Origin of the sequence: Streptomyces sp. NPDC048352 (genome assembly GCF_040651895.1) — a bacterium.
In the GTDB taxonomy this organism is placed as follows: domain Bacteria; phylum Actinomycetota; class Actinomycetes; order Streptomycetales; family Streptomycetaceae; genus Streptomyces.
Genome location: NZ_JBEZKZ010000052.1, coordinates 1 through 51,805 on the forward strand (window position 1 = coordinate 1; position 51,805 = coordinate 51,805).

Sequence of the window (51,805 nt, forward strand, 5' to 3'; positions counted from 1 at the left end):
AGCGCACCTGGGGCGGGGTCGTCGGGACCTCCGCTTCGCTCCGGGGCAGTGAACCGCCTCGCTGCGCTCGGCTGGCCCGGCGAAGCCGGGCCAGAGCCGGCCCTTCGGGCCGGGGTCCTCCGCTTCGATGCGGACGCGTTCGGGGCCTCGCTTCGCGAGGCATGTGTGACCCCGTTTCACGAGGTTCGGGCCTTCGGCCCGTTGGGCGCGTCCGCTTCGCTCCCCCGCCCGGTCCTTCCGGCTCCGCCTTCAGGACCAGCCCGCTACGCGGGCCGCTGGCAGCACTAACCAAGGCGCCGCCCGGGAATCGGCGGGTGTCAGAGGTGGTTGGTCTCGTGATAGAGGCGCCAGTGCCACCAGCCTCCTCTGCGGTACGGCTGGCGGTAAGCGAGCGGATCGGGGAGGGTCCTGCGCCGCAGCTCGTCATCCATTTCTGCCAGCAGCGCTTCCAGCTCACGGCGGGCACTCGTGGGCAGCCTGTACACGACCACTTCGAGGAGGTCCCGGGCCACCGCAACGTTCTCCCCGAGCTCCTGGTCCCGACTACCGCTAATCGACCGGAGAAGGTACAGGTACTTGCCCGGGCGCGCGAGGAAGGCCCGATAGGCATCGATGGCCTCCAAAGCCGCCCCCGGCCACCATCCCTCGCCGAACGGGCGCCGGTACTCCTCCCGGCGGATCGCGGAGACGACCCGCCGGGACGGACGCCAACGCTCAGGCAATCCAACGCCCCATGAACCGGTATCCGCGTACACCTGTCGCGGCACCCTCTGCGCGCGCAGCACGTTCGGCCGATTACGCGGCATGAGCCTTTCGGAATGCAGTCATAAAACTTGATCATGACACCGACGTCGCGAGACGTCCAGCGATTCCGGAACTGATCCCGCCACTCAAGAGTAGGCATGCTTCAAAGTAGAATCCGGATACGGACTGGAACGAACCTCTTGCCGGACAGACGGAAGGCGCCCTAGGGGTGTCCGCAAAGTCATGGGAGCCAGAGTTGGAGGCAGGCGAGGGTAACCATGGCTTGGTAGCTCGGCGGGCGCGGCCGCGGTGGACACAGTGCGCTGAAGATTTTTAGTGCTGATCCTCTTGACTAGCTTCACTTACTTGTCCTTCACCTAGGAGTTGTCCGCCCGATCATGTGACTACTCCGTGCCCGGGGCGTTGGTGTGGGCATGGGGCGGGGTGATCTGAGTGATGCCGAGTGGGAACGGCTTCGGCCGTTCCTGCCGGTCAGCAACAGGCGTTGTGGCCGGTGGCGGGACCACCGGCAGGTGATCGACGGGATTCTGCACCGGGTCCGAACCGGTGTGCAGTGGCGTGACCTGCCCGAACGGTTCGGTCCGTGGAAGACGGTTTACGAACGGCACCGGCTATGGTCAGCGGACGGGACATGGGAGCGTCTGCTCCAGCAGTTTCAGGCCGCGGCCGACGCCGCAGGTGAGATCGACTGGGACATCTCGGTGGACTCAACTATCGTCCGCGCGCATCAGCATGCGGCCGGCGCCCGCACCGCCCCGCCGCCGGCCCCCGCCTCAAAGGGGGACGAAGTCCCAGAACACCAGGGCGAACCCGCGTGGCAGAGCCTCGTCGCCCACCTGGTGGAGGTGGTGCGGGAGGCGAGGGACTGGGCCGCTCGCGCGGCGGGCTCACCACCAAACTCCACCTGAGCGCGGACGGCCGCTGCCGCCCGCTGTCCCTGGTCGTGACACCAGGACAGCGGGCGGACTGCACCCAGTTCCAGCCGGTGCTGGAGAAGATCCGCGTTCCCAGGCCCGGCCCGGGCAGGCCGCAGAAAGCCCGACAGCCTGGCGGCCGACAAGGCATACAGCAACCGTCCCTGCCGCGAGTACCTGCGACGGCGGGGCATCCGGCACACCATCCCGGAGAAGACCGACAGCCAGGCCGCCCGCCTACGTAAGGGCTCACAGGGCGGACCGCCACCCGGGTTCGACGAGGACCGCTACAAGAAACGCAACACCGTTGAACGGGCGATCAACCGCTTGAAGCAGTCCCGGGCGGTCGCCACCCGATACGACAAGCGTGGGTACGTGTTCCTCGGAACAGTCACCGCTGCCGCTCTGGCTATCTGGCTTCGTTCATGACCGCCCTCGCCGAAGGGCGTCCAGCAAGACGGTGCGCGATCAGAATATGGCCCAGGCTTTACTGGGGAGGTGGTGATAGACATCGTCCATGGCGTCGGTGGGCAGGAAAACGGGTCGCGTGACCAGTCGATCACCGGCCCGCTGCACACACAGCACTACTCCAAGAGTGCGCGAACCAGCCTCACCGCCCGGTTGGTAGAAGAGCTCCGTGAACGGTTCTCGGCTTTCAGCACGCTCGAACAGCCACTGCTCCAGCTCGGAAGGCACCTGACCGACCATCGCCGAGCCACCCGCGTGGACCTGTGGCCCCCTCAGCGCGTCAACCGAAACGGCGCACAAACGGTCATTGGTTGCGAAATAGAGCTTCAGGCCCACCCCTCGGTAGGTGTCACACGCGATATCCCAAGCCGAGTTGTGCTCCTGCCAGCACGGGTGGATTCCACCGAGCGCATCCGATGCTTCGCCCGAACTCATTCCGAACCGCAGTGGACCAACGCGCACCAGCGGATCGAAAGTCCACTGCGGTCGTTCGCTGTCCGGCAAGACATCCCGCAAGCTCATGGGACGCAGCCTACGACGAGCCATCCGACCAACATCTGGGGCCTCATGGCTCTACTCGGTGCACCATCGTGTGATCGTCCGGACAGCTCCTAGTGGGCTGGGCAGCCAACGCCGAAAGGAATGCTCAGCAATCAAGTCGTCAGACACGATGCCGGGCCAGCGGATCACTCTCACCTTCGCCCCACTGAATCGGCGAAGGCTCCCACGTTCAGCGGTGGCGGCTGCCCCGGATGGATGAAGCGCCCCGCAACCGGCTCCAGTCGGTGAAGGCAAGCATCCGCAGCCACCGCAACGGAGTGAAGCCCGTCGCCACTGCATCGCCCTGACACGCGGCAGCCCAGTCCCATGGTCGGCGCCACAAATGCAACCAGCAGCCGCGCCCAGGCCCTCCTCGAACCGGACACGTACTTCGCTGCCACGTCCAGGCGCAGGCCGCCGGAACCCGACGGATGCCGGAAGCCACCCCGAGCCCCGGCGGGCGGCCTTCTCGGCCTCGCCGGTGACCGGGCGGCGTCGCGCGGTCCGGTCGAGCGGCGACATCGGGGTCAGGCCCCAGCGCGCTTCGAAACCCCGGGCGGCGGTGGAGTGCAGGCCTGAGCGTCACGTCTCCGCACCATCCGCCGGCCTCCGCCTCCAACCCTGGGGCGCGCCGAGCCGCACGGCCCGGCGGCGAACGGTGGTGTCTGGCAGAGTTCTGGCCATGTTGCAGGTGTGTCTGAACGGAGCACGGAGTCAGAGCGGGGGCCGTTCCCCTGAGCCCTGGGGAGTTGGCGGCCGAGCCTGCGCGTGCGGTGGGGGCTGGAGCGGAGGACGTTCACCTGCACCCCAAGGGGTCTGATGGTCTCGATTCGCTGGAGCCCCAGCTGGTGGGTGCGGCGGTGAGCGCGGTACGTGCCGTCGTGCCGGAAGGGGTGCACGTCGGGGTCACGACCGGGGCATGGGCGTTGCCGGACCCGGGGCGGCGGGTCGAGCTGATCCGGTCTTGGACGGTGCTGCCCGACCATGCCTCAGTGAACTGGCACGAGGACGGCGCTGAAGCAGTGGCCGGTGTTCTGCTGGAGCGTGGCATCGGTATCGAGGCTGGTATCTGGTCGGGTACCGATGGGGCCCGCCGATTCCGTGCCTCGCCGCTAACCCATCGGGTGCTGCGCGTGCTCGCAGAGGTAACCGATACCGACCCGGGCACAGCAGCTGTCACGGCAGCGGCCCTGGTGCGGGAGCTCGGAAAAGGACTCACGGTGCCTCTCCTGCTGCACGGCGAAGACGGCGGGGCCTGGCCCGTGCTGCGAGCGGCAGCCGGCCTGGGACTGGACATTAGGATCGGTTTGGAGGACGCGCTGATGCTGCCGGATGGCTCGGTCGCGGAAGGCAACGCGACGCTCGTGCAGGCCGCGCGGAAGATCCTTGACCAGCACCACACCCCGCGGTTTTGACCTCACACAGAAGTTACGGAACACCGGCACGCGCGTGGACGGCAAGGCTGGCCCCGTTCTCGGGGAAGATCCTGGACTGGTCGTCCAGATCCTGGCCGACTCCGTCGAAGTGATCAGAACGTCCAGCAGGGCGCGGGCGATGCCGCGGCCGCGGGCGTCGGGTGCACGTACACGGAGGAGCCGTGGCGAAAGGAGAACGGGATCACCGGCCTCTACGCCCTTCCCTATGACGTCGAGGTCCAGGCCGGCGTCACCAAGGACTTCCCGCTCAGCAGGTGGGTGCACCAGCAGCGCAAGGCCCTGCACGCCGGGGTACTCGAGGACAGCCGCAAGACACTGCTCGACGCGCCGAGGCCGGGATCGTCTGGGAACCCGGCGAAGAGGCCGGGGAGAACAGACTCGCCGCCCTCCGCCCCTACCACCGCGCCACCGGGCACCTCGCGCCCCGGCAGGACGCGATGTGGGGTGAAGGCGAGAGCGATGACCGGAAACTCGCAATCGGACAGCTCACCGCCAACCTCCGACGCGACGGCACCAAAAACGGGCTCGGAAAGAACGAGGACACCGCGACGACCCGGGCCGCGCCGCTCGCCGCGATCGACGAAGACCGGGACTGCCCGTGGCCCCTGGACTGGCAACGGCACTACCGCGTCCTGGCGGACTTCGTCGACGCCGACGGCGAGCTGCCCGACATCGCCCCCGGCGTGCTCATGGACGGCGACGACATCGGACGGTGGCTCCAGCAGCAGAAGCAGCCGGCCGCCTGGGCGCGGCTGCTTCCCGAGCAGCAGGCAGGACTGACCGCACTGGGCATGGAGCCCGCCCAGGCGCCGCCTCCGGCCCCGGCGGCGGTCGTACGGCAAAGGGGCCGAGGAAGGCACAGCAGGCATTCCAGGGAGGCCTGACCGCACTCACCCGGTGGGTGGAGCGGGAAGGCGTCCACCGGCCGGTACCCCGCGCCCACAGCGAAGAGATCGCAGTCGAGGATGAGGCGGAGCCGGTCATCGAGAAACGGTGAAGACCGCGGGCGGGTCGGCCGTCCACGCGGCCGGGTCGGCGGTGACGAGGTCGTGCAGTAGGACCGCGTACCGGGTGTCCGCGACATCGGGGGCGGCCGCGAGGACCGCTGCGGCGGCGGCCGGCCCGTGCTCGGCGGCCACCAGGGCGGGTTCAGCGGCGCTGTGGCGGTCTTCGGCGGCGTCCGGGTCTGCGGCGGCAAGGCTGGCCAGTACCGGCTGCGAGCCGGATAGCAGCTGCTGGGCGGGGGCGCCGCCCGGCTCCTGGGGACCCGGCCGTGACCGGGCCCGGGGGCCGCTGCCCGGGCGGACCGCCTCAGGCCTGCCCGCCGATGACGGCCCGGGCGGCGCGCTGTAGTGCCTCGTCGTCCTCGATGCTCGTGAAGGGGCCGTCGCTGCGGCGGGCCAGGGCGAGTTCCGCGTGGATCCGGGGAAGGGCGGGGCCAGCGGCGGGTCCCATCCGTTGCAGGCACTCCAGTACGTGGCCGGCGGTCGAGTCGTTCTGCTCCCACGCCTCCAGCAGCACTGGCAGGACGAGCTCCGTCTCAGCCGGGCCGCCGATGGCGTGGATCGCGGCGGCGGCGTGCACCCGGGTCCACTCGTACCCGGCTTCGAGCATCTGCCGCAGGAGGGGCAGGGCCGCGGCCGCCGGTGCTCCGATCCGGGCGAGGACGTCGGCCGCGTCGTGCTGTTTGCGGGTGCCGAGGAGGTCGGTCAGCCGCGGTACGGCGTACACGGGGTCGCGTTCGAGGGACCACAGAGCTTTTGCCGCGGCGAAGCGCACCACCGGGTCCTCGGCGTCGGCGAGCGGCCGGACCGTCTCCAGGGCGGAGGCGGCACCGGTGCCGAAACGGGCCAGCGCGCTCACCGCCTCGGCTGCGCCGTGCCACTGCTCGTGCCGGACGGAGGCGGTGACGGCTGCGGTGAGTGCGGGTACGGCCGCCGGGTCGCCGAGCCAGCCGAGGGCGGCGACCAGCGCACGGGGTTCCGACCAGGTCCACTCCCGGGAGAAGTCCGCGTCGGCCAGGGTGCGCCCAGGCGGGGCTGCAGCGCGGGTGGGGTGGCGCGCCCACGCGCTGCACACTGAAGGCTGCCGCCGAGCTCGCATAGATCACTCGGCGCGAGCCCCATCTGGGCTCGGCCGCTAACCGCGACATCGCGGCATCACGGAACCTGCGGACTGGCTCAGCTGTCGGCAAAGCTCCTTGAGTCAGGCAGGGGAGGCCCAGGAAATGGCCCTTTCAGGGCCGGTCTGCCCATGGGTGGACCCGACCCACCACGTGGAGTCCCCCGTCCCTGAGAGGACCGCAGGGCGGCCAGCACTCCCTCACTGATCTCCTCGTGGTCGAGCCACCGGGTGTCCGATCCCAGCCCGGTGAATCCGAGGATGACGCTGCGGTGGCGCGTGCGTCTGAGGGCTTTGGGCGGTCGGGGCGGGGGGCTGTGGGCGCCGCGGCCCTGCTCCCGAGTACCTCGACCACCAGCGCGTTGTCCGTGAGCGTGTCGGAGACAGCGGCGTATGCGTGCGGCCGTCCCTCGACATGCGCCATAGGACGGCCTGCCGGAACGGTCCTGTGCGTGCGGCCGCATCGCGCAGTGCCGCGGCAAACCGGCTGGGCTCGGATAGTTCGCGCTCACCGGCACCAGCAGCCCATCGGCGAGGCCGTGCCCCCCGAAAGCGGCCGGGCCGGGGGCCGACGAGAGACCACCACCGTCGTGACGCCCTCCCGCAGTAGCGCGCCCACGACTCCGGCCAGCATCCCCGTACCGCTGACCACCAACACCGGGCTCCGCACCCTCGATTCGGGGGGACTCATGCGGGCATGCTCGCATGGCCGGACGACGACGCTGCTCCGGGGCGCACAGCGCTGCGCTGTGCAGGCCCGGATCCGGGCCGGATGGCACGAGCGGCGGGAGCCCGGGCTGCACCACTCCACATGGGTGCTCGTGCTCGCTCCCGTGCTGCGGCCGAACTCGAGCCCTGCGGACTGCTACGAGTGTGGGAGTCCGCCCCTGCCGAAGCCCCGAAGGCCGGGCAGACGCCAGGCAGGGGGCCCGCACGCGGGTCCGTCCCTGTCCTCCAACTGAGGCACACGGCGCTCCGGACTGGAGGTTCCATGCCCTGGAACAGCAAGCCGCCGCGGTCCGACGAACCGGAGGACGGTGGTGGAGCGCTCGATCGGGGTGAGAACCGCAGCACCACACGCGGGACGCTGCTCGTTGCAGCGGGCCAGGCATTCCTGGTCCAGCTGGCCGGCGAGGCCGCGCACTGGGCTACCCAGGGCGCGGAGTGGCTGATCAGCCACCTGTAAACGCGTCGCGCCTCCCCGGGGTCGGATCCCGGAAGGCGCGCGGTGCGGGGGTTCACCCGCGGCGGTCTCTGTCCACGCTTCGCAGACCGGGCCGAGGCCCCCGTCTCGTTGTTGGTGCACCACCACTGTGGCAACGACCACTGACAACGACACGACTAATTTACCCCTATGCGCTAGCGCAGAGCCTGGCCTGGTCGTGGACGCCGACGCCGAGCTGCGGTCCTGGAGCCTGTCGAGGCGTCCCGTACGTACTCCACAGCGTCATCACGTTCAACTCCGACGAGAACGCCAACTCCGTGGTGATGCCCTCTGTAGCACCCGGTTTACGGCACGCGCGTGGCCGGGACGGCCCTCAGCGCAGACCCGCCGATGGTCTCCTCCCGGAGGAGGAGGCCGGACCGGGGCGGTAGGTCCCGGACCAGGGGTGGACGGGACCTGGGTCCTCGTGCCCTTGGGTGATGTGCCGTACCAGGGCGGGTTCCTAGCCTCGGGGCATGCGATCACACGAAGCGGACGATGCTCAGGGAGACCCCGTGACCACTGTCAGCCCCGCCGGACGCCGCGCCTTGGCCGTGGGCCTCACCCTCGCCGCCTGCCTCACGTCCTCCCCCGTCCTGGCCACGGCCGCCGAGACCCCGGCCCAGGACAGCTCGGGGGCCGGACTGGACCGGTACTACCGCCAGCACGTCGGCTGGGGCAGCTGCATCAAGGGCCCCGGCGACACCACGGGACGCGATCTGGACCAGGCAGGCGTGCAGTGCGCGGACGTGACCGTGCCCCTGGACTACGCCGACCCCCGGGGGCGCACGATCACTGTGGCGATCTCGCGGCTCGAGGCCACCGACACCCGCCACCGCATCGGCGTGATCCTCCTCAATAATGGCGGTCCGGGCGGTCCCGCGCTCCAGTCCCCGCCGCAGGCCCGTGCGTCGATGAAGGAGGTCGGCGCGCGCTACGACATCGTCGGCTTCGACCCGCGCTTCATCGGGCGCAGCACCGCGCTGGACTGCGGCTTGCCCGTCGGGATGACCTGGCTGTCCGCCGGCACCGACCGGGCGGGCTTCGACCGCCAGGTCGCCCTGCAGAAGAGCCTGGCCGACAAGTGCCGGGCCACCGACGCCGCGGTGCTCCCGCACATCACCACCCGCAACACGGCCCGCGACATGGACGTCATCCGCGGCACGCTCGGCGAGCGGAAGATCTCCTTCCTGGGCTACTCGTACGGCACCTACCTGGGCACGGTCTACACGCAGATGTTCCCCGGCCGCCACGACCGGATGGTGCTGGACGGGGCGATCAACCCGAGCGACTACCGCCCCCGACTGCTGAAGGGCACCGAGCGCGAGAACGAGAAGGCACTGTCCGACTGGGCCGCCTGGGCCGCGGAGCACCACGACACATACGGCCTCGGCCGCAACCGCGCCGAGGTACTCGCCGCCGTCGACCGCATCGTCGCGGCGGCCGCGCGCGGTCCGCTGACCATCGGCGCCGGCGCCGATGCCTTCCGGATCGACGACAGCCAGGTGCCGCTCCTCCTCTTCTCGGGCATCGCGGACGACACCACCCCGGCGCGGGCGTCGTTCGCCGAGCTGCTTTCCGTACTGGCCAAAGCCGCGGAGGGCCGACCGACGACAGTGCCGCCAATGCTCGTCCCGGAGCTCCGGTACGTGCTGCGCGGTGAGGGCGAGCCCACCGGCGCGCAGTCCGCCGTCATCTGCGGGGACGTGGCCGCCGCGCGCGATCCCGAGCTCTACTGGCGGGACATCGAGCGCAACCGCATCGCGCACCCGCTGTTCGGCGCTCTGACCAACAACATCAACCCGTGCGCCTTCTGGGACTCGCCGCGCGAAGAGCCCACCCGGGTGCGGCGCGATGCCCCTGCACTGATCGTCGCCGCCACCGGTGACCCGCGTACGACGTACAAGGGAAGCGTCGAGCTGCACAAGCAGCTGCCGAGCTCCAGGCTGGTCACCCTCGAGGGCGCCAACCGGCACGCCCTCTTCGGGCGCTACGGCAACGCGTGCGTGGACGACCAGGTCAACCGGTACCTGGCCACCGGCAAGCTGCCGTCGAGGGACCGGACCTGCGTCAAGCAGACGGGGTAGCGGCCCGCGGTTCACGTTCCGAGTGCGCGGGCCGGCAGCATTCTGCGGTTGTTCGTCGCGGTCTTGGCGAACACCGACTTGAGGTGGTCCTGCACAGTGTGCTCGGAGACGAACTCTAGCGGGCCACCGTGTGGCTGCGATCTCTCGCTTTCCCGTCGGTACGCGACCTGGGCGCGTCTCTCACTCAACGACAGTGGATAGACCCCGATCTCTCACATCCATGGCAGTGACCACGCACCTCGAACCGAAACAGCCCCCGACCAGCATCAACACACCAGAACCCCCTGTCTCTCACCCCGCTGGTCCGGATGGACGTCGGGGAACTCCGGGTCCCCGCCGAGGTAGACCAGGAGACCGGCCTTGACGAAACGGCCGATCGCCGAGGCGGTCACCCTCGGCCGAAGGATCGGGAGCGGCACGCCCACGGCTTCCGTCAGCTGGTCCGCCGCCACCCCGGCACCCGCAGTCGGCCCGCAGCCGCGTACTCGTCGTACTCCTCACGCACCGAACACACGATGAAGCGCACTCCAATCGCACGTCAACCGGCCTGACCTCCGAGCCGCGCCGAAAACATCCTGGAATATTTAGTTTGCTGTCAATAGCCATGATGTGGAACGAGTTGAGGGCACGCCGCACAAGCCGCCCACGCGTACGCGAGGGCCCGATTCACCCCTGCGGAGGACACGAAACGGGGCCGCCACCAGTCCCGGTGACGGCCCCGAAAAAGCCGGACTGGCGGCGGGCCCATTTGCGCGGGCGTGAATCCGGTCTGACGACTGCCAGCGCCCGTCGTGGACGTGCGCGACCTGCGGAACCGTCAACCCGCAGGCGTGTGGGGCCTGCAACGAATGCGGGTGTGCCATCCCCGACGAGCTCCTCGGCGACGCCGAGGAGGGCTTCATGATGACCTACGAGGAGTTCGTGAACCTCCAGGTCGGCCCCCGCGTGGTCGGCGGGCTCTGCCAGGTCGGTGTTGGCGGCGAGAGTACGAGGTCGTCGAGATCGACCGGGGGCCGCGCGCGACCTGGCCGTCGTGGCAGATCACCGTCCGGTGGCTGAGCGACGGTCGCGTGCTCACCCACCGCACCGGGTGGGACGACCGGCGCGACACGGTGGTCAGCCAACCGTCGACCCCCGGATAAGGAGCGGCCGCGTCGGCTGGTGTGGCCCGCAGGCGCCCGCCGGCGCTGACTGCGAGGGCAGACAGCCTTCGACGCGCGAGGTGTAATTCGACCTCGCCTCGGGCTGCTTGGACGAGAATGATCCACAGAGAGAAGGGGGAATCCCATGACCGGACCCGACAACGGCATCTCCGTCACGCACCAGCTGGAGCCGCACGATTGGTCGAACGAGGGCACGGCTGCATATGAGGCTGCGATCGAGGCGGTGAACGGGGCGGTCGGCGCCTACAGCGCGCTGATCGCGGCTGAAAAGACCAAGCCGGAGCCCGATCAGGCAGTCATCGAAACCGCGCGGGCGGCTCGGGCTCGTCTGGCTCGGGAACGCGAGGGGTTGCGTTCAACTGATCGTGAGCAGATTGCCGCCGCCCGGCGGCACTACGCGCAGCTCGCCCAGCAGGTTCGGGAAGGCATCGCGTGATCGACCCGAACGAGGTGGAGCGGTACCGGTTATCGCCGGAGGAGAACCGCGCGATCTTCCGCGACGAGATTGTCCCCGAACTGCTGGAGCGACGGGAGCCGCAGGAAACGCCCACCGTGGTCTTCCTGGTAGGCCAGCCGGGCGCCGGCAAGAGCCGGGTCACCGAGATGGTGGCCACCACGCTCGACCGGAACGGTGGCTTCGTGGATGTCGACAGCGACCTCTACAAGCCCTACCACCCCGCGTACGACGCGCTGATGGCGCAGGACGACACCCTCATGGCCGCCTACACCCGGGCCGACGGGCGCGCGTGGATGGCGCAGGCCGAGGAGTACGTCCGCACCCATCGCCTGCACGCGATCATCCAGGAGACCTCCCAGAACGCGGCGGCCGTGGAGGGCAAGATGCTCGCCTACCGGACGGCGGGGGCCCGCGTGGAGGCTCTGTTCATGGGCGTCCCGCAGGCGATGAGCAACCAGGGCATCGTCAGCCGGTACTTCGAGCAGCTCGCCGACCGGGGCCAGGGACGCCTCACCGTGCAGTCCAACGCCGACGAGTCCTACAGGGGCATCCTCGACCTGGCCGACCGTCTCGACGACAGCGCCGTGGTCCACCTGGCCAGCATCTACCGCCGAGGCGAGAGCAAGCCCCGCTACAGCAACACCACGGTGGGCGGCGGAGACTGGGCGGGCCCGCCGGCCCTGCGGGACGCCCTCGAAGCCGAACGCACCCGCCCCTGGACGACGGCAGAGAGCGAGGCCTTCGTCGCTACCCAGCTGCGGCTGCGCGAGCTGAGCCACGGCCTCGGTCCGGAATGGCCCGGGCGTCTGGCCATGATCGAGCAGCAGGCCGCACCGCTGCTCACACCTGCCGCTGCGCAGCAGCTCAACCCTTCGCGCCCCTCCGCGGCGGCTGCGCGCTCCCGCAGCACCACCGTCCGCCGCCGTCCGCCTGAAGGTCCGGGCGCTGCCCCCGGCAACCCGCCGGGATCGGCTCCCCACCGTGGACCTGAAGAAGGCCCTCACCGCCCCCACGGGCGCGGCAGGTAGGTCCCTTGCAGGTGCAGGCCGCCTGAACCGAAACCGTCCCGCACCTGTCACCGGCACAACTACGGGCCCTGGCATCCCTCCTGGAAAGGGACGCCAGGGCCCGCATGTTCTGGCCAGATAGACCATCAGCCCTCCCCCCGCGCCGCCTGGGCAGCGCGGACCCGCTCGGTCCCCTACTCGGGGTGCCGGTAAGAACTCTGTCACCAGCCGCAATCGGCGGTATCCCTAGGACGTGCCCGGCGGCACGTGTCTGCTCAGCTCAATCGACCCGGGCGCCCGCCATGGAGGTGTCGGTGTGCCGTCCGGGTCCAGGCCATACGGCCACAGCCTGGTGAGGATTCCATTCTCTTCGGCCAGGCGGTACAGGTCGCGGGAGTTGCCGCAGTCGGCGAACTGCCGGGCCAGGCTTCGACGCCGTCCCTGTCCTCGACCTGCTCACGCATCTCGGCCAGGCGGTACAGAGCGTCGGCGTTGCCGCGGTCGGCGGCCTGCCGGACCACGGCGTTGACGCCGTCCTTGTCCCCGACACGCTCCATCATCACGGCCAGGTGACCCCGGGCGTGGTGGTCGCCCAGGTCGTCGGCCCACCGGTAGAGCGCTTCGGCGCCGTCCCGTCATAACCCCTTCCGCGGCATGGCCGCCTACGCGGACGGAGCTCCACTCAGGCGTTCGACGTCCTGTATCAGCGCCTTGACCTCCAGGCCGGACGGCAGACGCACCCACAGGTAGGCCTGGGAGGCATCCACCCCGGCCCAGCCGGAACCGATCTGGGCGACGGTCCCGGTGATGAGCTGTGACTGCTCACGGGCCCGGTTCCCCGGCTCGACGTACGACCGGCCGGTGACCAGGTCACCGACGCGCAGCCGGGTGGTCTTGCGGCGGGCGGCCGCGGCGCTCATTGCCCGCCCCCGGGGCGGTCCAGGACGAGACCGAGCAGGCCTCGGCATTCGCGGGCGAGTTCCTGGACGTGGACGTAGGCGGCATGGCGGCCGGCGGGGAGTCCGTCCTCAAGAGCGCGGGTGACCGCTCCGACGGTCGCCTCCATGAGCGAGGTGCGCTTCGAATCGCCCCAGTGGGGCGCCTGTTCCACGGCGATCGGGCAGAGGAGACGCAGGTGTCCGGCCAGCCAGCGGTGCCAGAGCACGCATACCGTCCTGTCGGGGGTGCCCTCCCTGCTCTCCAGCACCGTGGACACGGTCTCGCTGATCAGCGTCACGTCGACCGGCAAGGTGGCGGTGGAGCCGTCGGCGCGGGCCACGGTCAACGCGGGCACATCCGGGCCTCGATCGGTACGGCTTTGGGGGGACACGGGCAGCACGGCAGCCTCCTCGTCAATCCGGGCGTCACCAGCGCGGGCCGCCGACCGGGCCGCCCGATTCCACGGATTGACCGTACGAGCGGGCGGGGTGGAGTAGGACTGACTGCGGGTACGAGTAGAGCGCGCCATGCCCAAGGGGAGCGCCATGAACGCCAGGCCTCACCGGCCCTTACGCGCCGGTCTCATCAGCGGCTTCGTGCTGCGCGCCGCCCGGACGTCGATCCCGGCCACCCAGCAGGGACTCGCCGACCTCCTGGCCGTCGACCTGGCCACCGTGCAGGGCTGGCAGTCGGGGCGCCGTCCGCTGGCGAACATGAAGGCCGGGGTGCTCCTGGGCATGCGCCGCCGCCTGGCGGTCCTGGGGGCCTCCCCGACCGTGCTCACGCTGCTGGATCCCGCGATGGACGCCGACCGCATCATCGCGGCCGTCCTCGCCTCAGACGACGATGCCGAGCACCCCCTCGGCGAGTGGATGGACACCCGACAGACCGCCCACATGCTCGCCTGGGCTCTCACCGGCACCCCGCCGCCCTCCGCAGCCGACCTCCTCGCCGCGCCCCACAGGGGCCCGGCCGGCGCCGCACCGCTCCTCGAACCCGACGACCGCCGCGTCTTCTTCGAACGGCTGAGGAACACCGCCGAGAGCGCATCTCGCACCGACGCCGGCGGGATCCTGCTACATCGCCAGGCCCTCTACCTGTCCTCCTACGACCGCTCCCCGCATGCCGTGGCGTGGACCGCGCACGCCCGGCGTGGAGCACTGGCCGGGTGGACCCCGCGCTGGGCCGAAGCCCGCTCGACCGCCGCCGCCCTCGCCCGCCTGGGCGACCCCGTACCCCTGTGGGACTTCTTCGAGCGGGCCATGGCCGACGACGACGACGGCGAGGCCGCGAACCTGAACTACTGGGCGTACTGGCTCGGCGTCGCCCACCAGCCGCAGGCCGACGACGCGTTCATGCGCGACCGGGCCCTGACCGGCCTGGACCCGGTGGCCCTCCTGCGGGCCCTCGCCGACGGCATGCACTTCGCGCCCGGCTATGTCGACCTCTACACCCACTCGATGTGGGCGCTGCTCCATGCCCACCCCTGGCTCCCGCAGGCCCTCCCCGCCCTGTCCGCGTCGCTCGCCGGCCGGCTGGACGGACTCCTGGACGAAGGCGGGATCTCCGCGAGATCCAGACGGCAGCTCGGCGCGGTCCACTACGTTTTGCACCAGAACCGATGATCGGCAACGGAGAGGTCACCATGGCAGACGAGACGGCGAACGCGCAGGGCACGGCCGGGTTCCTCTTCGAGATGGGCGTCCTGAAGAACGCCCGCCGCACCGGCTGGTGGTTCACCGGGAACAACAACCCGGAGTCGATCGCCGAGCACTCCTTCCGCGTCGGGATCATCGGCTCGGTCCTCGCGATGATGGAGGGCGCCGACGCGGGCAAGGTCGCGCTGATGTGCCTGTTTCACGACACGCAGGAGACCCGCCTCGGCGACATCCCGCACATCGGCCGCCGCTACATCGAAGCCGCCACGAACCAGACCGTCACCGCCGACCAGGTCTCCGCCACCCACCCGTCGGTCAGGGCCGGAGTGCAGCGGGTCGTCGACGAGTACGAGAGCGGGAGCTCCCTGGAAGTGCTGGTCGCCCATGACGCCGACAAGCTGGAGTGCCTGGTACAGGCGGTGGAGTACCGCGCGCAGGGCTACACGGAGGTTCAGGACTGGATCGACACCTCGGTCGCGAGCCTGAAGACGGCCTCGGCGCAGGCCTTGGCCGAGGCCGCGGTGACGATGTCGCCGCTCCAGTGGCGCCGCACCTTCCTGGAGCGCTGAACCGCGGGGTGAAGCAGGGCGGCCGCGGGTCCGTTGGACCCGCGGCCGCCGGCCATCACTCCTCGGGACGGCTCCATGCGCTCGGCACGATGCCGGGCAGCCGGTGGTCGACCTGGTGCTCACCCTTGGTGCACCCCGCGAACGGTCCGGTTGACGGGCGCAGTTCCCGCATGCAGGGGTCCAGGTGGTCGCGGTGCCACACACTGGGGCCGGTATAGCCGCAGGTGGCCGGGTCGGTGAGCTCCTGCCACGCCAGCCAGCACGCATGGAGCCGCGCGACCGCGACGGGGTGCTCGAACCAGTTCGGACACCATCGGGCGTCGGAGGACGGCTCGGCGAGGTAGCCGGGGACGAGTACCCCTTCCACCCACTCGATCAGGCCGCGCAGCTCGTCGTCGTACTGCGGAGAGTCCAACAGGAGGATGAACGGCGGGAAGGCCCACTCGTCCTCCTCCTCGGCCGTCTCCTCCGGCTCCTCGCCGGCCGCCGCGTCGTCGTCGGCGAAGGCCTCGCCCGTCCCGTCTACGCCGCCCTGGGTCAGGGTCTTGACCTGGGCGGACAGGGCGGCGACTTGGGCCTTGAGGTCTTCCATGTCCTGGAAGAGACCCATGGGGACCTCGAAGTCGGGCCCCGGCTCCGGGTCGTCAGCCACGGCGGGCGGCCTTCCTCTCCTCGTGCGCGGCGACGGCCCGCTTGGTGATGGCCGCCTCCTCCTTCTTCATCTGCGGCCCGATGTAGGCGAGGTCCTTCTCCTCGTACCAGGGCCGCAGGGCGATCTGCGCGACGGGCATGCCGGTCGACATCAGCAGGGCGGTCCCCTTCTTCATCGCCCGGATCTCGGCAGGATCGAGGATCTGCTCGCGCTGCTCGGACCAGCTGCGGCTGCCGCCGTCCTTGCTCTTGGAGTACGAGCCGCGCTCGACGTAATGGGCGCCGACCAGGTTGGAGATGTCTCCGGCGAACTTCGCGTCGTCGATGCCCACGCCGATGATCTTCTTCGTGGCAGCACCCCACATGGCGTCCATGCCGACCTCGCCCCAGGACTTCACGCCCTGCCGGTAGGACTGGAGGATCACGAAGGGGTTGATGCCGCGCGATCCGAGGTGGCTGAACAGGTCCGGGAGGTCGGCGATCTTGCAGATGTTCGCGGCCTCGTCCAGGACGGCACGCATCGGCTCCGGCAGGCGGCCGCCGTGCCGCTCCCCCGCCTCGGCGCCGGCGGTGAACACCGCGTCGGCGACCGCCGCCACCAACGCACTCGACGGACCGCCCTTCTTGCTCAGCAGGTAGAGCGTGTCCTTGCTGGTCGCGAACGCCTCGGGGTCGAACCTCGGGCGGGTCTTGTCGGGGGTCACCCACGCGAGGACCTTCTCGTCCCGGAGCGCGGACATGGCCGTACGGGCATTCTGGAAGATCCCGCTCTGGGTCTCCTCGGCGATGTTGATCGAGGAGTCGACCTGTTCGGCAAGGACGGGCTCGTGCGCGTAGAGGATGTTCATCGGCGCCTTCTCACGCGGGTCGGCCAGCCAGCGCATGACCTCACGGACGGACGCGCCGTCCCACCACGCAGCTCGGAAGAGCCCGGTCAGCAGATCCGCGGCGGCCTGCGACCAGAACGGGTCGGCCTGTTCACTGGTGATCTGGTTGGTGAAGTGGCTGGCCAGCCGTTCAGCGCCCTCCAGCGTCTCGGCCTGGGCGATCAGGTCGATCCACATCTCCCGTACGGCCTGGGCGACGCCTTGGGTGTCGAAGAGGAAGGTCTGTCCGATCTGGGCACGCGAGTGCACGGTGGCCGCATAGACGTCGGCCTTGTTGGACGTCATGAGCAGCGCGCCCGGCGCCTCTTCGGCCACGGGGATGGCCAGCGACGTCGACTTGCCCGCCCGCGGCGCCATGATGGCGACGAAGGTGTCTTCGTCGCTGCCGCGGAGCTCAACGCCGCTCGGCAGGTGGTTGCCGAGTAGCACGCCCCGGTCGCGGGGCGCGATCTCCTTCGGCTTGACGTCCTTGAGGGAGGCGCGCAGCCGGGTGGCTGTGCGAGCCGCCGGCCTGGGGGTGAGTTCGCGCAGCTGGTGGAGGGTGGCCAGGCTGGACGGGTTGCGGAACCAGCGGAAGCTGACGCGCAGGCCCCAGACGATCAGGGCGACGACGGCGACGTCGAGGAGCCCTGCGCCGATGGCGGAGGCCGTCTGGGAGTACGGCCACACCGCCGCCCAGTCGGTGGCCATGCGGTAGACGGTCACGGGAGAGGCGGCGGCTACGTCCTCGCCGGTCAGGACCGCTCCGGCCGCGGCACCGGCCCAGGTGGAGGCGGACAGGATCACCGCTCCCCCGAACACGGTGCCGCCGAAGGCCCATGCGCGGTCGTTCTCCGTCATCATCGGCTGCTGCCTCCCGTCGTCGCGCGGCGCTGGTTGGTGTCCGTGCGGTAGAGCCGCTGCTCCGTCGTGGTGAGTTCCAGGGAGGCAGCGATGCCCGGCCGCGTGCCGACCTTGATGAGGTACTTTCCGCGGCCCGGGTGGCGGGCGCCTTCTTCCTCGGGCGGCAGGGCGCCGTCCTCGTCGTCGTGGACGGTCGGGTCGATGTCCAGGCCGGTGGAGGTCGCCGACGACCACGAGCCGATCATCATGCGTTCCTGCTCGGTCAGGGACCTCTTGCCGGTGACCCGTACCAGCTCCTCCTCGGAGGAGGCGCCGATGACCCAGGTGTCGCAGCGGTCCATCAGGCCACGGGCTTTCGCCCGGTCCATCTCGGTGGGCAGCGCCTCGACGTCGAGGAGGGAGTGGGTGACGTAGATGGTGACGTCGTCGGTGGTGCGGTTGAGGCGGGAGATGGCGTCCATGGCGTCGACCAGGCCGGGGCCGGAGCGCAGGGCGCGCCACATCTCGTCCATGGGCAGGACGAGTTTGCGGTCCATGAGGCCGATGGAGCGGGCGGAGTCGATGGAGCTGTAGGTGTAGGCCCAGGTGGCGATCATGCCGGCGGAGACGACGTCGTTGCCGCGGGCGCGCAGGGCGGAGATGTCGACGGAGACGGCGGGGGCGTTGATGTCGAGCGGGGTGGTGGTGGGGCCGTCGAACAGGCCGCGCAGCGGGCCGCCGACGAGGTTGTCCAGTCCTGCGATGACGGAGCGGGTCAGGTCCTGGTAGCGCTCGCCGTCGGCGGCGAGCTTGGTCCGCAGCTCCTCCGGGGCGGCCCGCAGCACCCTCACCACGTCCGAGACGATCGGGTCGCTGCCGGCGGGTTGGGCGGCGGAGGCGACGTGGACGGCGGTGTCCAGGGCGCTGCGTTCGATCTCGTCGGCCGGCCGTCCGAGGCCGTGCTTGGTGGAGAGCAGGGCGACGAGGGTTTCCAGCCGGCGGCCGTTGAGTACGTCGAGCAGGGCCTGGCGGCGGTCGGCGGGCAGCGACTGGACGCGGCCCTTGAGGGGGCCGGAGTCCAGGGGGTTGATGCGGCCGATGCCGTCACCGATGCGTACGACGGAACCGCCGAGTTCGCCGATCAGCTGGCTGTACTCGCCCTTGACGTCCCCGGGTACGCACACCATGTGCCCGTACGCGGAGTAGACCAGGCAGACTCGTTTGACCAGCGCGGACTTGCCGGCGCCGGGCTGCGACATGACCCACACGCCCGGGTTGGTGGTGAGCTTGCCGGTCCAGCCGGAGGGGTCTATGCACACGAGCTCGCCGGTCAGCACGTCCCTGCCGACGGGCACCCCGCGCGGTGGCAGGCCCGAGCCGAGGAGAAAGGGGTAGATGGCGCCGGCCTGGGTGGAGGGGCCGGTGTAGACGGTGCCGCTGTCCTCGACGGGGGTGCGGCCACCGAAGGCGCCGCCCCAGCCCAGGCGCGGGGCGAAGCGGTTGCGCAGCTTCTTCTGCGCCTTGCGCTCCTCGCGGGTCGGCCCCTGCTCGGAGATGCGGACCACGCGCCGGGGCGTGGTCAGGGGCGGCGGCTTCGGGGTTCGTGCCATCGTCGTCAGTCAGTCCTTCGGTCTTTCGGTCCTTCAGCCCTTGGGCCTTGGGTCCCTCAGTCCTTCACGAGCGGGTTGTAGCCGAGCGGGAGGCCCGCCGCGAAGACCGCGGACTGGGCCCCGTACGCGGGGCGCATGCGGATGCCCCGCATGGCCTTCACCGCGCGCTCCAGTTCCTGGCGGGCGGCGGGCAGCTGGGCGGCGTCACGGGCGGTCACGGTCACCATCAGCGTCCAGTCCACGACCTGGGCACCGCCCGCCATCTGGGCCGCGGCCTGCTCGGCCCGCTGGGTGTCGGCCCGCTGCGACCACTTCGAGCGGCCCTTGACCTCGGCGGTCGCCTGCTCGCGCTGCTGGGCGTTGCTGATCTCCCGCTCGAGTACGGCCTCGCCTTCGTAGGGGTCCAGGACCCGGTAGGCGAGGGTGATGCGCCGCTGGAAGCGGCCCGGGGCCATAAGGGGCAGCAGCACGCTGTACGCGATGGGGCGGCGCGGCATCTCCCGCAGAACCCAGGAGATGGAGATGCCCCCATCGTGCGCGTACTCCTCCCAGCCGTCGTCGGCGGCCTGCGGCCCGCACTCCGCCCAGGAGAGCTCCTCGAACTCCCGGTCGCGGGCGTTGAAGACCGCCGGATCGTAGGCGCTGCGCACCAGACGGCGCAGGTCCACGTCGGTGGCCCGGCGCTCGATGTCCGTACCCGTCCCGGACAGGTCGAGGGAGTCGACGACCTTGAGGGCCTCGCCGACCTGCTCGGCGAGATCGGTCGGCGGATTCACCGAAGCGGTGGGGTCCACCGTCACCGACATCCAGGACGCCACCGAGGCGGTGGCGTGCGGGGTGGTGCGGACCAGCTCGGTGATGATCTGCTTCGCCAGCTTCGGCGCGGCCGGGTCCTGACGGGCTCGCACGTCATCTCCCAGGGCCTCGCCGGCGCCGGGGGTGATCTGGATGGTCACCGACGCACCCTTGATCTGCTCGTCGGTGCTCATCGCGTCCAGAACCGACGACCAGGTGCGCAGGCTGCCCTGCACGGTGCCGGTGGGAGCCATGAGGCTGCCGCCGGGGGCCAGGAGGGTGCTGATGGTCATCCGCTGCGTGGCCCGGTCGTGGACCACGCCGACGGATTTGCCGGTGGTGGGGTCGTGCGCCTTGATCAGGGTGGTGGAGGCCCCGACGCCGGGCAGGTCGAGGGCATACGGATGGGGCAGGAGCAGCCGCCGGTAGGCGGTGGAGTCCACCCTGGAGGCCCGGCGCCAGGAGAACTTGGCCCAGTAGTAGGCCAATGCGGGCATGCCGTGGCGGCGGGCGGCCGCCAGGCCCACCCCGGCCGCGGTCAGCGGGAGGGTGATCCACAACGTCATCGGCACCTGGGTGCCGACCAGGCCCTCGGCCAGCAGCACCATGGCGGCGATGATCGTGCCGCTCTTGGAGAGCCCGCCGAACCCGAAGGACCGACGGGTACGGAACCCGGAGACCATGAGCGCTCTGGGCACCTCGTGCGCGGTCACTGCCCGTTCCCCCCGCCTACTGCGTCACTTGCCTTCTGGATGCTGTCGTTGACGCCGTCCATGACGACGATGCCGAGCTTGAGGGCCTCGGCTAGGCCTCCTGCGGCCGGCGTGCTCGTCCCCGTACTGGTGCCGGCGCCCACCGCTTCCGGTGCAGTCGAGGGTGCCCCCGCCTGCGTGGGCACCTTGGGAGCCTCGGGCGGCGTGAGACGGCCCTGCGCCCCCTGCCCGGGTGACCCGCCGGGTCCGCCGCCCTGGCCAGGACCGTCCGTGGCGTCTCCATCGCCGTCGGACGGGTTGCTTTTGCCACCGCCACCACCGCCCATGGACCTCGACACGTAGTCGGCATGTTCCACGGCGCTCGCCGGGGCCGCGCCCTCTCCCCCGTCGGCCGGCTGCTTCTTGCGGCCGAGGAACTCCACGGCCGCCCCGAACGCAGCGCCGGCGCCACCGGCGGCCAGCCCTCCGCCGACCGCCGCCCCGAAGGGGGCGAAGATCTTGGTGAGGGGGCCGGGCGCGAGGATCGCGAGCGTCAGGGTCGCGCAGCCACGCAGCCACTCCGTCAGCGTCTCGGCATGCCCGAAGCTGGAGAAGCCGGTGCAGACGATGATGGCCAGCATCGGCTTGTAGGCCACGATCACCATGCCTGCCGTGATCAGGTTCGGCGCCCACTTTCGGGTGGTGTCGCCACCGGTCCGCCCGCCGCCGGCCACTGGCAGCAGCAGGCAGATGATCGGGATGGCACTGAGCCGCAGGAACACCATGATCATTTGAATGACGCCGATGATCAGGATGATGCCTACGATCCCCGCCATCGCAACTGGGTTGATCACCCCGGTGGGGACCATGACGGCCACAATCCGCGCGTAGGCGTCGTCTTTATCTCTGAACGTCGCCTCCACCAGGCCGTCCGTGAAGGCATCGCCCAGCGTCAGCAAGAGCGCGAAGAGCGACACGCCGATCGTGGACAGGAGGAGGTTCTCCCCCCATCCCGCAGCAGCCCGACCCAAGTGTTTGACCTGCCCGGTCAGTGCCATCTTGGCCAGCTGCCACATGACCCCCGCTACGGCGATCAGTAGCCCCAGCCAGACCAGCATCCCCGCCAACTGGGCTTTACCACCCCACAGGCCCGTTTTCTTCAGGTCCACTGATGGCCCGGTCAATCCGAGCGTCAGGACCTTCTTGATCGCCCACTTCGCCAGACCCGCACCGGACTCGATCACGTCGCCAAGAAGGCTGTCGGAGATCTTGTCCCACTCCTTCTCGGCCTTCACCTCGACGGCGGCGCCCAGGGTCCGACACTTGCCCTCGATCTTGGGGTCCCTATGCCCGAAGAAATCGGCGACGTCAGCGGCCAACATGCATCCCCTTGTGATGCCGCTGGAGATGGGTCCGTCGGGTCCGGGGGCGGCTACGGCGGGCGGGGGTGCCGAAACCGACAACCCTATAAGTGCCGACAGGGCCAACAGCAGCACGGCCAGACGGCGCATCACGATGCCGCCCTGATCGCCGTCCAGCCGGCCACGTTGAAGGCGGGATCTCCCGGGGCTGCCATGGTCGGCTCGTCTTTGCCCTGCACGTCTTCAAGGGCCCGCGAAGTTGCGTCGGCCGTCATCTTCCAGTCCCCGTCCACCCACTGCGCGACCGCGATGCGACGGGTGTAGCCGCTCGTCTCCTTGGCCGTCTCTCCGTCCCGGCGGACCACACGGGACAGCACCCAAGCGCTCACCTCGTCATCCGACTTCTTGAGCACCTTGAAGCCGATCGTGACGCTGCGCATGTACGCGCCTGCCGGAAGGCTCTTCTGGCCTGGCCCACCCATCTCCTGGGCGAGCTGCCGTTCAGTCTCCTGCGCCTTCTGCTTGACCCTCTCGGCGTTGACTGCCGAATAGTCACGCACGCTGACGTAGGAGTTGTAGATGCGCGTCTGCTCGTCGACAGCGGTCTTACCCTCGCCGATGGCGGTGTTGTTGGCGGCCGCCATCATGGCCGCCGCCCCCTCCAGGGTGTGGGGGAAGCCGACCTGGCTTCCGAACTTGTCGGTGTTCTGCCCCCGGGGCAGGGCCGCCCACCGCACTGGATCGGTCCAGTCCTTCGGCGGCGCGTACGTCTCCGTGGGCGTCGCCGCCCCGGAAGCACTGGCGCTGGGGCTCGCCCCTTTGGCCGCTCCTGCGGAATCGCTGTCGTCCCCGGAGAAAGCGGCGTAGCCGGTCAAGGCCAGTACGGCGCCCAGCGCCAGTCCGGCGATCCCTGTGCCCACCGACCGGCGGGCCCCCCTGCTGCGTGCCACGAATCAGCCCCCCGAGATGCCGTTGAGGATCGCGATCAGGGACCCCGACAGGAGAATCGCGGCGATGCCGCCGCCCATCCACTTGAAGGGCTCGGAGCCGCCCCCGTTGCGGGACTTGTCGGACACCGCGAGCTTGTAGACGCCGAAGCCCACCCCCGCCGCGCCGGCCAGGATGACCATCCACAGGCCGTAACCGAAGAGATCGGTGACGGTTTCTTCCATCCCGGGAATCTTCGTCGGTTTGGCGTTCGGAATGAGGCCGCCGTCCGCGAGGGTGTAGAGCTTCTCCGTGACCTTCATGGCCGTCACTTTCCTTCCATCGTGCGCCGCAGCTTCGCCGCCGCGGCCTGAACGTCCTTGTGCTCCAGGGCCTCATCCGGCCCTGCGACCGCCCGCAGCACCGGCAGGTACGGCACCCGCGCCACCCCCGCCAGGCGCCCCTCCAGGGCACGGACGAGGTAGCGGGCGTCCGCGGCCGGCCGCACCGGGGCATCGGCCACCCACACCAGCCACGGCTTCGGCAGCGACCCCCAGCGTTGGAGGAGCGCCTCCACGCAGTGCGCGCCGTACACCGTCGTCTCCGCGACCAGGACCGGCTGGGCCCCGTACGGCAGCGCCTCACCCGGCGCCAGCACCCGCGCCCGCCTGCCGTCGGCCTCGCCGTCCAGCATTCGGGCAACGGTCGCCAACGCAATGCCCGAACCGTGCACGGGCATCAGTGCGTAACGCAGCATGTCTGACGGTCCGCTAACCGGAAGCGACGTCTCCGCATGCGTGGTCACACCGCCACCCCCCTGTTGAAAGTGTTGAGCAAGCCTTTGGCTCGTGGGACGACTGAGATTAGCGTGAAGGTCTGTCAGACCCGAGCCCAGATTTCTGCCGACCTAGGAGGCCAGGTCCGAGATGGCGCCACACAGGGCGCACAGACAGCCACATCGCAACCCGCCGCTCTCCATTCCGGGTCGCGAAATAGAGATGTCGACATTCCCCTACACGAACCCCGAGACAAGTCCGCGCTGACCCTACGTCACACCCCCTGCCGCCTGCGGGATCCTGCCTCACAGCGGGACCCTGTGCGGTGGCAGTCGGCTCGACCAGCTCAAGATCGCCAACCTACCAACTCCGCACACTTGACCGGAAACCGACCCCACTGGAGCTCCAAAGGAAACACCATCTCATTGGCACAGCCACTCCATACAGCAATCGAATATGCGGCAGCAAAGACAAATAACCTGCGGGGGGATATACATGAAGGTGGCCATCGGCGCCGCAATTGCGGCGGCAGCTTTGGTCGTAATGCCGGTCGCCGCGGTCTTCGCGGTAGTGCTGACCGACGCCGACGCAAAGGCCGCCGGGCTCACTGACGGGGGCGGCGGGCTCCAGAACGTACCCGTCGAATTCCGGCCATGGATCTTCAAAGCCGACGCAGCCTGCCCGGAACCGGAGATGACCCCGGCACTGCTGGCCTCCCAGCTCTTTCACGAGTCCGCCTTCAAGACCAGCAAGGCCGAAGCCACCTCCTGGGCCAACGCCCAGGGACCTGCCCAGTTCATCCCCGACACCTGGGCCACCTGGGGACGCGACGAGGACGGCAACGGCAGCAACTCCCCCTGGGACATCGGCGACGCCCTCATGGCCCAGGGCCGCCTGATGTGCTCCCTGCTCAAGGACGCCAAGAACTCCGGATACGGCGGCGACCCGCGAGCCCTCGCCCTCGCCGGATACAACGCCGGATGGGGCTGGGTCCAGGAGTACCGCGGCGTACCTCCCCGCTCCTTCGCCAACTCCGAGACCTACGACTACGTAGAGGAAATCCTGCGCGACATCCCCCGCTTCGAGGGCGCCGGGCTCCTCCAGGTCGCGGGCACCGGCGCCGGCCCCGACGCCGTACGCCGAGCCGCAGGCCGCATCGGCACTCCCTACTCGTGGGGCGGCGGCGGCCCCTCAGGCCCCACCACCGGCTTCTGCGACGGCCTCAACGGCTACCTCAACGGCAGCTGCTCCGCCTCCTCCACCGCCGGCTTCGACTGCTCCTCCCTCGTCCAGTACGCCTACTGGCCCAGCCTCCAGCTCCCACGCGTCGCCGACGCGCAGTACAGCGCCACCGCCCACCGGCCCGTATCCCGCAACGACCTCCAGCCCGGCGACCTGCTCTTCTGGTCCCACGGCGGGGTCAGCTCCATCTACCACGTCGCCATCTACGCGGGAGACGGCAAGGTGCTGCACGCACCGCGCACCGGCCGCCAGGTCGAAGTCCAGCCCATCAGCTCCGCCATGCCCGAGGGCGACTACTTCGGAGCCACCCGGCCCTGAGCCCTCACCACCCCGGAAACGACGTGTGCCGCAGACCCGAAACGTCTGCGGCACACGTCGTCTCCGAGCACAAACTACCGGGTCTTGCCCTGCTTCGCCGCCGGCCCGGCCTCCCGATGCGCAGCCACCCCCGGCTCGGCAGGCGCCGCTCCCTTGGCCGCCTGCGCCTTAGTAGGGCCCACGGTCGAAGACTGTGACCGGGCGGCCGCCGTGCTGACCTTGGGACGTCCCGCTGCCGGGGGCTCCCCCGCCGGATGACGCAGAACGGCGGCGGTCGCCTGCACCAGCCGCGAACCCAGCTGCCCGCCACGCGCCTGTTCCCACGAGGTGTCCTTCACCAGCCCGGCCAGATGCTGCCGGACCGGCTGGCCCGCATCCTCCATCTTCGCCATCCGCGAAGCGACCAAAGGCCAGTGCTTATGGGCGAACATCAGGTCAGCCTCACGGTCCCTGCCCGGCATCGCCTCCCGCACCATCCGCATGAAGCTCTCGTTGTCCTGTGGCGAGATCGCCAGCTGTCGAAACGCTCGCTCCCGATCCGACAAGTCGAGATTCGGCGGGAGGTCTAGCCCCTCCGTCAGCGGCCCGTACGACAGCAGCGCGTCACGGCTCGTCGTCGGCACCTCGCCGGCCGCAAGCACCTTCGTGACCGCCTGATCGACACCGAGGCCTTCGTCGTGCGGGGACGCAAGAATTTTCCGCACGTCAACACCGTGCTCGTCCAGCCGCGCCATCGTCGCTGCGATGTCGGGCCACGTCGGGGAAGACAGGATCGCCTCCCTCACCGGGCCTGCGGGCAGCGTCTCACGGAGCATCTTCTCCCACCGCCCCGTGCCCTCCTTGGCCACCCGCTCCACGTTCACCGCCACTGCGTCCCGCACGGTCACGGCGATCTCGCCGACCCTCGGCAGCAGCTGTTCCAGGTCCACGCCCGCGTTCTTGAGCGCCATGAGCTGCTGCGCCAGCTGCGGCCAGTCCGCCGCGCCCACCAGCGCTACGGACATGTCCGGCGGCAGCAGGTCCTTCAATGTCTCCCTCGCGTCCTCGGCCGCCTTCTCGGCTGGCGGCCACTCCTCCTCCGCACCCTTCCTCTGCCACTGCTGATGCCGCCGTACGGCATCCGCGATGTCCATGACCAGCCGGACCGACATGACGGCGGTCTGTACCGCCTCGCCCGCGGCCTCGGCAAATGGCTCGCCGTGTTCGGGTGTTGCCATCTGCGCGTCTCCCCTCGTTAGCGGGCCCGCCTCGGACCCTTGCGCTGCTCGTCGCCGGGCGGCCTGCGCTTCGGTGCAGGCGCCGCCGCCTTACGGATGGGTGCGGCGCCTCCTCCCGTGCCGCCCCCCGCTGTCGACGACGGGCTCCTGCCGGAGGCGTCCGCAGTCGTGTTGCGCTGCTTGCGCCATTCGTCCAGGCGCCATGTAAGCACCCCGGCGATGGACTCCACCGAGGACGACTCTCTTCGCCGGGCGACCGTTACCAGCACATCGACAGGGTCTTCGCCCGCTCGCTCGACCTCCACCAGGCGTGTCCTCAACGAGGGCCACGCAGGGTCCGCCAGAACGGCTCGGGCGTGCTCAGGGAGAGCTTCCTGGACCACGCCCGCCATCGGAAGCTCACCCGGCGTGGCCGCCTTTCGCGGTCCGGCACCGGGCGCGTCACCGTGCGCTTGGGCCGGGGCCGGTAGTCGCGGGCTGCGTTCGCGCCGGCAGTGACCTCGACTGCCTCCCGCAGCAGCCGACCCGCTCGTCCGGAGGCCTCCGCCTGGGCCCGGTGACCCTGCGCGTTCGTCGATGACAGGCCGCAGCCGATCGGCGTGCGGTACTTTCCGTACGCGGCCGGCATGTGGCCCACCCCCGGGCCGATGGTCAGGGTGGCGGGCGGGGAGTGTGCCGGCAGCCGCTGGGGGCGACGGTCTCGATCTGTCCGCTGGGGGTGTGCGCGGCCGGCATGTCGGTCAGGGGGTCGACGAGGATGTTGCGCTCCCGCTCGTCGCCGAGATAGGCAGCGAGCGCGAAACGGGGGCTGGGCTGGAGCCGGAACACCCACTGCGCGGCTTGCGCGCAGGAAGACGGATCGACGGTGACCTTGCAAGAGCCGGGGAAGTATCGGCTTCCACCGAGGACCTGTCCGAGGCGGGCGCATTCGGCGGCGAGGGTGTCGGTGCGGTTCAAGATGGTCCGCCAGCCGTCGCGCAGGATCTCCTCCGCGACGTCTTGGGGCTCGTGAGGGACCAGGGGGCGGGCTGTTCACGCTCCAGCCATCGCCGCCGTCCTGGTCCAGTGCCACCGTCTCCAGGTGCGGGCAGACGATGAACACCGGCCGCGGGGGCCGGCCCTTGCCCTCGCGCCAGATCCCCGCCGACGAGATCCTCTCCCGCAACGAACCCGAGGCGGCGCTGACGACCCTGCTGGAGCACTGCGGCCGCAGCACCGGCCGGTGGGAGGTTCTCGCCGCCGCCATGACCTTCGAGTACGACGACACCAAGCTCACCTTCGGCGAGCTCCTCGACTCCCTGGACGCCACACCCGCGCCCACGCCGAGCTCCTGACCCGCGCGCAATTCGCGCCGTTCGTACAGGGCGAAGTTCAACAGCCGTCGCCCGTGCGGACCAATACGGTGGCCACGCCGCCCGTGCCGCGCACCGCTCGGCGCACATCTCGGGCGGGTACCGCTGACGCAGGACGGAGGACAACCGGGATGACGCAGGCCGCAGTGAGTGAGCTCGGTGAGCTCGCCGGCGACGACCTCCAGTCCGCCCTCCTCGTGACCTCGCCCGCACAGAAATCACCCGAGCGGCGGGTCATCCATTCCCTTCGCCCCGGGCGGCCCCGTCAGCGGAGACGGCGTTCTGCTGCACGTTGTTGAGGCGCCCGACCTGGCGCTCGATCAGGCCGGTGGGGAAGAAGGAGCTTCGTCCGATGTCGAGCCGCGTGAAGGTCGCGATGGTGTTCCCGGCCCTTACGACGGTCACCTGCTTGTCGCCGGCAAGTCCGTCCCGTAGGGGGACGTGCTCCCGCAGGGTCACCGCTTCGTCCCCGAACGGCGGTGGTGCTTCCACCGTGATCGACACCGTGTGCTTGCCCGTCCAGTTCTCGAATTCGAAGGTCCGGCAGGCAGCGAGGGCCTTCTTGAGTTCCGCGAAGTCCCGTTCCGCCGCGCCCGCTTCGTAGGAGGCGAGCGTGGAGTGGCCAGGATAGATGTCGTCCTTCCAGTCGTAGAGCTGTTCGACACGCGCGTGCGACCGCTCGCCGGTGCTGATGTCGAGGTAGGTCCGGCAGGCGGGCTCCGATACCGGTGGGAACGTGCTGGGCTGGTGCTTCACCTCCTGCGCGTTCATCTCCGCCTTCACCTGCGGTACGTCGGCGTCCATCAAGGCCGCGTCCTTGAGCTGGGCCACCGTCAGGGGTGCCACCGAGGTATGCTTGCCCGCCGACGCGGACCCGCCTGCCGCGCCCGGGTCGTGCCCAGCCCCGCAGCCCGGGACGAGGAAGATACCGAGGACGGCGGCCGTCAGGGCGGTGATCGGTCTGGACGTGTGTGCAGGCATGGGTCCCCCGGGTGCGTGTGCAGGCAGCGGCCGACGGTAACCGCGCCGACCGCCGCTGGACCAGCATTTTTGGATCACGTCTCAGATGGCGACCCGCGTTCCGCGAATCACCGGCCTCACGGCCACCTTCAAGCCCCGAAGGTCCGGTTGACGCCGGCATCCTGGCCGGCCACGGCTGCCTCGCCGGAATGCTGGGTCCGTTGCCGGAGAGCCGGACCGGTGGCCGTCAGCCGGAGGGGGTGGTCGCGCTCGCGGAGGTGGCGGACGGGTCGTGGTGGCCGTGCTGTTCGTAGAGGCGGTCGGCGAGGAGGGCATGGGCGAGGGTTCCGCCGGCCCGGACCGAGGCGGTGACGAACGCGGTCTCGGCGAGTTCCTCGGCGGTGACGCCATGCCTGCGGGCGGCCGCGGTGTGGACGTCAAGGCAGTACGCGCACTGGGTGACGAGGGCGACGGCCACGGAGATCAGCTCGCGGTAACGGCGGGGGACGGCGCCGTCCTCGCGGTCGACCGCGTTCTGGAAGGCGAGCCAGGCCGCGAATTCGGGCGCCGCGGCGGCGCCCACGGAGCGGGCGCGGTGGAGGTCGTCGGGGTGCGCGTACATGGTACTCCTCGGGAAGTCGATGGGGGTGCAACGTCTCCACCTCATCCCGGACCCCGCCCCCGCGTCCAAGACCGATTCCGCGGGGGCGGTGCCGTTGTCGGTATCGTGGCCGGTCATGGACTTGAGGGCGTTGCACTGTTTCGTCGCGGTCGCGGAGGAGGGCCACTTCGGCCGCGCCGCCGTGCGACTCCACCTCGCCCAGCCGCCCCTCAGCCGGATCCGCGATCTGGAGGCGGACCTGGGGTGCCGTCTGTTCGACCGGATCCCGACCGGTGCGCGCCTGACGGCGGCAGGAAAGGTCCTGCTCCCGGAGGCCCGCGACCTGCTGGCCCGGGCCGAGCGCGCCCGCGAGCGGGTGCGGGCCGCGGAGTCCGAACGCGAGGTCGTCCTGGGCGCCGTCGCCGGCGCCGGCCTGGACTCCTGCCCGGCGGCGCTCGCGGTACTGCGCGACACCCGCCCCGGACTGCGTCTGAGGCTGTACGAGGCGCCCGTGACCGATCCGACGGGCGGGCTGCGCGAGCGTCGGGCCGACCTGGTACTGACCCGTCTCCCCTTCGACATCTCGGGACTGACTGTACGTCAGTTGGGTGTCGAGCCTCTGGTGGCGGTGCTGCCCGCGGGCGACGCACTCGCCGCACGGTCGCGGCTGCACGTGCGGGAACTCGCGGGGAGGCCGCGCTTCCGGCTGCCGGCCGGGACGGACGCGCGGTGGCGCGCGTACTGGCTCGCGGCTGACGAGGACACTCCCGGCCCGGTGGTGGCGTCCGTCGAGGAATGCCTGCACGCGGTGGTGTGGGACGGGGTGACCGGGATACTTCCGGCCGGCGCCGCGCGCCGGCACGCGCGCCCTGGCCTCGCGTTCGTCCCCCTCGACGGCCATCCGCCGAGCCGCCTGGTGCTGGCCCGCCGCGCGGACACCCCCGACCCGCTCGTGGACGCGGTGGCCGCCGCCCTGGCGGACGCCCACGCTTCGGCGGACCCTCTGGTCGGTGTCCACCCCGTCGTTCCGGTCGCGTCGTCAGGCCCCGGGAGATCGCCGGCAGCTTCGTCGACGAGATCTCCTTGATCCACCTTCTGGTGCTCCCGAATCCACGGCCTGCGGACGCCGCTGATCGTGTCCGGCGGTTCGGCGGACTATGCGAGCTCGCGTGGCTGCGGATCGTTGGACCGGCCGAAGTTGAAGCTGTCGCCTCGATCGTGACCGTCTACACCGCAATGAGCGACGATCGGGCCTCAACGGTTCAAAATCACCTGAGATGACGGCCGCAGCATCACTGGACCCAGCCCCTCACGATCGAACACCGAGGTGACGCGCCGCGATTGCTCCCCGAGATCTGTGCCAGAACCGACCCGCCGCTGGTGCTACTGGACGTCTCCGGTCAGGACTGGTCATCTGCCATCCATCAGGCGATGTCCCTCTCTGCCCTGCTCGAGCAGTTCCCCGAAACCGGCTGGACATATGAAGAACCCGATTCTTCGCTTTCCTGGCCATTCTCCACGGATTCGGTGCTGCCAGCTCCCGGTCACGAAGTTGGCCATCGGCTTGGTCCGCAGACTGCCATCTTCGATGCCGATCCTGACGGAGGCCAGCTCAGGACTCCCCTCCCCCGCCATGATCGGTGGGGCGAGCACTCGACTCCGTCCGCTGCTCTCCAGACGCTCGTTCCATCTGGCCTGAGTCTCGACTCACACTGTCAGCCCGCAGGTCAGCGACCCTGTCTCCGCAAGATCTCATGAGATGGGACAGTCAGCGACGAAGTGCAAGTCGCCACCGGGCCTCGCTGCGGATCCCGGGGTCTCGATCCGATGCCAGTGTTCGGAGCTGCGTGATCAGCTCGTCGCAGTCCTGTCCGGTCGCCCAGCGTGGGTCGACGTCGAGCTCCGCATCGAGCTGATCAGCGGTTCCCTGGTCAGACGCGACAGCACGGGCTGCGAGCACGACGCGTAGGCCGGCCAGATCCCGCCGGGCCAGCAGAGCCACAGCGGTATCCGAAATCACTCCGGTGTCGTGGGCATCCAGGAGGAGACGGTGCAGGACACCGGCGACGCTCTCAACCTGAGACGCTGCCGCCAGGCGCTGTCCTGCAGCGGCTCTCACGGACCAATCCGGAGAATTCGCTGCCGCGACCACGTCGCACAGTTCTTGTTCGGTGAAGTCTTCCACGGCACCAGGTTCCTCTCTGCCACGATCTGTCCGCTGGTGTTCCAGTCCCCCGGGCTGGGATCGTACGGCCAGGTCAGCCGTCGCCTGCTCGCGGGCGTGGCGACTCGTCTTGGCGGGGCCGTTCAGGGACGGGCCGGTCTGCGAACGGACAGGAGGAGGGTCTTGTCCGCATTGCGGGTGAGGAACACGCCCGCTCCGTCTGCGGTGTGGAAGAAGGGGACGTCCGTCCCCGCCTCAAGGGCCTTGGAGTCACAGGTGGGGCTGTTCAGGTTCAACTGGGTGAGCACCGTTGTGCCGTTTCCTGACCGGGTAGTCGCGGGTGGGATCGTTGTCGGAGGCACCCTTCTGCCCGCGGCCCAGTCGGACTTGAGGCCTTCCGGTGGGCCTGGCGAAATCCAGGTGGCGGAGGAGGATCCGGCATCCCGGACGCTACTTCAGCGAGACCCTCACACCCGAGGGCATCGACGCCACGGGTCGGCCGACACGGGCATGTCGATTTCCCGCAGGGGCTTGACCGACTCCCCCTTCGCGTCCGCCCGGAAGACCGCGAGGCGGACGATCTCCGCGCCGTCGTGCAGCTGGTCCTTGCCACGCAGGCCATGGGTGTAGGCCACGACGTATCCACGGCCGTCGATCTCCACGCTGGTCACGTCCGGGATCTCTGCCGGCCCGCTGGAGGCTGCCTGGGATTCGGCCACCGGGGTCAGCGCGGCCCTAGGGACGGACCGCGCGCGAGGCCGGGATCGGGCCGAGTTGGTCTGCTTGGTGACCTCCAGGACGCGCCCCCGCTTGACCACGGGACCCTGCTGCGCCGCCGGCTACCTGCGGCGGCGGGGGAGGCGGGGGGTGCGGGTGGGTGGGGGTGGGGTGGCCAGGGCGAAGGTTACGGTGATGCGGGCGCCGCCCAGGGGGCCGGTGCCGATGTGCATCGAGCCGCCCGTGGCGCTCGCCGCCCGCTGCGCGATGTCCAGCCCCAGTCCCGTGGACCCGGTGCTGCTGCCGCGCGAGAGGGCCAGGTCCGGCTCGGGGATGCCCGGTCCGCCGTCCTCCACGACCAGCTCGACGGCCTGGGCCGTGCGCAGGACCTGGACGCCGAGCGGGGTCCCGGGCGCCGTGTGCCGGAAGACGTTGCCGATGAGCGCGTCCACCACGGCGGCGATGTCGTCGTCGGAGAGGCCGACGGCCGTGGGCTCCTGGGTGAGGTCCAGGGCGCAGGAGCGGTTCTGCTGTTCCGCCAGCACCGACCAGAAGGCGGTGCGGCGGCGCACGACCTCGGCGGCCTCGCAGCGCGGGGCGGAGGGCGGGTGGCCCGGGGCGGTTTCCGTCCCGAGCATGCCCTGGCCCATCGGGCCGACGGCGAGCGGGGTGCGTGCCGCCGCGATGATGGCCCGCAGCTCCGCCTCCAGTTCGGCGACGGCCGCCTCGACCCTGGCCGACTCCGGCGTACCGGCCATGCGTTCGGAGGCCAGGTGCAGGGCGGTCAGCGGGGTGCGCAGCCGGTGGGACAGGTCCGCGACCAGTTCCCGCTCGACGGCGAGCAGCTGCGTCATGCGGTGGGCCATCGCGTTGAAGGCGACGCCCGCGTCCCGTAGCTCCCTGGGGCCCATGGGGTCGACGCGGGTCTCCAGGTCACCCTGGCCGAGGGCGTGCGAGGCCTGCGCCAGCCGCCTGGAGGACCGTACGACCTTCGCGCCGAGGCGGTCGGCGACCAGCACGGAACCGGCGATCAGTCCCACGGCGAGGAAGGCCATGACCGCCCACGACTGTGCGACGCCGCGGGTCAGTTCCGCCTCGGGGACGAAGTTCTCGATCACCGCGACCCGGTCGTCGGCGAGCACCACCGGCTGCAGGCAGATCCAGCCGTCCGGGATCTCCTGGGAGATGGACTCCCGGCCCCGCTGGGCCCGTTCGAGCAGGGCCGCGGGCGCCCGGGACGGGCCGAGGGCGCCGTCGTACGGGAGATGGACGACCAGGCGCTCCTCCGCGTCCAGGCTCGCCGCCGACTCCCGCAGGGCGGCCGGATCCGTGGTGAGCGTGAGCACCGGCGCCAGGGCGGCCGCCTGCTGCTCGGCCGCGGTCACGCCCTGCTCCTTGACCAGCGACATCACGAGGGCGGCCAGGGGTATGAGGAAGGAGAGGGCGACCATGGAGGTCACGGCGAGCGCCACTCCGGCCAGCGAGCGCCTCACCTGGGGGCCACCAGCTTGATGCCGACGCCGCGCACCGTCAGCAGGTAGCGCGGAGCCGCCGCGCGCTCACCGAGTTTGCGGCGCAGGGACGACAGGTGCACGTCGACGGTCTGGTCGTCCACGTACGGCTCCCGCCACACCTCGGTCAGCAGCCGGCGCTTGGAGACGACCTGGCCGGTGTGGTGCGCCAGGAACGCCAGCAGGTCGAACTCCCGGCGCGTCAGCCGCAGCTCCCGGCCCGCCAGGTACGCGGTGCGCGCCCCCGGGTCCACCGCCAGCTCGCCGACGGTCGTGGGGCGCAGCGGGTCCGCCGCCGGCGCGACCGGGGCTCCGGCCGCGGCGCCGGCTGCGGGCGGCACGTGGCTGGTGCGCCGCAGGACCGCCGAGAGGCGCGCGATGAGCTGTCCCCCCGAGAACGGCTTGACCAGGTAGTCGTCGGCGCCCGCGTTGAGCAGCTTGATGATCTCCGCCTCGTCGTCGCGGGCGGTGGCCACCAGCACGGGCACGGACGATATGCCCCGGATCATGCGCAGCGCGTCCCCGCCGTCCAGATCGGGCAGCCCCAGGTCGAGGACCACCGCGTCGACGGGTGTCTGGGTGACCTCGCGCAGCGCGCCGAACCCGTCGCCCACGCTGCGCACGGCGTACCCGTGCTCCGCCAGGACCTCGATCAGTGACTGGCGGATGCTGGGGTCGTCTTCCACGACCAGGACGCTCGGCATGCGGACACTCTAGGGGGCGTCGAACACCGGGCCGTCGCCGGTGATGCGCAGGCGTACGGGACGGTCGGCGACGGGGATGGTGCAGCCCTCCCGGGTGCTGCAGCTGGCGTAACCGAGCAGGACCGTCGCCTCGCCGGTGCCGTCGGCGCGGACGGGCAGGGTGGTGGTGACCGGGCCGTCCGGGTAGACGGGGACGGGGGCGTCGACGCCGGGCAGGCGGATCGGGTGCACCGCGGAGGTGGCGGCGAGCTCGCCCGCCGGCTTCAGGGATCCGGCGACGGCCACGGCGGTCGGCCGGCCCACGCCCTCGACGCCGGTGGCCGGCAGATCGGTGCTGTAGAGGTGGAAGCCCGGTTTCTCGGGCGTGAAGACGGCGGTCAGCGTGCCCTTGGAGGCCCGCCAGTCGGAGACCGACAGGGTGACGGTGACGCCGTTCTCGGAGAACCGGGTGGTGGGGACGGCGTCTGCGCTCCGGTCGGGTTGCTGTCCGCACCCGGCGAGCGCGGTCACGGCGGCGATGGCGGCCGCTGTGGCCGTGGTGGCCACTGCGGCCGTCATCCGGACCGGCCGGGGGTGCCGTACGTTTCGCGGGTAGGCGGAACCGTTCATGCGTGCCTCGTCATCTCTCTCGTCCATCTGTGCACGTACGTGCCGAGCGACGCGGTGTCCGTGGCGGCGAGTACCCCCGGGGCCGGCCGTCACGGCGCCGGCTCCGGTACGTGGTCCTGCGGCTGCGCCGGCTCCGGTGGCTGGTCCTGCGGGCGCTCCGGCTCCGACGCCACGCGGGCGAGCAGGGGCCGCAGTTCCTCGGCGGTGACCGCGCCCCCGATCCCGGCGGCGATGCGGCCGTACCGGTCGATCACGAGGGTCGAGGGGATCGCCCGCGGGTCGAGCAGTCCGGGCGGGAGGCGGAGCAGCAGGTCGCCCTCCGGATCGTGGAGGCTGGGGAAGCCGAGGCCATGCGTACGGACGAACGACTGCGCGGCCGCCCGGTCCCCGTCCCGGGTGTTGATCCCGAGGAACGCCACCCCCTGGCCCTTGGTCTGCCGGCTCAGGCGCTCCAGGTCGTCGGCCTCCGCCCGGCAGGGCCCGCACCGGGAACGCCATACGTTGACCACGACGACCTGGCCCCGGAACCCGGCGAGGCTGACCGGCTTCCCGTCCAGGTCGGCACCGGCCAGCGCCGGCGCGTCCTGCCGGGTGCCGGGGGCCACGACGCCCGCCCCGGCCGCCGCGCGTACCCCGCCGGGGGCCGCCCGCCCCGCCGTGCCGGGCGCGTCCGCGCGGCCGCCGTCGCCGTCGTCGGCGCCGTCGGCCTGGCCGTCCGTGGTGAGCCCGGCGAGGACGAGCGAGGCCGCCACCGCGAGTCCGGCCAGGGCCGGTACGGCGGCGGAGCGCAGGCGCGGTCGTCTCATGACGCCCATGTGCGCAGGAAGGAGTTGATGCCGTCCGAGGTCAGCGAGGGGTTGCCGGTGGCGTGGGTGTCGGTGAGCACCTTGCCGGAGGAGGAGACCGCCACCAGGACGGGCATGGTGTAGGTCCCGCCGGAGGGGCTGTACGTGCGCAGCAGTGCCGAGTTGGCGGAGCTGCCGCCACCGATGTCGATCTTGACGAGGTGGTAGTCGGCGCCCAGGATCGACGCCGTGGCCGGCTGGGCGAACACCTTGTCGGCGGCCTTGCAGTTGCCGCACCAGTTGGCGCCGAAGTCCAGCAGCACCGTCCGCCCGTCGGCCTTGGCCGCGCGCAGCGCCGCCTCGATCTGCTGCCGGGCGTCGGCGGAAGCGTCGTATCCGGGGCCGGGTATGCGCGCCGGCGCGGGGGCGGTGGAGGCTTCGGGCTTGCCGCCGGCGGTGGACCCGCTCGGGGCGCGCGAGGGGGCGCGTGAGGGGGTGGGCGAGGACGCGGGCCGGGTGGCGGCGCTCGCGGAGGGGGAGGCCGTCGGGGACGGTGGGGCCGACGCGGTCGGGGACGCCCCGACGGAGGCGGTCGCGGACGCCGTCTCCGACGGGAGGGACCGCGCGGACTGTCCGGCCGGTGCGGGCGCGGCGGATCCGGCGGGCTGGGACGACGGCCCGCAGGCGGTGGTCAGCCCCGCCGCGACCAGGGCCGCGGCGACGAGCGGGAGGCGCATCTTCAGGGGGGCGGCGCAGCGGACGGGTCGGAGCATGCGAGAACTCATGGCGAAGACACCCCAAGTCACGGTTCGGGTCGCGGGAAGGCCGAAACGCCTTCCGGCGCGGTGAATCCGGCGGCCCGACGCCGCGCCGGGCGTCGCGTCCGGCACGTTCCGGCGCCGAGGGCCGCTCGGCTGACGCGAGCATAGGTCGGCTCGGCGCCGCCGGAACCCCCTCGGAGCGATCTTGAGGTTGCCCTAAGGAAGAGCTCACGTTCCGCTTCGCCGGAACCCGGAGGGAACGGACGTATCCTCCGGCGGCGGTGAGGGCGGATCCGGTCAGAAGGAGGTCTCACGGACGCTGGCCTTCGCCGACGGGGTGATCGTGGCCGTGACGACCGACTGGTGGCCGTCACCGCTGAACGTGACCGTGAGGGTGTCGTCCGCCGTCTGCGAGGTGGTGGCCTTGAAGCCGCGGCCGGGGATCGCGGAGATCAGGCACACGCCCCGACTGCCGTACCGCACGGTGACCTTGCCCCCCTGTGCGGGGATGCTGTGCAGGCCGGCGCCGCCCTGGCCGCAGTCGACGGTGTCCTTCGTGTCCGTGTTCCGCGGGGCCGCCGACGTGGCCTTGACGGGGGTCGGGGCCGCGGAGGACGGCTTCGGCGACGTGCTCGGGGAGGCGCTGACGGAGGGGCTCGGGGACGGCGCGGCCGGGGAGGAGCTCTCCGCCGTCCAGGCCGGGGGCGTGTCGATGACCGTCGGGGCGGACCGCGCGACCGGGGGCGTGTGCCGGGTCGTGCCGACCACGAACTGGACCGTGGCGAGCACGGCAGTCACGCTGGCGGCCGTGCACGACAGCCATATGAGCAGGTAACGCGGAATACGAGGCACCGCCCCATAGTGGCCGACGCGCGGGCGGCTCCCTCACCGCCTCCCCCTTCGTTCCGGTTCCGGTTTCGAGGGCGCGTTCCGAGGGCCCGTTCCGGGTACCGTTCCGCCGGCCGGTTCCGGGAACGCCGACGTCCTCCGTACCCGTTGACGGGGCGGAGGACGTGGCCGTTGGGGGGTGTGCGTACGGGGGCGTACGCGGAAGCAGGACCGGCTACCTCGGGCTGCCGAAGTCCTGCGTCCACCAGGGGCCGCCGTCGCCCTGGTGGACGCCTATGCCGATCTCCTTGAAGGAGCAGTTGAGGATGTTCGCCCGGTGGCCGGAGCTGTTCATCCACGCCTTCATGACCGCGGCGGCGTCGGCCTGGCCGCGGGCTATGTTCTCGCCGAGGCCGGACCAGGCGTAGCCGGCCGCCTCTACGCGGCTGGTCATGGTGGACCCGTCGGGGCCGGTGTGCGACATGACGCCGCTGCGGGCCATCGTGTCGCTGTACGCGCGGGCGGCGTTGCTCAGCTTGGCGTTCGCGGTCAGCGGGCCGCATCCGGCGGCCGCCCGCTCCTTGTTGACCAGGGAGAGGACCGCGGACTCGGCGCCGGCGTCGACGGTCCCGCCGCCGGAGCCCGAGCCGCCGGAGCCTGAGCCGCCGGAGCCTGAGCCGCCCGAGCCGCCGGAGCCGCCGTTCGAGCCGCCGGAGCCACGCGATCCGCCGGAGCCGCCGCTCGAGCCGCCCGAGCCGGAGCCCGAGCCGCCGCCCGTGGCCGCGGCGGGCTTGCCCGCGGGCTTGTCGGCCTGGGTCGGCGCCGAGCCGTCGCCGCCCGTGTCGCCTCCCGCCGCCGGCTTCGCAGGAGTGGGGGATCCCGAGGAGCCGGCGGCGGGCGCACCGGACGGGCTCGCGCTCGCCGAGGCCGAGGCCGAGGCGCTCGCGGTGGGCGCGGGGGCGTCGGTGGTGGCGGAGGCGGTGCCGACGCCGCCGGCCGCGCCCGAGGTCCCCGACCCGGCCTTCGTACCGGCCGTGTCGGCCCGCCGGTCCGTACGGGTGTCACCGCTGGAGTCGGCCACCGCCACCCCGACCGCAACCGCCGCGGCCGCCGCGGTGACCCCGAGCACGATGCGGGTGCGCACCGCCTTCCGCCGCCGCGCCTCGGTACGGGGCGACGTTTCGGGAGTTCGGTTGCGGCTCATGCCGGTAACACCTCACAAGAGAAGGGGACGAGGGGACTCCGCCGAGCTTAGGTCGGTGATCAGCCGAAATGGCAGCCGGGAAGGCCACTTCACGTTCCCTTAAGGAAGCCCGCAGGGAGGTCACAGGGAACTCATCGGAGAGACCCGGACAATCCCCGCAACCCGCCCCGGACGCCTGACGGGCGCGCCGCCCTGCTCCCTCCCCAACGGGTACTGCCCACTGAGGGATTCGCACCCGGTCACATCGAGGCCGTCGCACCTGACCGGCGTTGCGGTCCCCTGCACCGGGGATGTCAGTGCCCTTTGGCAGCATGGCCCCATGAGCAAGGTTGTGAACTACAGCATGGCGAACCGCGGCGAGGTCATGCGCTTCGTGCCCGCACGGGACCTGACCGCCGACGAAGCACGACGCCTGGGGTCCATGCGGGACAGGGCACAGGCGCGTCAGGGCAGTCTCGATCGCCAGGGCGTGGACTGGGGGCTGTCGGTCCCGGACGCGCTGGAGGAGCTGATCGCCGGTCGGGCCGACTCCTCCGCCGACTACGCCGGGTGCGCCTACTACGCGGCCCTCCAGATCATCATCGACCACAACGCCAGTGACAGCGCCACCCTGGCGAGTTACCGGAGTCCGGTCACCTTCTTCTCGGCTCTGGACGACGCGCTGCGCGCGGAAGGCGTCCCGGCAGACCTGCTGCCCTACCAGTACGTCTTCAGCGGCCCGCCCTCGGAGATCGCCTTCCACCTTCCCCACCCCCTGGACGGCTCACCGGAAATCGGGTGCTGGCCGCTGGCGAAGGCCGGGCCCGCGGTGGATGCGTACCGGGCGGTGCTGGACCGAATAGACGCCGACCTCCGGTACGACCTGGAGGAGCTCATCAAGGCCCTTGACGGCTGGGCCTCGGAGTGGAAGGAGGGCCAGGGCGCCTGGTGGTGGGCCGAGGACGGCTCGATCTTCTTCTCGATCACCGGCTGACCGACTGAGCCGGCTGACCGACTGAGCCAGCGCCCCCGGGCGGCCCGCATTCGGTGCCGGCCCGCGGGCCGACGGAGGGTGAGGGGCTGTGGTGTCGCAAGGTCAGGCTGCGGACGAGGACCGTTGGGCCAACTGGCCGGAGGCGTGGGCGGGCGCGGACTGCGACGTGCGCGCGGTCCTGGGCGCGATCCCGCGGGAGGCCAAGGACGGGTTCCGGTACGACGGGATCCCGTGGAAGCGGTTCCCGCACTTCTACGGGCCGGGCGATGAAGTCCCCGGTCTCCTCAGGATGCTTGCCCACGACGACGCCGAGAGCGCAGGCCGGGCGCTGCGGCGCCTGTGGACGACCGTGCACCACCAAGGCAGCACGATCGAGGTGGCAGCGCTGGCAGTGCCGTTCCTGCTCCGGATCGCCGCGACCGGGCACCCCGGGCTCCGAGCGGAAACGTTGACCCTGGTCGCGGTGAGCGGACGCTGCCAGCACCTCGGCGACGGTACGCGTGAGGGCCTCCTCCGGGTCGCCGAGGACCCGCTCGTGATCGGTCCTGTGGACTGCCCGGTGGACTGGACGATCCAGGCCGCCCGCGACGCCATCACGAGCGACCTGCACCTGCCGCTGTCGCTGCTCCCCGACCCCGATCCGGAGGTCCGCTCCGCGGCCGCCTTCGTCCTCGCACTGGCGACCGGTGGGGTGCCGCGCATCTCTTCCGCCCTGCACGACCGGCTGGTCGTCGAGGACGACCCGGCGGTCCAGGTCAGCCTGGTCCTGGCGATCGCGCAACTCGCCCGCGAACACCAGGACGGACCTGCTCGCGACTGGGTGCGGGACCTGTGGTCGGATCCCGGCCAGCCGCCCCATGTCCGCATCGGCGCCGGCCTGGCCTGGCTGTGCCTGGTCGACAGCCCCGCCCCCGACGAGCTCCACGCCCTCCTCACCGACCCCGGCACCCGCCGGCACCGTGACCTGTTCCAGCAGGTGCCCTGGATCGCGCCGGTCGACCGCGACGACGGGCTGCGCCGCTGCATCCACGACATGCTCACGCCGTAGATCCCCTGATGCGGTCCAGAAGGACCGGTTCGCCTTCGGGCGGCGGCATGGTGGCGAACCCGAGGGGCCGGGAAGCGGCGAGCGCCCCTCCGGGGAGGAGGGGCGCTCTGGGTACAGCCGGGTCGGGCAGGTGCGTCAGGTGCGCTGCACCAGGTGGTCGACCGAGAAGAGGAGGTGGTCCCCGCTGTACTGGAAACGGCCGGCGAGGGTCTCGTAGCGGGCGTACTGCTCCTCGGTGAGCGGTGGTTGCAGGATCCCGAGCACCCTCAGGAGCAGCCGGAACCCGAGGTCGGGGTCGACCCGGGTGACGACCTGTTCCAGTGCGTCCATCACCGCGGCGCCCTCCAGGGGCTGGAAGGCGGGGCTGATCGCCGTGCCCGCGGTGACGGGAGCGAGGTCCCGGAGCTCCCGCAGGACCGCCTCCCGGCCGTCCGTGCGGACGGCCGGGGGCCCGAGGACGTAGCCGGGCGCCACCTCGGCCAGGCGCTGCTCGCACACCTCGACGACCTGCTCCAGCCACTCCCGGCCGCCGATGCCGAACTGGTCGATGCCATGGCCCCGGTTCGTCGCGGCCAGCCACAGCAAGGTGATCGTGGCGTCGGACAGCCCGGAGTCGAGCATCCGGCGGGTGTCCTCCCACAAGACGGCCGCCTCCGAGCCCGGAGGGCGTTCGTACCCGTCGTGCGTCAGGACGTGTGCGATGGCGGCTCGGGGGGTGTGGTGGGGCCACACTGCGGGGAACTGCTCAGAGAGCCGGGAGAGGCCGAAGTCCCCGTCGATGCCCTGCCGGGTGGTGGTGACCGGGGGCCAGACGACGGCCAGGCCGTCGTGGACGACGGCAGGCGGGAAGCCGAACCGCCAGCCCAGTGCCAGCAGGCGACGGTACTGCTCGTACGGGACGGGTACGGCTTGGGCCTTGAGCGCGCGGAGGAACAGCCGCATGCCGAGGTCGCCGTCGGCACCGGTCACTACCTGCTCCAGCGCGTCGACGAGGTCCGGCACCAGGGCCGGGGCCGCGGCCCCGAGCTCCGCCACCACCAGCCGGCACAGTTCTGCGTCCCGCACCGGCCGCACCGGCGGCGGGGCGTAGGAGCGCTTGTCCTGCCGGAGCCGTGCCGTGGAGACCTCCGAGGTCCTCTCCAGCCAGCCACGGCAGGACATGCCGTGGCCGGCCGGGTCGAAGGCGTGCCCGGAGGCGGCCTGCAACACAGTGGAGAGGATTCGTTCAGGGAGGTCGGCAGCCAGCAGACGGCGGGCGTCCTCACCCAGTTCGACGGCCTCTTCGCCCTCGGACCGGTCGGCGATCCCTTCCGCACAGCCGATCGCGGCGGCCAGACCGGTGTCCGGGCCGGCGACGGCGAGGCGTTCGGTCAGGGCGGTCAGGCCGAAGTCCTCGTCGTAACCGAGCTCGTAGTACGCGGGGCGTACGCCGGTCATGGAGCCACCCCGGTGGGGAACGCGGACATGATGGCGTATCCCTTGCTGTGACCCTTCACCTTCATCAGTCGCAGCGTCACGCCGTTACCGGCGTTGGGCACCGTCACGCCGTCCGGGTGGTATGTCTTCCCCAGGGAGGTATGAGCAGGCCATTTGCCCTTGATCTCAATGAACATCGAGCCGTCCCTCGCCTTGGCGAGCCTCTGGTTGAAGCTCTTGACCTTCTCGGTGTCCTTGACCCGCTTGCCTTCCTTCATGACGGTGAAGTATTCCTCGAAGACATGCTCGATGGCCTGCTGGGCGATGTCCTGGCTGGTCCACACCGAGTTCGGCCCCTGTTTCCTCTCGGCCAGCGCGAACGCTTCCCTCGATGTCACGTTCACATGCTCACCGAGCGTGTGCATCTCGTCCTTGTACTTCTGGAGGTTCGGCAGGAGTTCGTCGGCGAGGCTGAGGCAGTTGTGGACCAGTACGTCCGACGCGCGAGGACCCTCGGTGCGGACGTAGAAGGTGTGCAGGCCGCCGACCGTGAGGTCGTACACCTGCCGGCCGGCCCCGCCGGCCAGCCCGCGCACATCCGTCACCGCGACCAGTTCGCCGCCCGGACGGCGCAGCAGGTCTCCCGTACGCAGTTCGGAGGCGAGGATCCATCCGCGCTTCTCGGCGTGGATCTTGTGGCCGGGCGTGGTGTCCAGGCTGCTGCCGTCGGCGAGGCCGATGGTGACCAGCTGGCCGGCCGCATGCTGGAAGGTGTCGGTGACCGGCTCGGAGCTGACCTCCCCGGTGACCGGGTCGCCAGCCAGTACCGCGTCGCCCACCCGGAGGGAGCTGATCGGGCGATGCGATCCGTCGGCCATGAGCACTGGTGTGGTTGGCGGGAAGCTGTTCGTCTTGCAGGAGGTGAAGATGGCCTCGACCAGGTTGACCTCCTGCTCGATGACTGCCAGGGCCTCCGGGTTGAGCCTCAGCTGCCGCAGCGCCTTCAGGGCGTCGGCGACGCCGATTCCGGTGCGCAGTGCGGCGTCGACGGCGGTGATGCCCTCGACGATGGGCTTGAGGATCTTGCCCGAGAACAGCAGGGCGACGTCCAGGGCCGCCCAGGCGCATCCGCCCCAGCTGCCGCTCTCACCGCCGGGCAACTTCTGCGCGCACTTGATCCAGTGCCCGAAGAGGATGTCGACCGGGTCGATGTTCGACTGGTACTCGCCGATCGTGATGGTGTGCGTGATCTCCTGGGACAGTTCGTCCGTCGGGTACTCGCCCAGGTACAGCGTCGAACCCGGCGGACAGGTGCCCATCTTCGGGTCCGGGGTGTCCGCGGTGCACAGGTACAGGTCGAGGAAGGCTTTGTACCGGATCTTGATGGTCATCGTGCAGTCGCCCTTGTAGAAGAGGGCGTCGATCCAGCCTTCGCAGCCGTCCGTCTTCTTCAGGGTCTGCGGATCGCCGATCTGCTCGGTGCGGTTGACCAGGTAGAACAACTTGCCGATGGACCCGCCGACTCCGTCAGGGACGGTTCCGGTGTTGATCTGCTTCGCCTGTGCGGCCTTCTCCGCCCGGTCAGCGGCTTCCTGGGCTTCCCTGGCGTACTTGTCGGCGTCCTTCGCGGCCTGTTCGGCCTCGGCAGCGGCGACGCCGGCGCGGTCGGCGGCCTCGCGGGCGGCCTTCGCGTCCTGTTCGGCCCGGGTCGCCGCGGCGCGGGCCGCCGACGCGTCGAGGGCCGCCTGGTCGGCGGATGCACGGGCCGCCTTGGCGTGGCCCTCGGAGCGTCCGGCTGCCTGGTCCGCGGCCACGGCGTCCGCTGCGGCCTGGCCGGCGAACTCGGTGCTGCGGGCCAGTGACGCGGTGGCCAGGGCTGCCGACTTCGCGGCGTCCGCCGAGTAGCCGAGGGCCTCCTTGGCGTAGGTACGGGCGTCCGAGGCGTGCTTGGCGGCGTTCGCGGCGTGCTGGTACGCGGCCTTCGTGTCGCCCTCTGCCTGGTCGGCGAGGACCTTGGCCGAAGCGGCCTCCTCCTGCGCGTTCTTGGCGTGGGCGTCGGCGATGGCCTTCTGCTGTTCCGCGATGCTCTTCGACGCCTGCCCGCTCAGCACTACCAGGCCGGCGGCCGAGTCGGTGCTGACGTACGGCGAGCCGAGCTGGACGGCGTCGTTCGCCGGCTTGGCGACCTGGGCGGCCGACTTGCCCGCGTCCACCGCGGCCTGGGCGGTCACGTACGCGTAACCCGCCGCCTTGGCGGCCGCGGCCCGGGCCTTGCCGGCCTCCACGCTCGCCTTGCCCGCCTCGGTCTTGGCCGTCTTGGCCTGCGCGTCCGCCTCATTGGCCTGGGACACGGCCGCCCGCGCGTCGAACGCGGCCCGCTCGGAGGCGGCGATCGCGTCGGCGGCCGCGCTGGTCGCGGTCCTCACCGCGGCGTCCGCCTTCAGCTTCGCGGCCTGGGCGGCGTCGGCGTCGGCGCGCGAGCGCTTGGCCGCCGCCTCGGCGCGGGTCGCGGCCGCATCGGCTTCTGAGGCGGCCTTCGTCGCCGCGTCGGCCTCGCCGCGCGCCTTGCCGGCCGCCGTCTCCGCCGCGGTCGCGTACGTGTCCGCCTGGTCGGCGGCCGCGCGTGCGGCGGTGGCCTCCGTGCCCGCGTCGAGCGAAGCGGCGTAGGCGGCCTTGGCGTCGGCCTTGGCACGTGCGGCGTCGGCCTTCTGCTCCGCTTCCCAGGCGTCGTCGCGCTTGGCCTTGGCGGTGTCGCGGGCCTTGACGGCGCCGTTCTTCCGCTCGACCGCGGTCGCCTCGGCGGCTTCGGCCTTGGTCCTGGCGTTGGCGGCCTTGGTCGCCTCCGCTTCCGCGTTCTTCTTGTGCTGGGCGGCCTCGCCCCGCTTGGCGGCCGCGGTCTCCTTCTCCTTCTTCGCCGTGGCCTCTTCGGCCTCGGCCGCGAGCCGCTTGGCGTGGGCTGCGGCGGCCGCCGCCTTGGCGTCGGCCTCCGCCTTCAGCGCGTCGCCGAGCTTCGCCTTCGCGGTGTCCGCTTCCTTCTTGGCGTTGTCCCGGTGGGACCTGGCCGAGTCGGCGGCGGCCTTCGCCTGGAGCTCGGCCGTGTGCGCGGCCTCCCGGCGGAACTCCGCCTTCGACTGCGCGGCCTGGGCCAGAGCGCGCTGCGCGATGGTGTCGCTGTCCGCGCCGGAGGCACGGGTGGCCGCCTCGGCGGTCTCGCCCGCCTTCACCATCGCGTCGAGCGCCGCCACCGAACCCTTGGTGACCTGCGCCTTCTGCTGTCCGACCAGCAGGCCGCGGCCCCGCGGCGCACCGGCCGCGTCCGCGACGGCGTAGGCGGCCTGCTCGGCCGTGTCACTGGCGGTGGCGGCCTTCTTCGCCGCGGCGGCCTGGGCCTTCAGGACGTCGAGCTGCTTCTTGGCGCCCGTCTGGGCGTCCGTGACGGCCTTCTTCGCCTTGTCGAACTGCGCCTTCGGCGGGACGGGACCGGTGTTGCCGGACGGCTTCACGTCGAACTGCTGCGGGCCCGACGCGTTGCAGTCCCACAGCCGCGCGTCCACGCTGTTGTCGAACTTCGGCAGGTCAACGCACTTGCCGGTGCCGACGCTCTTCAGGGCGGTGGTGGCGCGCAGGTTGTACTCCCAGGTCTGTGCCGGAGAGCTGTTGCACGTCGCGATCTGGATCCTGGTGCCGTTGGCGTTCTTGTTCCCCGCCACTTCGAGGCACTTGAACGACTTGGTGTTCCGCAGGTGCAGTCCGTGGTCGTCGCCGAAGAGCTGCCAGGTCTGCGCCGCGCCGCCGTTGCAGGTGTACACCTGTACGGGTGTGCCGTCGGCGGTGCCGCCGCCCTGTACGTCGAGGCACTTGCCGCTCGCGGCGTGCACCTGGATCGTCGTCGGGCTCTCGCCGACGGCACCGACGCCGCCGGGGGACCAGTAGTCCTGGAAGCGGGTGGCGTGGTCGGCGACCCACGAGTGACCCAGGAGTTCGCCCAGGGCCTTGGCCCCCGCGGTCAGGGACTGGGTGGCGTTCTTGTTCGCGGCCAGGATCTGGTTCCGCTGCGTCTGCTGGGAGGCGACCTCCTGCTGCCACTCGGCGCCGGCCGTCTCGGTGATCGCGCCCAGCACCTTGTCCGGATCCATCGGGTCACGCCAGGCGCAGGAGGCGAAGCGGGTCTTCATGTCCTCGACCGCGATGCGGTACTCCGCCGTCCCCGCCTTGGGGGCCGTACGGGCGAACCCGCCGGACGCGAGGAACATGCGGGCGTTGTCCGCGCCCGTGGGCTCCGGCGACCAGTCGGTGAGGTACTTGTACGCGTCGCGTTCCGCGATCGCCCGGGTCCAGGCGTCCCCGGTGACCTGCTGGGGGTCGGGGTCCTTGCCGTAGAGGGGTCCGCCCAGGTTCTTCACGGCCGTGACGGCGGGCCCGGACGCCTTGGGCGTGGGGTCGTCGTAGAAGTCGCTCTCGGACGTCCAGAACCGGTCGGCGGTCCACTTGCTGAGCCCGGTCTGAGCGTAGAAGTCCTGCTTGCCGTCACCCGGAGAGCCGGGCGGCCAGTGGAAGTCGGCGTCGTTGATGCCGCCCGGGGTGGTCAGCCCCTCCAGGGGCTTCTTCCAGGTGTCCCGGAGGGAGTTGAGCGCCGTCAGGGCGCTGTCCGCCGCGTCCCGGTCCTTCTGGTAGGCGGTCGCGAGCGGGGTCTGCTGCCAGTGCTTGCGGTCGGCCAGGACGTGGAGCTTGTCCTGCGGCTGGTTGAGGCCGTCCTGGGCGACCTGCGCCATGGCCGGCCCGCCCAGGCGCAGGACGTCGGCCATCAGGCACTGGTCCTGCCGCCACTGCTCGGCGGCGGTGTCGTCGAGCCAGTCCTCGGAGCTGCCGGCCACGGCGGCGCGCAGTGCGTTGGCGCGGTCGAGCACGTCGGGCTGGACGGCCGCGCTGCCGAGGAGGGCGAGGGCGACGAGAGACGCTGCGGCGGGCGCCAGCAGTGCGGACGAGCTTCGGGGTCTGCGCCTTTGGGCGAACAACCCTGGTCTGGGGCTCAAGAGAGCATTCCTTCGTGTTCATGACGTACGAAGGCGGCGAGGGCGTTCCCGTCCGAGGAGGCGGAGGCAGAGCAGCATGAATCGGCCACCACCGTCCCGGTGCGGGGACGGTGGGAAGCGGGCACGGCGGACCTGTGCGGCGTGTCCGGTTGGCCGATGTTGCGGCATGACGAAACCACCCCTCCCCCCGTGGGCGGCACTGTTCCCCCGACCGCCGGCTGGTGGTGCGCGGCATGGCGAGGTGGTCAGCTCCGCCGGGCGCGCGGCGCTCACTATAGGCACACGTCAAGGCGCGGGAGCAAGGGAGTTGGGGATCCGGCTCGGCGAGGGGCGGCGGTCGCCCGCCAGGCGGAGGGCGGGGCGCGCCGCCGGTCCTGGCGCCTGGCCGGGGCATGGCGGTGTGATGGACGAGTTCACGCCACCGGCCGGCCCGGGGGTGCGGCGGGGCCGTCGTGGCGTCTGCGAGGCGCCAGGGGCTGTATTCGGCCAGCCCTCTGGGCCGACCCAGCGTACGAGGCGTGGTCAGTCGCCGTCGGCGGCGTCACCCTCGTCTTCACCATCACCGCCCTCATCGCGGCTTCCCGCCGACAGCACGGCACCCTGGTGCGGGGACCGCGGTGGCGGCCCTCCGGCTCTGGGAGCCCGAGGGGCCGCCGAGGAGACCGAGCGGACGGCAGCCGCTCAGTGGTCCAGGCTGAGCCTGACCTCTGCCGAACTGGTGTCGGCGAAGGTGAAGCTGAAGTGCTCCACCTCCCGCCAGCCGTTGGCGAACGCGCTGCGGACCTCGCCGTTTCCGGCGTGGACGTGCAGTGCGGCGAAGTCGTCGTCGGGGCGGGTGTCCTTGACCCAGCCGTGTACGCGGAGATTCCCGTTCTTGCAGGTGAGGCGGTATTCGGCTTCGGCGCCATGGATGGTGGTGACCTTGTGGGCTCCACAGGTGACGGCGCCGGCGTCGGTTGCGAGGGCGAGGGTGATGCCTGACGAGGTGAGAAGCAGCATGGCTGCGGTGGCGAGGGCGCGGCGGGGCAAGGCGGATGCCCTTTCTCTCGATGTGTCGGGCTCGGTGGCTGGCTGGTCCGGCGTTTGCGACCGTATGCCGCGCGCTTCGCCATGGTCGGGGAGTGCTGTCCGTAACCACCTGAAGGTGTGTTGGCTGCGTGTGAGGTACTGGCCTCAACACGCGACGCCTTGCGCCCAGAACCATCGCCGCGGCCGACGACGTGTCACCGGGGGCCGGATCTGTCCACAGGACGTCCGGTACGAGTCCAGGTCTCCGTACCGGTCGTCGCGAGGGCCCCGGTCCTCGGGGCGGTGACGTAGTCGGCCGAGGGTGATCCGTGCCATTGCGGTGACCCTTCTCTCGGTCCGGTCCCGGGCGTCGGCGGGGGTACGCTCGCCGTCGACCCGGTGCCGAAGGGAGTGGTGGTGCTCGTGACCCGGCCGCGTGTGGGTGTCGCCGTGCTGACCATGGGCGACCGGATGCCCGAGCTGCTGGCCCTGCTGGCTTCGGTGGCCGCGCAGGACGAGGGCGCCGCCCGGGTCGTGGTCGTCGGCAACGGCACGCCGCTGCCCGGTCTCCCCGAGGGCGTGACCGGGGTGGAACTGGCGGAGAACCTCGGGGTGTCCGGCGGCCGGAACGTCGCTTGGCGCCGGCTGCGGGAGTTCCGGGACGTCGACGTCCTGGTGGACCTGGACGACGACGGCCTGCTCGTCGAGGCGGACGTGTTCCGGCGGATCGCCGACCTGTACGAGGCCGAGGCCCGGCTGGGCATCGTCTCCTTCCGGATCGCGGACGAGACCGGCGCCACCCAGCGCCGCCACGTGCCCCGGCTGCGGGCCCGCGACCCGATGCGGCGGGGCCCGGTGACGACGTTCCTGGGCGGCGGCCACGCCCTGTCGATGCCGATGCTGGAGGAGACCGGGGGCTGGCCGGACGCCTTCTTCTTCACCCACGAGGAGACCGACCTGGCCTGGCGGGCGATCGACCGGGGCTGGGACGTCCTGTACGAGCCGCAGCTGGTCCTCCAGCACCCGAGGACGTCCCCGGCCCGGCACGCGGTCTACCACCGGATGACGGCCCGCAACCGGGTCTGGCTGGCCAAGCGCCACCTGCCCGCGCCCCTCGTACCCGTCTACCTGGGTGTGTGGGTGGCTCTGACGGTGGCCCGTACGCGGTCCCTGGCCGGGCAGCGGGCCTGGTGCGGCGGGTTCGCCGAGGGCATCCGTACCTCCGGCGGCCCCCGGCGCCCCATGCGGTGGCGGACGGTGTGGCGCATGACCCGGCTGGGCCGGCCCCCGGTCGTCTAGGCGACGGGGTCTTCGGAAGCCAGTCCGGTGCGTACGAGGCGCCGACCTGGCTGTTGCCTCGGACGGCCTCCGGTCGTGCGCGGGCGGACTCGGGCGCGACTCCGGCTCGTCAGCGCAATAGCCTCAGCCTGTGACCCACAGCCGCAGACAGACCGAGCAGCCTCACCCCGCCGAGCTCCCTCGCGCCCAAGTACTGCTGGACCGTACGAACTGGGCGTCGCTGGCCACAGCCTGCGGGACGGGCGAGGCCCTGCCGGCGGCGCTGGCCCTCCTCACCGACCCTGACCCGGTCATCAGGAGGTCCGCTCTCCAGGATGCGCTGGAACCCGTGACGCATCAGAACAGCATCTACGGGGCCACTGTCCCCGTGGCGCTCTACGTCGCGGCGATCCTCAGCCATCCGGCCATCTCGGCGGGCGACGGCAACCCCGGCGTCGAGACGCAGAACCGCCCGATGCTCGTGCAGTTGCTCGGCTGGCTCGGCGACACCGCCTACGACGCCGACGATCAGTGCGTGGCCGCCGCCGGACGCTTCTGCGATGAGGAGGACGAGGAGATGCGTGCCTTCCGGGACGCACGTCCGGCGATCTTCTCCGCCGTTCAGGCCTTCCTCGATCATGACGACGCCGCCGTGCGCCACACCGCTCTGGTCGCTGCCATCCCCCTCACGGAGCACCCCCTCCTCACCCGCCACCAGGCAGATCTGGCCGGCCACGCCCGCCGCCTCCTGGACACCAGCACCGACCGGCGCCACCGAGACCGTGTCCTGGACGCGCTGAAGACCTGGGGCCACGACACCACCGGGCTGGAAAACGCATCCGACACCGCGGCCCGCGAGCACCACGCCCGTCTCAGAGCCGCCCGCGCTTCCTGGAACGGCAGCTGGACAGGCGGCGGATACAGCGACGACCCGCCGTTCTGACTGGTCCGTGCCCGCAGAGCCACGCAGCCGGCGCTTCGACGGCGAGCACGGTCATCGGACCACCGCCGCGAGAAGGGCCACTGGCCCGGTCTGCTCAAGCCGGGCGCGGTGCGCCCGGCGGCGCGCGGCGTGCACGCTCCTGCGGGCCAGGCAGAGCTCGCCGGCCGGGACGTGGCACGTGGGGCAGGCCTCGGCGAACGGGCCGTGCCTGAACCGCCGGTGCGTCTCGTACGCGGCGTCCAGCATGGCGTCGAGGCCGGTGAGCGGGCGGGCGACGTTGGCTATCGGGCCCGTGAGGGTGGCAGTCATGGTGGGGCATCTCCTACGTCGAAACGGCTGATCCTCTTACGGTTCCCCGGTTCCCGCAGCTCAGACGAGGCGCTCAGCGTTCCCCAGTCCCCGGTCCCCGGGTACGGACCGCGGGCGGCCGAGGACACGGCAGTTGCGTGTGGTGCTCCGCACGGCAAGGCGCCGGTGCCCGGGGAGGGCTGTCCCAACCGTGACAAGTGTCATCGGTCTGCGGTGAATCCCGAACGGGGATCCGTCACTTCTGTCACTGAGCCCGGCGCGTACGGCCCCGGAGACTGGGAGTCGGCCCGTGTCGGGGTCCGCGTCGTAAGGAGGAGTGCCCGTGGCCCATGGTGAGGTCTGTCCCGCTGCGCAGCTGGAACTCGTGCCGCGTAGGACGGTACGGGGATGGCTGCGGGACATGCTGCGCGACCTGTTCGGGTGGGTCGCCCGCAGGCCGCTGAGGCTGCCGGAGGGGCATGAGGCGGTTCCGCATTCCGCCGACGTGCGGATGGCGGTCTGGGCCGTCACCGTGGTCGACCTCATCAGTGGTGTCGTGGTCGATGCGATGGTCCCGCCCGCTTACCGGCTGCTGCACGTGGTGTGGGTCGTGGCCGTTCTGGTGCTCTCGCTCGGGTCCTGCGCGATGACCGTCCGCGCCCCGCACGTCATCGACGGGACGGTCCTGCGCCTGCGCACCGGGCCGCTCCGGGAACTGGTCGTCCCCCTGCACGCGGTGGCGGCGGTGCGCAGCGCGCACGGCGCCCATACCGGCCACGGGCTCCGCCGGGTACTGGACGACGCCGAGGCGGTGGCCTGCTCCGTGAGCAGTGCCACCACCCTGGTGCTGGACCTCGTACATCCCCTTCCCGTGCCGTTCCGCAGGGGCGGGGGGGGGGGGGGGCCCCGGGGGGGGGGGGGGGGCGCCCCCCCCCCCCGGGGGGGGGGGGGGGGGGGGCGCCGCCCCCCCCCGCGCGGCCGCCCCCGGCCGGCGCG

45 protein-coding genes and 4 pseudogenes are annotated in these 51,805 nt (G+C 71.2%); 16 read left to right on the plus strand and 33 right to left on the minus strand.

Going from position 1 to position 51,805, the window contains the following annotated elements; all coding sequences use genetic code 11:
- Nucleotides 1–317: 317 nt before the first annotated feature.
- Entirely contained in the window at nucleotides 318–785 is a 468-nt protein-coding gene (locus AB0D45_RS24010) for a hypothetical protein (RefSeq protein ID WP_362462404.1), read from the minus strand.
- Nucleotides 786–1,178: 393 nt separating this feature from the next.
- On the opposite strand from AB0D45_RS24010, the pseudogene AB0D45_RS24015 reads away from it, so the two are divergent.
- Nucleotides 1,179–2,108 (plus strand): annotated as a pseudogene (locus AB0D45_RS24015) (IS5 family transposase).
- A gap of 39 nt (nucleotides 2,109–2,147) precedes the next feature.
- Here AB0D45_RS24015 and AB0D45_RS24020 read toward each other — a convergent pair.
- Nucleotides 2,148–2,669: a hypothetical protein gene (locus tag AB0D45_RS24020; protein ID WP_362462407.1), complete on the minus strand. Its 522-nt coding sequence runs from the start codon at nucleotides 2,667–2,669 to the stop codon at nucleotides 2,148–2,150.
- Nucleotides 2,670–3,369: 700 nt separating this feature from the next.
- Between AB0D45_RS24020 and AB0D45_RS24025 the strand changes: the two are divergent.
- Nucleotides 3,370–4,102, plus strand: a pseudogene (locus AB0D45_RS24025) (3-keto-5-aminohexanoate cleavage protein).
- A gap of 22 nt (nucleotides 4,103–4,124) precedes the next feature.
- Here the strand turns inward: AB0D45_RS24025 and AB0D45_RS24030 are convergent.
- Nucleotides 4,125–4,264, minus strand: a pseudogene (locus tag AB0D45_RS24030) (N-acetyltransferase); the annotation flags it as partial.
- Nucleotides 4,265–4,285: 21 nt separating this feature from the next.
- Between AB0D45_RS24030 and AB0D45_RS24035 the strand changes: the two are divergent.
- Nucleotides 4,286–5,114: pseudogene (locus AB0D45_RS24035) on the plus strand (helicase associated domain-containing protein); the annotation flags it as partial.
- On the opposite strand, the gene AB0D45_RS24040 reads toward AB0D45_RS24035, so the two are convergent.
- Together AB0D45_RS24040 and AB0D45_RS24045 are read right to left on the minus strand one after the other, a co-directional pair.
- Entirely contained in the window at nucleotides 5,104–5,262 is a 159-nt protein-coding gene (locus tag AB0D45_RS24040) for a hypothetical protein (protein ID WP_362462410.1), read from the minus strand. The pseudogene AB0D45_RS24035 and the gene AB0D45_RS24040 sit on opposite strands and share 11 nt — an antisense overlap.
- Nucleotides 5,263–5,434: 172 nt before the next feature.
- On the minus strand, nucleotides 5,435–6,202 hold the full coding sequence (locus tag AB0D45_RS24045; protein ID WP_362462413.1) for a HEAT repeat domain-containing protein: 768 nt from the start codon (nucleotides 6,200–6,202) through the stop codon (nucleotides 5,435–5,437).
- Between the two features lie 1,033 nt (nucleotides 6,203–7,235).
- Between AB0D45_RS24045 and AB0D45_RS24050 the strand changes: the two genes are divergently transcribed.
- From AB0D45_RS24050 to AB0D45_RS24065, 4 genes are all read left to right on the plus strand, one after another.
- Nucleotides 7,236–7,430: a hypothetical protein gene (locus AB0D45_RS24050; protein ID WP_362462416.1), complete on the plus strand. Its 195-nt coding sequence runs from the start codon at nucleotides 7,236–7,238 to the stop codon at nucleotides 7,428–7,430.
- A gap of 533 nt (nucleotides 7,431–7,963) precedes the next feature.
- Nucleotides 7,964–9,535, plus strand: a complete 1,572-nt coding sequence (locus AB0D45_RS24055; RefSeq protein WP_362462419.1) for an alpha/beta fold hydrolase — start codon at nucleotides 7,964–7,966, stop codon at nucleotides 9,533–9,535.
- A 1,287-nt stretch (nucleotides 9,536–10,822) separates the two neighbouring features.
- A complete protein-coding gene (locus AB0D45_RS24060) occupies nucleotides 10,823–11,134 on the plus strand; it encodes a hypothetical protein (protein WP_362462422.1) in 312 nt (103 codons plus the stop codon).
- Nucleotides 11,131–12,183, plus strand: coding sequence for a zeta toxin family protein (locus AB0D45_RS24065; RefSeq protein ID WP_362462425.1), 1,053 nt, complete (start codon nucleotides 11,131–11,133; stop codon nucleotides 12,181–12,183). The genes AB0D45_RS24060 and AB0D45_RS24065 overlap by 4 nt, the downstream gene beginning before the upstream one ends.
- A gap of 641 nt (nucleotides 12,184–12,824) precedes the next feature.
- Here the strand turns inward: AB0D45_RS24065 and AB0D45_RS24070 are convergent.
- Complete coding sequence (locus AB0D45_RS24070; protein ID WP_362462427.1) at nucleotides 12,825–13,082, minus strand: hypothetical protein; 258 nt, start codon at nucleotides 13,080–13,082, stop codon at nucleotides 12,825–12,827.
- Nucleotides 13,079–13,456 (minus strand): DUF6415 family natural product biosynthesis protein, encoded by a 378-nt coding sequence (locus AB0D45_RS24075; protein WP_362462430.1) that lies wholly within the window; start codon nucleotides 13,454–13,456, stop codon nucleotides 13,079–13,081. Before AB0D45_RS24075 ends, AB0D45_RS24070 begins: the two co-directional genes overlap by 4 nt.
- A gap of 190 nt (nucleotides 13,457–13,646) precedes the next feature.
- On the opposite strand from AB0D45_RS24075, the gene AB0D45_RS24080 reads away from it, so the two are divergent.
- Together AB0D45_RS24080 and AB0D45_RS24085 are read left to right on the plus strand one after the other, a co-directional pair.
- On the plus strand, nucleotides 13,647–14,726 hold the full coding sequence (locus AB0D45_RS24080; RefSeq protein ID WP_362462432.1) for an XRE family transcriptional regulator: 1,080 nt from the start codon (nucleotides 13,647–13,649) through the stop codon (nucleotides 14,724–14,726).
- Between the two features lie 20 nt (nucleotides 14,727–14,746).
- Nucleotides 14,747–15,328, plus strand: a complete 582-nt coding sequence (locus AB0D45_RS24085) for an HD domain-containing protein (protein WP_362462435.1) — start codon at nucleotides 14,747–14,749, stop codon at nucleotides 15,326–15,328.
- A 55-nt stretch (nucleotides 15,329–15,383) separates the two neighbouring features.
- On the opposite strand, the gene AB0D45_RS24090 is transcribed toward AB0D45_RS24085, so the two are convergent.
- From AB0D45_RS24090 to AB0D45_RS24125, 8 genes are all read right to left on the minus strand, one after another.
- On the minus strand, nucleotides 15,384–15,980 hold the full coding sequence (locus AB0D45_RS24090) for a DUF4913 domain-containing protein (protein WP_362462438.1): 597 nt from the start codon (nucleotides 15,978–15,980) through the stop codon (nucleotides 15,384–15,386).
- Nucleotides 15,973–17,706, minus strand: coding sequence for a TraM recognition domain-containing protein (locus AB0D45_RS24095; RefSeq protein ID WP_362462442.1), 1,734 nt, complete (start codon nucleotides 17,704–17,706; stop codon nucleotides 15,973–15,975). The genes AB0D45_RS24090 and AB0D45_RS24095 overlap by 8 nt, the downstream gene beginning before the upstream one ends.
- Nucleotides 17,706–19,298, minus strand: a complete 1,593-nt coding sequence (locus tag AB0D45_RS24100; RefSeq protein WP_362462444.1) for an ATP-binding protein — start codon at nucleotides 19,296–19,298, stop codon at nucleotides 17,706–17,708. The genes AB0D45_RS24095 and AB0D45_RS24100 overlap by 1 nt, the downstream gene beginning before the upstream one ends.
- Nucleotides 19,299–19,354: 56 nt before the next feature.
- Complete coding sequence (locus AB0D45_RS24105; RefSeq protein WP_362462447.1) at nucleotides 19,355–20,806, minus strand: SCO6880 family protein; 1,452 nt, start codon at nucleotides 20,804–20,806, stop codon at nucleotides 19,355–19,357.
- Nucleotides 20,803–22,164 (minus strand): hypothetical protein, encoded by a 1,362-nt coding sequence (locus AB0D45_RS24110; protein ID WP_362462448.1) that lies wholly within the window; start codon nucleotides 22,162–22,164, stop codon nucleotides 20,803–20,805. The genes AB0D45_RS24105 and AB0D45_RS24110 overlap by 4 nt, the downstream gene beginning before the upstream one ends.
- Before the next feature lie 131 nt (nucleotides 22,165–22,295).
- Nucleotides 22,296–23,066: a hypothetical protein gene (locus AB0D45_RS24115; RefSeq protein ID WP_362462451.1), complete on the minus strand. Its 771-nt coding sequence runs from the start codon at nucleotides 23,064–23,066 to the stop codon at nucleotides 22,296–22,298.
- Nucleotides 23,067–23,099: 33 nt separating this feature from the next.
- A complete protein-coding gene (locus tag AB0D45_RS24120) occupies nucleotides 23,100–23,396 on the minus strand; it encodes a hypothetical protein (protein ID WP_362462453.1) in 297 nt (98 codons plus the stop codon).
- A 5-nt stretch (nucleotides 23,397–23,401) separates the two neighbouring features.
- Nucleotides 23,402–23,767 (minus strand): hypothetical protein, encoded by a 366-nt coding sequence (locus AB0D45_RS24125; RefSeq protein WP_362462456.1) that lies wholly within the window; start codon nucleotides 23,765–23,767, stop codon nucleotides 23,402–23,404.
- Nucleotides 23,768–24,542: 775 nt separating this feature from the next.
- On the opposite strand from AB0D45_RS24125, the gene AB0D45_RS24130 reads away from it, so the two are divergent.
- Nucleotides 24,543–25,409, plus strand: a complete 867-nt coding sequence (locus AB0D45_RS24130) for a bifunctional lytic transglycosylase/C40 family peptidase (RefSeq protein WP_362462459.1) — start codon at nucleotides 24,543–24,545, stop codon at nucleotides 25,407–25,409.
- A 74-nt stretch (nucleotides 25,410–25,483) separates the two neighbouring features.
- On the opposite strand, the gene AB0D45_RS24135 is transcribed toward AB0D45_RS24130, so the two are convergent.
- Both AB0D45_RS24135 and AB0D45_RS24140 read right to left on the minus strand, forming a co-directional pair.
- Nucleotides 25,484–26,626: a hypothetical protein gene (locus tag AB0D45_RS24135; protein WP_362462462.1), complete on the minus strand. Its 1,143-nt coding sequence runs from the start codon at nucleotides 26,624–26,626 to the stop codon at nucleotides 25,484–25,486.
- A 651-nt stretch (nucleotides 26,627–27,277) separates the two neighbouring features.
- Entirely contained in the window at nucleotides 27,278–27,583 is a 306-nt protein-coding gene (locus tag AB0D45_RS24140) for a hypothetical protein (protein ID WP_362462465.1), read from the minus strand.
- A 137-nt stretch (nucleotides 27,584–27,720) separates the two neighbouring features.
- Here AB0D45_RS24140 and AB0D45_RS24145 point away from each other — a divergent pair, with 137 nt between their 5' ends.
- Nucleotides 27,721–27,960 carry a hypothetical protein gene (locus AB0D45_RS24145; protein WP_362462468.1) on the plus strand — a complete coding sequence of 80 codons (240 nt, stop codon included), beginning with the start codon at nucleotides 27,721–27,723 and terminating at the stop codon, nucleotides 27,958–27,960.
- A gap of 252 nt (nucleotides 27,961–28,212) precedes the next feature.
- Here the strand turns inward: AB0D45_RS24145 and AB0D45_RS24150 are convergent, their stop codons facing one another.
- Together AB0D45_RS24150 and AB0D45_RS24155 are read right to left on the minus strand one after the other, a co-directional pair.
- Nucleotides 28,213–28,824, minus strand: a complete 612-nt coding sequence (locus AB0D45_RS24150) for a hypothetical protein (RefSeq protein ID WP_362462471.1) — start codon at nucleotides 28,822–28,824, stop codon at nucleotides 28,213–28,215.
- 361 nt (nucleotides 28,825–29,185) lie between these two features.
- Nucleotides 29,186–29,560, minus strand: coding sequence for a carboxymuconolactone decarboxylase family protein (locus AB0D45_RS24155; RefSeq protein ID WP_052875022.1), 375 nt, complete (start codon nucleotides 29,558–29,560; stop codon nucleotides 29,186–29,188).
- A 115-nt stretch (nucleotides 29,561–29,675) separates the two neighbouring features.
- On the opposite strand from AB0D45_RS24155, the gene AB0D45_RS24160 reads away from it, so the two are divergent.
- Nucleotides 29,676–30,626 (plus strand): LysR family transcriptional regulator, encoded by a 951-nt coding sequence (locus AB0D45_RS24160; protein ID WP_362462474.1) that lies wholly within the window; start codon nucleotides 29,676–29,678, stop codon nucleotides 30,624–30,626.
- A gap of 681 nt (nucleotides 30,627–31,307) precedes the next feature.
- Here the strand turns inward: AB0D45_RS24160 and AB0D45_RS24165 are convergent.
- The 10 genes from AB0D45_RS24165 to AB0D45_RS24210 all read right to left on the minus strand — a co-directional run bounded on the left by AB0D45_RS24165 (nucleotide 31,308) and on the right by AB0D45_RS24210 (nucleotide 38,822).
- Nucleotides 31,308–31,724: a hypothetical protein gene (locus AB0D45_RS24165; RefSeq protein WP_362462477.1), complete on the minus strand. Its 417-nt coding sequence runs from the start codon at nucleotides 31,722–31,724 to the stop codon at nucleotides 31,308–31,310.
- Between the two features lie 122 nt (nucleotides 31,725–31,846).
- Complete coding sequence (locus tag AB0D45_RS24170) at nucleotides 31,847–32,011, minus strand: hypothetical protein (protein WP_362462480.1); 165 nt, start codon at nucleotides 32,009–32,011, stop codon at nucleotides 31,847–31,849.
- 159 nt (nucleotides 32,012–32,170) lie between these two features.
- Entirely contained in the window at nucleotides 32,171–32,422 is a 252-nt protein-coding gene (locus AB0D45_RS24175) for a hypothetical protein (protein WP_362462483.1), read from the minus strand.
- 120 nt (nucleotides 32,423–32,542) lie between these two features.
- Nucleotides 32,543–33,913, minus strand: a complete 1,371-nt coding sequence (locus AB0D45_RS24180) for a HAMP domain-containing sensor histidine kinase (protein ID WP_362462486.1) — start codon at nucleotides 33,911–33,913, stop codon at nucleotides 32,543–32,545.
- Nucleotides 33,910–34,635 carry a response regulator transcription factor gene (locus AB0D45_RS24185; protein ID WP_361596670.1) on the minus strand — a complete coding sequence of 242 codons (726 nt, stop codon included), beginning with the start codon at nucleotides 34,633–34,635 and terminating at the stop codon, nucleotides 33,910–33,912. The genes AB0D45_RS24180 and AB0D45_RS24185 overlap by 4 nt, the downstream gene beginning before the upstream one ends.
- 9 nt (nucleotides 34,636–34,644) lie before the next feature.
- Nucleotides 34,645–35,271 carry a hypothetical protein gene (locus tag AB0D45_RS24190; protein ID WP_362462489.1) on the minus strand — a complete coding sequence of 209 codons (627 nt, stop codon included), beginning with the start codon at nucleotides 35,269–35,271 and terminating at the stop codon, nucleotides 34,645–34,647.
- 62 nt (nucleotides 35,272–35,333) lie between these two features.
- Nucleotides 35,334–36,050 carry a TlpA disulfide reductase family protein gene (locus tag AB0D45_RS24195; RefSeq protein WP_362462492.1) on the minus strand — a complete coding sequence of 239 codons (717 nt, stop codon included), beginning with the start codon at nucleotides 36,048–36,050 and terminating at the stop codon, nucleotides 35,334–35,336.
- Entirely contained in the window at nucleotides 36,047–36,802 is a 756-nt protein-coding gene (locus AB0D45_RS24200) for a thioredoxin family protein (RefSeq protein ID WP_362462495.1), read from the minus strand. The genes AB0D45_RS24195 and AB0D45_RS24200 overlap by 4 nt, the downstream gene beginning before the upstream one ends.
- Nucleotides 36,803–37,087: 285 nt before the next feature.
- Entirely contained in the window at nucleotides 37,088–37,579 is a 492-nt protein-coding gene (locus AB0D45_RS24205; RefSeq protein ID WP_362462498.1) for a hypothetical protein, read from the minus strand.
- 274 nt (nucleotides 37,580–37,853) lie between these two features.
- The gene (locus AB0D45_RS24210; protein WP_362462501.1) at nucleotides 37,854–38,822 is read right to left on the minus strand and encodes a CAP domain-containing protein; all 969 of its coding nucleotides are present in this window, start codon (nucleotides 38,820–38,822) and stop codon (nucleotides 37,854–37,856) included.
- Nucleotides 38,823–39,141: 319 nt separating this feature from the next.
- On the opposite strand from AB0D45_RS24210, the gene AB0D45_RS24215 reads away from it, so the two are divergent.
- Both AB0D45_RS24215 and AB0D45_RS24220 read left to right on the plus strand, forming a co-directional pair.
- Nucleotides 39,142–39,795 (plus strand): hypothetical protein, encoded by a 654-nt coding sequence (locus AB0D45_RS24215; protein ID WP_362462504.1) that lies wholly within the window; start codon nucleotides 39,142–39,144, stop codon nucleotides 39,793–39,795.
- A gap of 91 nt (nucleotides 39,796–39,886) precedes the next feature.
- Entirely contained in the window at nucleotides 39,887–40,843 is a 957-nt protein-coding gene (locus tag AB0D45_RS24220; RefSeq protein WP_362462507.1) for a hypothetical protein, read from the plus strand.
- A 135-nt stretch (nucleotides 40,844–40,978) separates the two neighbouring features.
- Here AB0D45_RS24220 and AB0D45_RS24225 read toward each other — a convergent pair whose 3' ends face one another.
- From AB0D45_RS24225 to AB0D45_RS24235, 3 genes are all read right to left on the minus strand, one after another.
- Nucleotides 40,979–42,280 (minus strand): hypothetical protein, encoded by a 1,302-nt coding sequence (locus AB0D45_RS24225; protein ID WP_362462510.1) that lies wholly within the window; start codon nucleotides 42,278–42,280, stop codon nucleotides 40,979–40,981.
- Entirely contained in the window at nucleotides 42,277–47,064 is a 4,788-nt protein-coding gene (locus AB0D45_RS24230) for an RICIN domain-containing protein (protein WP_362462523.1), read from the minus strand. Before AB0D45_RS24230 ends, AB0D45_RS24225 begins: the two co-directional genes overlap by 4 nt.
- Nucleotides 47,065–47,973: 909 nt before the next feature.
- Nucleotides 47,974–48,321 (minus strand): hypothetical protein, encoded by a 348-nt coding sequence (locus AB0D45_RS24235; RefSeq protein ID WP_362462514.1) that lies wholly within the window; start codon nucleotides 48,319–48,321, stop codon nucleotides 47,974–47,976.
- A gap of 402 nt (nucleotides 48,322–48,723) precedes the next feature.
- On the opposite strand from AB0D45_RS24235, the gene AB0D45_RS24240 reads away from it, so the two are divergent.
- A complete protein-coding gene (locus tag AB0D45_RS24240) occupies nucleotides 48,724–49,599 on the plus strand; it encodes a glycosyltransferase family 2 protein (RefSeq protein WP_362462517.1) in 876 nt (291 codons plus the stop codon).
- 130 nt (nucleotides 49,600–49,729) lie between these two features.
- Nucleotides 49,730–50,521, plus strand: coding sequence for a hypothetical protein (locus tag AB0D45_RS24245; RefSeq protein WP_362462520.1), 792 nt, complete (start codon nucleotides 49,730–49,732; stop codon nucleotides 50,519–50,521).
- A 51-nt stretch (nucleotides 50,522–50,572) separates the two neighbouring features.
- On the opposite strand, the gene AB0D45_RS24250 is transcribed toward AB0D45_RS24245, so the two are convergent.
- The gene (locus AB0D45_RS24250; RefSeq protein WP_361596703.1) at nucleotides 50,573–50,830 is read right to left on the minus strand and encodes a hypothetical protein; all 258 of its coding nucleotides are present in this window, start codon (nucleotides 50,828–50,830) and stop codon (nucleotides 50,573–50,575) included.
- Between the last annotated feature and the right edge of the window lie 975 nt (nucleotides 50,831–51,805).

What these genes read in the sequence shown, in the direction of transcription:
- AB0D45_RS24060 (WP_362462422.1), top strand. Translation starts at nt 10,823, where the DNA reads ATGACCGGACCCGACAACGGCATCTCCGTCACGCACCAGCTGGAGCCG.
- AB0D45_RS24195 (WP_362462492.1), bottom strand. Translation starts at nt 36,050, where the DNA reads ATGAGACGACCGCGCCTGCGCTCCGCCGCCGTACCGGCCCTGGCCGGA.
- AB0D45_RS24095 (WP_362462442.1), bottom strand. Translation starts at nt 17,706, where the DNA reads ATGACGGAGAACGACCGCGCATGGGCCTTCGGCGGCACCGTGTTCGGG.
- AB0D45_RS24100 (WP_362462444.1), bottom strand. Translation starts at nt 19,298, where the DNA reads ATGGCACGAACCCCGAAGCCGCCGCCCCTGACCACGCCCCGGCGCGTG.
- AB0D45_RS24120 (WP_362462453.1), bottom strand. Translation starts at nt 23,396, where the DNA reads ATGAAGGTCACGGAGAAGCTCTACACCCTCGCGGACGGCGGCCTCATT.
- AB0D45_RS24225 (WP_362462510.1), bottom strand. Translation starts at nt 42,280, where the DNA reads ATGACCGGCGTACGCCCCGCGTACTACGAGCTCGGTTACGACGAGGAC.
- AB0D45_RS24250 (WP_361596703.1), bottom strand. Translation starts at nt 50,830, where the DNA reads ATGACTGCCACCCTCACGGGCCCGATAGCCAACGTCGCCCGCCCGCTC.
- AB0D45_RS24210 (WP_362462501.1), bottom strand. Translation starts at nt 38,822, where the DNA reads ATGAGCCGCAACCGAACTCCCGAAACGTCGCCCCGTACCGAGGCGCGG.
- AB0D45_RS24080 (WP_362462432.1), top strand. Translation starts at nt 13,647, where the DNA reads ATGAACGCCAGGCCTCACCGGCCCTTACGCGCCGGTCTCATCAGCGGC.
- AB0D45_RS24185 (WP_361596670.1), bottom strand. Translation starts at nt 34,635, where the DNA reads ATGCCGAGCGTCCTGGTCGTGGAAGACGACCCCAGCATCCGCCAGTCA.
- AB0D45_RS24155 (WP_052875022.1), bottom strand. Translation starts at nt 29,560, where the DNA reads ATGTACGCGCACCCCGACGACCTCCACCGCGCCCGCTCCGTGGGCGCC.
- AB0D45_RS24070 (WP_362462427.1), bottom strand. Translation starts at nt 13,082, where the DNA reads ATGAGCGCCGCGGCCGCCCGCCGCAAGACCACCCGGCTGCGCGTCGGT.
- AB0D45_RS24200 (WP_362462495.1), bottom strand. Translation starts at nt 36,802, where the DNA reads ATGCTCCGACCCGTCCGCTGCGCCGCCCCCCTGAAGATGCGCCTCCCG.
- AB0D45_RS24230 (WP_362462523.1), bottom strand. Translation starts at nt 47,064, where the DNA reads ATGGCCGACGTCCTGCGCCTGGGCGGGCCGGCCATGGCGCAGGTCGCC.
- AB0D45_RS24050 (WP_362462416.1), top strand. Translation starts at nt 7,236, where the DNA reads ATGCCCTGGAACAGCAAGCCGCCGCGGTCCGACGAACCGGAGGACGGT.
- AB0D45_RS24130 (WP_362462459.1), top strand. Translation starts at nt 24,543, where the DNA reads ATGACCCCGGCACTGCTGGCCTCCCAGCTCTTTCACGAGTCCGCCTTC.
- AB0D45_RS24125 (WP_362462456.1), bottom strand. Translation starts at nt 23,767, where the DNA reads ATGCTGGACGGCGAGGCCGACGGCAGGCGGGCGCGGGTGCTGGCGCCG.
- AB0D45_RS24160 (WP_362462474.1), top strand. Translation starts at nt 29,676, where the DNA reads ATGGACTTGAGGGCGTTGCACTGTTTCGTCGCGGTCGCGGAGGAGGGC.
- AB0D45_RS24145 (WP_362462468.1), top strand. Translation starts at nt 27,721, where the DNA reads ATGAACACCGGCCGCGGGGGCCGGCCCTTGCCCTCGCGCCAGATCCCC.
- AB0D45_RS24215 (WP_362462504.1), top strand. Translation starts at nt 39,142, where the DNA reads ATGAGCAAGGTTGTGAACTACAGCATGGCGAACCGCGGCGAGGTCATG.
- AB0D45_RS24135 (WP_362462462.1), bottom strand. Translation starts at nt 26,626, where the DNA reads ATGGCAACACCCGAACACGGCGAGCCATTTGCCGAGGCCGCGGGCGAG.
- AB0D45_RS24190 (WP_362462489.1), bottom strand. Translation starts at nt 35,271, where the DNA reads ATGGACGAGAGAGATGACGAGGCACGCATGAACGGTTCCGCCTACCCG.
- AB0D45_RS24020 (WP_362462407.1), bottom strand. Translation starts at nt 2,669, where the DNA reads ATGAGCTTGCGGGATGTCTTGCCGGACAGCGAACGACCGCAGTGGACT.
- AB0D45_RS24085 (WP_362462435.1), top strand. Translation starts at nt 14,747, where the DNA reads ATGGCAGACGAGACGGCGAACGCGCAGGGCACGGCCGGGTTCCTCTTC.